This window comes from Pedobacter kyungheensis (genome assembly GCF_000812965.1).
Taxonomy (GTDB): Bacteria; Bacteroidota; Bacteroidia; order Sphingobacteriales; family Sphingobacteriaceae; genus Pedobacter; species Pedobacter kyungheensis.
Genome location: NZ_JSYN01000036.1, coordinates 1 through 46,925 on the forward strand (window position 1 = coordinate 1; position 46,925 = coordinate 46,925).

General features: G+C 42.9%; 25 protein-coding genes. 21 read left to right on the forward strand and 4 right to left on the reverse strand.

Annotated elements, in window-relative coordinates; genetic code table 11:
• Positions 1-305 precede the first annotated feature (305 nt).
• The 4 genes from OC25_RS23620 to OC25_RS23635 are packed head-to-tail and all read right to left on the reverse strand — an operon-like array spanning position 306 to position 6,743.
• Positions 306-1,241 carry a glycoside hydrolase family 43 protein gene (locus tag OC25_RS23620; protein WP_039481801.1) on the reverse strand — a complete coding sequence of 312 codons (936 nt, stop codon included), beginning with the start codon at positions 1,239-1,241 and terminating at the stop codon, positions 306-308.
• A gap of 4 nt (positions 1,242-1,245) precedes the next feature.
• Positions 1,246-3,180 carry a glycoside hydrolase family 97 protein gene (locus tag OC25_RS23625; RefSeq protein WP_039481743.1) on the reverse strand — a complete coding sequence of 645 codons (1,935 nt, stop codon included), beginning with the start codon at positions 3,178-3,180 and terminating at the stop codon, positions 1,246-1,248.
• A gap of 5 nt (positions 3,181-3,185) precedes the next feature.
• A complete protein-coding gene (locus tag OC25_RS23630; RefSeq protein WP_082018701.1) occupies positions 3,186-4,730 on the reverse strand; it encodes an alpha-N-arabinofuranosidase in 1,545 nt (514 codons plus the stop codon).
• Between the two features lie 12 nt (positions 4,731-4,742).
• Positions 4,743-6,743, reverse strand: a complete 2,001-nt coding sequence (locus OC25_RS23635; RefSeq protein WP_245222138.1) for an alpha-L-arabinofuranosidase C-terminal domain-containing protein — start codon at positions 6,741-6,743, stop codon at positions 4,743-4,745.
• A gap of 397 nt (positions 6,744-7,140) precedes the next feature.
• Here OC25_RS23635 and OC25_RS23640 point away from each other — a divergent pair, with 397 nt between their 5' ends.
• The 21 genes from OC25_RS23640 to OC25_RS28250 form a co-directional block, all read left to right on the forward strand.
• The gene (locus OC25_RS23640; RefSeq protein WP_167335433.1) at positions 7,141-9,543 is read left to right on the forward strand and encodes a glycoside hydrolase family 95 protein; all 2,403 of its coding nucleotides are present in this window, start codon (positions 7,141-7,143) and stop codon (positions 9,541-9,543) included.
• An 8-nt stretch (positions 9,544-9,551) separates the two neighbouring features.
• Complete coding sequence (locus tag OC25_RS23645; RefSeq protein WP_039481750.1) at positions 9,552-11,966, forward strand: hypothetical protein; 2,415 nt, start codon at positions 9,552-9,554, stop codon at positions 11,964-11,966.
• 43 nt (positions 11,967-12,009) lie between these two features.
• Positions 12,010-13,860 (forward strand): rhamnogalacturonan lyase, encoded by a 1,851-nt coding sequence (locus OC25_RS23650; protein ID WP_039481754.1) that lies wholly within the window; start codon positions 12,010-12,012, stop codon positions 13,858-13,860.
• Position 13,861: 1 nt separating this feature from the next.
• Positions 13,862-15,754 carry a rhamnogalacturonan lyase gene (locus OC25_RS23655; RefSeq protein WP_039481758.1) on the forward strand — a complete coding sequence of 631 codons (1,893 nt, stop codon included), beginning with the start codon at positions 13,862-13,864 and terminating at the stop codon, positions 15,752-15,754.
• A 6-nt stretch (positions 15,755-15,760) separates the two neighbouring features.
• Entirely contained in the window at positions 15,761-16,528 is a 768-nt protein-coding gene (locus OC25_RS23660) for a rhamnogalacturonan acetylesterase (protein ID WP_039481761.1), read from the forward strand.
• 193 nt (positions 16,529-16,721) lie between these two features.
• Positions 16,722-17,513 (forward strand): rhamnogalacturonan acetylesterase, encoded by a 792-nt coding sequence (locus tag OC25_RS23665; RefSeq protein WP_039481765.1) that lies wholly within the window; start codon positions 16,722-16,724, stop codon positions 17,511-17,513.
• A 94-nt stretch (positions 17,514-17,607) separates the two neighbouring features.
• Positions 17,608-20,511 (forward strand): exo-beta-1,4-galactosidase, encoded by a 2,904-nt coding sequence (locus tag OC25_RS23670; protein WP_039481810.1) that lies wholly within the window; start codon positions 17,608-17,610, stop codon positions 20,509-20,511.
• A gap of 21 nt (positions 20,512-20,532) precedes the next feature.
• Positions 20,533-21,657 (forward strand): glycoside hydrolase family 88/105 protein, encoded by a 1,125-nt coding sequence (locus tag OC25_RS23675; protein WP_039481769.1) that lies wholly within the window; start codon positions 20,533-20,535, stop codon positions 21,655-21,657.
• Positions 21,658-21,660: 3 nt separating this feature from the next.
• Positions 21,661-24,162 (forward strand): glycosyl hydrolase 115 family protein, encoded by a 2,502-nt coding sequence (locus tag OC25_RS23680; protein WP_039481773.1) that lies wholly within the window; start codon positions 21,661-21,663, stop codon positions 24,160-24,162.
• 2 nt (positions 24,163-24,164) lie between these two features.
• Positions 24,165-26,618 (forward strand): glycoside hydrolase family 31 protein, encoded by a 2,454-nt coding sequence (locus OC25_RS23685; RefSeq protein WP_039481776.1) that lies wholly within the window; start codon positions 24,165-24,167, stop codon positions 26,616-26,618.
• Between the two features lie 380 nt (positions 26,619-26,998).
• Positions 26,999-27,307 carry an L-rhamnose mutarotase gene (gene rhaM / locus OC25_RS23690; RefSeq protein WP_039481778.1) on the forward strand — a complete coding sequence of 103 codons (309 nt, stop codon included), beginning with the start codon at positions 26,999-27,001 and terminating at the stop codon, positions 27,305-27,307.
• A 4-nt stretch (positions 27,308-27,311) separates the two neighbouring features.
• On the forward strand, positions 27,312-30,080 hold the full coding sequence (locus tag OC25_RS23695; RefSeq protein WP_052266420.1) for a glycosyl hydrolase: 2,769 nt from the start codon (positions 27,312-27,314) through the stop codon (positions 30,078-30,080).
• 717 nt (positions 30,081-30,797) lie between these two features.
• Positions 30,798-32,990: a fasciclin domain-containing protein gene (locus OC25_RS23705; RefSeq protein ID WP_167335434.1), complete on the forward strand. Its 2,193-nt coding sequence runs from the start codon at positions 30,798-30,800 to the stop codon at positions 32,988-32,990.
• A gap of 6 nt (positions 32,991-32,996) precedes the next feature.
• On the forward strand, positions 32,997-36,248 hold the full coding sequence (locus OC25_RS23710) for a SusC/RagA family TonB-linked outer membrane protein (protein WP_039481786.1): 3,252 nt from the start codon (positions 32,997-32,999) through the stop codon (positions 36,246-36,248).
• An 11-nt stretch (positions 36,249-36,259) separates the two neighbouring features.
• Positions 36,260-37,750, forward strand: coding sequence for a RagB/SusD family nutrient uptake outer membrane protein (locus tag OC25_RS23715; protein WP_039481788.1), 1,491 nt, complete (start codon positions 36,260-36,262; stop codon positions 37,748-37,750).
• A gap of 9 nt (positions 37,751-37,759) precedes the next feature.
• The gene (locus tag OC25_RS23720; protein WP_039481791.1) at positions 37,760-39,580 is read left to right on the forward strand and encodes a fasciclin domain-containing protein; all 1,821 of its coding nucleotides are present in this window, start codon (positions 37,760-37,762) and stop codon (positions 39,578-39,580) included.
• A gap of 63 nt (positions 39,581-39,643) precedes the next feature.
• Entirely contained in the window at positions 39,644-41,068 is a 1,425-nt protein-coding gene (locus tag OC25_RS23725; RefSeq protein WP_039481792.1) for a fasciclin domain-containing protein, read from the forward strand.
• Positions 41,069-41,093: 25 nt separating this feature from the next.
• Positions 41,094-44,357 carry a SusC/RagA family TonB-linked outer membrane protein gene (locus OC25_RS23730; protein WP_039481795.1) on the forward strand — a complete coding sequence of 1,088 codons (3,264 nt, stop codon included), beginning with the start codon at positions 41,094-41,096 and terminating at the stop codon, positions 44,355-44,357.
• A gap of 24 nt (positions 44,358-44,381) precedes the next feature.
• On the forward strand, positions 44,382-46,133 hold the full coding sequence (locus OC25_RS23735) for a RagB/SusD family nutrient uptake outer membrane protein (RefSeq protein ID WP_039481798.1): 1,752 nt from the start codon (positions 44,382-44,384) through the stop codon (positions 46,131-46,133).
• Between the two features lie 178 nt (positions 46,134-46,311).
• Positions 46,312-46,701: a DUF805 domain-containing protein gene (locus OC25_RS23740; RefSeq protein ID WP_082018703.1), complete on the forward strand. Its 390-nt coding sequence runs from the start codon at positions 46,312-46,314 to the stop codon at positions 46,699-46,701.
• A gap of 24 nt (positions 46,702-46,725) precedes the next feature.
• The coding region (locus OC25_RS28250; RefSeq protein WP_209435627.1) for a hypothetical protein at positions 46,726-46,925 on the forward strand (200 nt) is incomplete at its 3' end.

Here is a 46,925-nt window from a genome sequence, read left to right on the forward strand (position 1 = left end):
AAGTGAGGCTGGTGAAGTAGGAATTGGTTAAGGTGGTCTGTGCGGACACAGACCACTAGATTATCGTCATCCTGAACTCCCGCCTGGCCAGTCGGACAGGTGTTTCAGGACCTCACTGTTAATGGTTTTACTCGAGATTGAAGAGATGCTGAAACAAGTTCAGCATGACGCGATGGGGTAATTTGCTAGATGTTTACCCAAGCATTAAGAGATGCTGAAACAAATCCGATAGCTATCGGATCAGCATGACGCGCTGTGAATGATTTTCAAATCCGTAACGTTTTTTGGAGCGCTACGGATTTAAATTATTGTTTTAATAAGGCCTTCAGTTCTTTTGCTTTGATGGGTAAAATGGTGCCGTGTCTTAAGCCTTTGGGTAAACTAATTTTATCTGAAACATCTGTCCAGTTTTTTAAATCGGCGGATACAATAGCGCCATACTGATGATCACGGTATTTATCGAAATATACCATCCAATCGTTGCCGGTTTTTAAGGTTGTGGGACCTTCAGCCCAGTAATTACCGGTAATAGGGGCGCTAGCTGTGCTATAAGGCCCCTCCAATTGATCAGCATAAGCAATTTTGATGTTTTTTTGGGCAGGCTGGCGGGTTTCATCTTTTAAGAACATGATAAAGCGTTTGCCATCTTTCACAATAGTGGCATCAATTACATTAAAACCAGGATCATAAAGCAGTTTGGTTTCCGAAAAGGTTTTGAAATCTTTGGTGGTTGCGTAATACATCCGGTGGTTGTAGCCACTTTCTTCGCTCGAAGCTGTTTCGTTAAATTTACCGGTAATCGTTGTTGCCCAATAAATCATATAGGTTTTGGTCTGCTCATCGTAAGTGATTTCTGGTGCCCAGGTGTTGCGTGCACCCGCTTCTTTGGCCATAACAGGTATAAATTGCTGCGGGCTCCAGTTAATCAGGTCTTTCGAACTGGCATAGCCAATCCCCTTATCTTTCCAGCTCACAGTCCAAACCATATGGAACAAACCGTCGGCGCCCCGGATGATGCAGGGATCGCGCATTAGTTTATCGTTGCTCACGGTAGGCGTGAGAAAAGATTGATCGTTTTTTAAAGCTTTCCAGCTGTAAGCATCGGTACTGTAGGCCAGATGCAGTCCGTCTTCGCCATTGCCTTTAAAATAAGCAAAAAGGTAAATATCTTTTTTAGCCTGCGCCTGTACATTTGAAACTGCAATAATCAGCAATAAGACAATGTAGAATAGTTTTTTCATGATTTTATTTTTGCTCAACAACAATTACAAAACCGCCATAAGGTTTCATTTTGATTGGAGGAGGAGATTTAAGGTCGATGCTTCCGGTAATAAAATCAGTTCCATCTTCGGCATCAGTAATGATTTCTGCCGCTTTTGCATTGAACTTTGGGAAATCGATGTAGATGATTTTATCTGAATTTTCTCCATTTATACCTGCGATATACCATTTCGATCCTGCTTTACGGGCCATTACCACAAATTTGCCCGGGTAACCATCAACTAATCTGGTATCTTGCCAGCTTGCCGGGAAAGTTTGCAGAAACGATTTTACATAAGCGGGTACAGTGGCCATCCCTTCCGGCGATTCGGCCAGGTGCTGCACGCCCGATTGAAAAATTACGGGTAAAGCCAGTTCGAAGGCATTACTTGTTTTGCGGTTAATATTTGGGATTTTAGACAAGTTCATGGGCGTAAAATCCATCGGATCGAAGACATTTCGTGTAAAAGGAATGGTCGTGGCATGCAAAGGCTCCTCGTTAGCATTGACCTGCTCAAAAGTGATAAACTCCATACCTTTGATCGATTCCATGGTCATCAGGTTCGGGTAGGTTCTTTGCCAGCCCCTTGGCAGAGTTGCCCCATGGCAGTTTACGCTAAGGTTATATTTGGCTGCATCTTCAAATATTTCGAGGTAATAGCGGATCATCGACTGACCATCGCCACCAAAAAAATCTATTTTAACACCTTTAATGCCCATTTCCTGTAAACGGGCAAACTCTTTCAGCCTTTCCTCTCGATCGTTGAGTTTATTTTTGGGCGTATATTTTACGGTATTCCATGCGCCGGCCGAGTTGTACCAAAGCAATAAACCTACATTTTTTTGTTTGGCGTAATCGGCCAGTTCTTTCATTTTTTCGTAACCGATATTGCGGTCCCAGTTTACATCAATCAGGCAGTATTCCCAATGCATATCGGCAGCAAAATCGATATACTTCTTTTGGATATCGTAGGTGATAGAATTGTCTTTTAATACAATCCAACTCCAGGAAGCTTTGCCCATCTGGAAATTGGCCGGGTTAATATTGCTTTTTGCCGGATAGGCCAGGTCGGTACCCAGCGTAGATTCGGTAACTGTTTTTAAGCTGCCGATGGCAATAATGCGCCATGGGGTGTACCAGGGTAGGGTAGATTCGGGATTTACATTTTGCCCGGTATAGGCTTCCCTTTTATCGGGTAAGCCAATCTGATAGTTTCCACCAGCCGAATTTTGCTGTAAACGCGTGGCGCAATAGTTGCTGTCCAAACCCGTTTCTGAAACCAGTAACCAGGTATTTTTATAGTTGAAAAGCGCCGGGTAAACCCAGCCTGCCGCTGTTGGTGCAGCAGTTCCCACAGCGATATCTTTGTGGTAATATTCTTCGTAAGAAGGATTTGTAGCTTCCCAGCCTGTTTTAGCTACCGACATGGGTTGCATCCAGGCTTTAGCATTTGCGAAAAAGTGAAAGCTGGTTTTCTCTTCAGTAAGTTGTTTGGTGTTGGTATCGCGATCAGGAAAATAATAGCGGAAAGCAACGCCATCATTCGATACCTGAAAAATAACATCTATTTTTTTGGAAGCTGCGTTTTGCAGGTGGAAAACCCTTTTTTTGGCCAGATATTCATGGTTTAACCGCTTGCTGTTTTGTAAAACATAGCTGTCTTTAACCTGTTCGTTTTTAGATACTGAAAGCAGGGAAAGGTTTTTGCTGAAATCCTGATCAGCCCTAACCAAACCTAATGCAGACTGATCGAGTACCTTTTCTGCATTTCTGCTGATGGTATAAAACAAAGCTTTGTTTTTAAGGTAAACCGAAACCGAAAGGGACTTATCGGGACTGTTTACCTGATATTGGCTTTGTGCACTGGCCGTTTGTGTTACAGCAAGTAATAAAACAACAGCCTTTAAGATATTTTTCATGTTGATTATTTTAATTCCAGAACGACAACAGATTGTGCCGGTAATTCTACTTTTAAGCTGTTTCCTGATTTTTTAGCACCGGTAAATTTGGCGTTGTGCACCTTATTGGCATCCTTAAAGGTGTTTACATCGGTTAGTTTGCCCGAAGTTAAAATCTGCCCGCTTACTGAACTCCATTTCAACCCATCCAGGGCAGTACTTAGTGCAATTTTTTTATTGGGATCTAAATTAACCAGCGAAATATGGATGGCACCGCTGGCATCTTGTGAAGCAGATACGTTGAGTGCTGGTATTTTTTGGTCGCCCACTGCATAATCAGGGCTGGTGAACGAAATGGGCAGGTATTTGGCATCCTGGTGTACTTTGTACAAATCGAAAACATGATAAGTAGGGGTGAGCACCATTTTATCCTTTTCGGTTAAGATTAAGGCCTGCAAAACGTTGACGGTTTGTGCCAGATTTGCCATTTTAACGCGATCGGAGTGGTTATTGAAAATGTTTAGGGTAGTTCCTGCAATAAGGGCATCGCGCAAGCTGTTTTGCTGATATAGAAAGCCGGGATTGGTGCCGGGCTCTACATCCGTCCAGATTCCCCATTCATCAACCACCAGAGCTACTTTCTTTTTAGGGTCGTATTTATCCATAATGGCCGAATGTTTGGTTACCAGCTCTTCCATTTTTAAACAGTTTTTCATGGTCGAAAAATACTGTGCTTCATCAAAATCGGTAGCCGATCCTTTTTTGCCCCAGTTGCCTGTTGGCAGGGTATAATAATGTAAGGTTAAGCCCCACATCTGGTTGCCGATATTTTTCATACAGGTTTCGGTCCAGTTGTAGTCGCTGGCATTGGCGCCGCTGGCAATCTTTTTTAATGGTGCTCCCGGATAGTTGCGCGCATAAGTAGCATATCTGCGATATAAATCGGAGTAGTAAGCAGGAGTCATATTGCCACCGCAACCCCAGCTTTCGTTACCTACACCCCAAAATGCCACTTTCCAGGGTTTTTCTCTACCGTTCTGGCTGCGGATAGCGGTCATGGGGCTTACGCCGTCAAAGTTTAAATATTCAACCCATTTGGCCATTTCTTCAACAGTGCCACTGCCCACATTGCCGGCAATGTAAGGTTCGCAATCGAGCATCTGGCAAAGGTCTAAAAATTCATGGGTACCAAAGCTATTGTCTTCAGTTACCCCGCCCCAGTTGGTATTGACCATTTTTGGCCGCTGGTTTCTTGGGCCTATACCATCACGCCAGTGGTATTCATCAGCAAAGCAGCCGCCTGGCCAGCGCAGGTTGGGTACTTTTATCTTTTTTAAAGCATCAACAATGTCCAGTCTGATGCGGCCTTTATTCGGTATAGTTGAGTTTTCATCTACCCAGAAACCATCGTAAATGCACCGCCCCAGGTGCTCGGAAAAGTGCCCGTAAATGTGTTTACTTACCAGCTGATCGCCACCGGGTTTGATGGTAAGCTGTGTTTCGGTTTGTGCCTGTGCCAGCATGGAGGTGCCTAAAAAGGCTAAACCGGCAAATAATTTCTTGATTGTCATTTGTAGCGTTTTTTAATTAAATGGAAGCTTAATCACGTTAAATGAATAAGGCTTTAGAGTTAGGTTCAGTTTTTTGCCTTTTAAGCTTATTACTTTGCTTTGCGGGCTTACAGCCAATGGATTATCAAAAGAATTGATCTGGTTTAAGTTGGCATTGGCCAGTTCTTCGCTGGTGCCTTTGCTTTTCAATTTTAGTTTTCCATCCAGGTTAAAATCAATGTTTTGAGGCTGATCAGAATTATTGGCAATTTTAATAATCAATTCTTTTTTGCCTTTGTCGGTTACTGCAGAAGCGTAAAGTCCATCCTGACCGGTTATATTTTTATCGCCAAGGGTTATCGCTATCACATCGGTACCTTTATTGGTTGAGAAAAGTTTCTGTACATAATAATCTGGCGTTCCATACGATTTCAGGTTATCTACCCAAATCATATCAGGCGCCCACTGCCAGGCATCTATATGTGCAAAAAGCGGTGCGTAAGAGGCCATTTGTACTACATCGGCATTGCGCTCCAAACCTGTCATGAGCGAAGCCGAAGCCAGTGCGCTTTGCCAGTTGTTTTTATTGCTTCCGGTGATATTGCCTGCAGCATGCACGGCATATTCACCCACAAAAACCTTCGAGCCATTACGCGGATAGTTATCATATCGGCCAGCATTTTTTAAGAACCAATCGGCCGGACGATAGTAATGTTCATCTATAAAATCGGCATTATTGCTCCTTAATGTTGTATTTAGCAGGTTAAAACGGTCGCCTTCCGGGTCAGTACCTGAGCTGTTGATGAGTTTAAAATCCGGATATTTGTCTTTAATGGCTTTGGTAAAAATGGCTACTCTTTCCAAATATTGTGGTCCCCAGTTTTCGTTTCCTACCCCCATCATTTTAAGGTTGAAAGGTTTCGGGTGACCCAAATCGGCCCTCATTTTGCCCCATTTGGTCGTAACATCGCCATTGGCAAATTCAATCAGGTCTAAGGCATCCTGTACATAAGGATCTAGTTCATCGAGCGCAGCTACTTCAGCAGAATTAAACTGACAAGCCATCCCGCAGTTGAGTATGGGTAAAGCTTCCGATCCGATATCTTCGGCCAGCTGGAAATATTCGAAAAAGCCCAAACCGAAACTCTGGTAATAATCTGGTGCCGCGCGGTGGGCAAATTCAGTATTCCAGCGGTTCATAATCAGTTGCCTGTTTTCGATAGGGCCAATGGTTTTTTTCCATTGGTAACGGTTGGCTAAGTCTGTACCTTCAACAATGCAACCACCCGGGAAACGGATAAAACCAGGTTTCATGTCGGCCAGCCACTGTACCATATCGGCCCTCAATCCCTGTGGACGGTTTTTCCAGGTATCGCCCGGAAATAATGAAATCATATCCAGGTCTATATTTCCCTGCCCCTGAAAAAGCAGCGAGAATTTGGCTTTCGGATCTGTTTCGGTGGCGACAAAGCTGGCCGATTGTTTGTTCCAGCTATCGCCGGTTTGTTCTGGATTTAAGCTGCCCTGGCCAATAATTTTATTGTTGGCATCTTTTAATAATAATACCAGTTTGACGCCCTTAGCAGCCTGGCGATACATCACTGAGAAATCGTAACGCAAGCCTTTTTTAACGCCAATGCCTTTAAATCCCTCGTTAACCAATTCAAAATCATCGGTTTCTTTTTTTACCTGTAAATATCGTGGATTGGCCGTATTAACCTCTTTGCGGTTTACAACCAGTATTTCGCCTTCTCTCGGTTTTTTCCGCTGAATACTCCAGCCCATTAACGGTTTGGCAAACTCGAATGAACGGTTTTTAATCAGTTCGGCGTAAATACCACCATCTGCACCAAAATTAATGTCTTCGAAAAATACACCCCACATATTGGGTTGCACCTTAGCAATAGATTGGTCGGTGCTTACTTTAATGATTTTGGGCGTTTGGGCAAATGCATTATTGGCTAAGCCAAAGCTGGTTATGCCATACATTACGCATGCACATACTGCACCCTTTAGCGGAGAATTTAATTTCATACGGTTTAATATTTGGAAGATTCTGATCGTAAAAGTATAATATTTAAAATAATAAACGTTAATTTAACATTTATTTTTTTCTTTCTTTTGATTTTGTTGATAAATTCTAGAATATTAGCATTTACCACAAATAGGTGATGAGCAAGAATTGGCTCAATAGTAGTAAAAGGCTTTAGTAAAGTAACTTTTTACTTGATGTTCTGAATTTATCTTAATGAAACCTTTAAAATCTTTCTTATAACATATTGTCATCATTAAAAAGCAGGATACTACAGGATGGGCGTTAAAAATATACTATTTACATTCGGCTTGGATGAATTAACTGTTGCTACTACGTTTCTGTTAAAATCCGCTAACCAATTACATGATGAGCCTTCGTTTTTTCAATATTTTAGTATTGACTACATTTTTTTTTGCACCAGGTTATGCGCAAAAAAAAATAGGTGCCTGTAATATTTTATGGTATAAAAAACCGGCAAAAAATTGGGATGAGGCCCTTCCGATTGGAAATGGAAGATTGGGTGCTATGATATTTGGCCGTGTTGATCTAGAGCTGATTCAACTGAATGAAGAAACACTTTGGACAGGTGGCCCTGTTGATTCAAACCCCAATCCCGATGCTCCAAAATATCTTCCGGAAGTAAGAAAATTGCTTTTTGCAGGTGAGAATGGACAGGCCGTAAAGCTGATGCGCAAAATGCAGGGACCTAATACCAATATGTACCAGCCTCTGGCTAATGTGTTTTTGAAACAAAGGTTAAAGGGCGAAGTAAGTAATTATAGCAGAAGTTTAAATATCGCCGATGCTATTGCCTTAACAGAATTTACGGTTGATGGGGTAGATTATAAACGGGAGATACTGGCCTCATTTCCCGATCAGGTGATTGTAATGCGCTTAACTGCCGGAGGGAAAAAAGCACTAAATGTTTCTTTTGGGCTTGGCGATGAGCTGGAGCATCGGGTTTCGACCGAAAATAACAACGAAATCATTTTAAAAGGAAAAGCGCGCATCTATTCAGACGAACGCAGAAATCCAAAACCCATTATTTACAGAGATAGCCTGCATCATAATGGCATGCGTTATCAGGCCAGGCTTAAAGTTGTCCGTACGGATGGGCAATTAAGTACTGATAGTTTATTAAATGTTGCCGGTGCTTCCGAAATAATTGTGATGATATCAGGGGCTACCAGTTATAACGGCTATGATAAATTTCCGGATAAAGACGGTATTGATGAGCATGCAAAAGCCATCCGTTTATTGAAAGCTGCGGCAGCAAAACCTTTTGAGGTGTTGAAAAAAGCACATATAACAGACTACCAGGGATACTTTAACCGGGTAAACCTTTCCATTAACCATACCGGTAATTTATTGGCCGACATACCAACAGATGAACGATTAAATAATTATAAACAGGGTAAAGCAGATTATGGCCTCGAAGAGTTGTATTTTCAGTTTGGTAGGTACTTGCTGATTTCCTGTTCGCGCCCGGGCGGAATTCCGGCTAATTTGCAGGGCATCTGGAACCCACTAATCAGGCCATCATGGCGAAGTAACTTTACCACCAACATTAACCTGCAAATGAATTATTGGCCTGCAGAGGTGACCAATCTATCAGAACTCACCGAGCCTTTAATTACCCAGATCAAACATTTGGCCGTAAACGGCGAAAAAACAGCAAACAAGTATTATGGGGCAAGAGGTTGGGCAGTACACCACAACTCTGATATCTGGGCCCAAACCAATCCGGTGGGCGAGGGTAGTGGCGATCCGAAATGGGCCAATTGGGCATTGGGTAGTCCATGGTTAGCACAGCACTTGTATGAGCACTATTTGTTTACCGGCGATAAAAAATATTTAAAAGATACTGCATATCCTTTAATGAAGGGGGCTGCACTTTTCTGTTTAGATTGGCTGGTAGAAAAAGACGGTTATCTGGTTACCGCACCTTCTACTTCGCCAGAAAATAGCTATTTGTTACCCAATGGGAGTAAAGAAGTAGTTACTATTGCCTCAACCATGGATATGTCTATAATCCGTGATCTTTTTGCCAATATGATTGATGCAGCTAAAATTTTAGGTACAGATGCAGCTTTTGCTATTTTACTCGAAGACAAATATGGCAAACTTCGCCCTTTACACATTGGTAAGAAAGGTAATTTGCAAGAGTGGTATGGCGATTTTGAAGATGTAGAGCCTCAGCATCGGCATGTTTCGCATCTATTTGGCCTGCACCCCGGCAGAGAAATTTCGCCGTTAATTGATACCGTATATTCAAACGCAGCAAAAAAGACTTTACTTGTTCGTGGCGATGAAGGTACAGGTTGGAGTAAAGCCTGGAAAATTAACTTCTGGGCGCGTTTGCTTGATGGCGACCATTCGTATAAAATGTATCAGGAATTGTTGAAAAATTCTACATTGAACAACCTTTTCGATACCCATCCTCCATTTCAGATTGACGGAAATTTTGGTGCTACAGCAGGACTTGCCGAAATGCTTTTGCAAAGTCATTTGGCTAACGTTCAGCTGTTACCTGCCTTGCCTTCGGCCTGGAAATCGGGTTGGGTTAAAGGACTGGTTGCACGTGGCGGTTTTGTGGTGGATATGTACTGGGAAAGCGGAAAATTGACCAGGGCAAAAATCTTATCAAAAAATGGTGGCGATTTAAACCTTATTAGTCCGCTTAAACTCAAATTAAATAACAAAGCAGTTGGCACCTTTAATAAAACATTTAACAGCTGGCAAAGCCAGATTAAAACGGTTGCCGGTAAAACATACGAATTAGCTTCAATTGATCAATAAATAAAACAATGCTCAAAAAATATTTGCTACTCATTTTATTAAACACGTTTGGTTTGCTGGCCTGGTCGCAACAAAAAAGCAATCCTGTCAACGATCCGAAAACACTAAAGCTCTTTTTCGAAAAAACTTATCTGCAAACAGACCGGGTTTATTACAGCACGGGTGAAACAGTTTGGTTTAGTGCTTACCTGGTTAATGGTAAAAGTACCAGTTTAACCGGTACCAGTAATAACTTATATGTCGAGCTGGTTTCTTCCCAGTCAGTGCTGCTCGATAGTAAAACGATCCGGATGGATGGTGGTTTGGGCAAGGGCGATTTCGAATTAAAAGACTCAATTCCATCGGGCTGGTATAACATCAGGGCCTACACCAATTGGATGCGGAATTTTGGCAATGATTTCGTTTTCCAGAAAAGGATATATGTAAGCAATAATATAGTAGAAAATGCTTCTTATTTTACCCGGAATGCAGCAAAAAAGAACGAAACAGTTGCATCTCCCAAAGCAAAATCTATTGCCTTTTTTCCTGAAGGAGGTTCGCTGGTAGAGGGCTTAACGAGTATAGTCGCTTTTAAAACCAATGATCAACAGGGAAATGGCGTGCCGGCAAGAGGTAGTGTAATTTCATCAAAAGGCGATACAGTAGTTACTTTTAACAGTACTGAAGCCGGAATGGGCATTTTTGCCTTTATGCCTCAACCGGGCGAAAAATACCGTGTTACCGGGCGTTACGGGCAAGAGCAATTTTCGGCTACCTTACCCGCTATATTGGGCAAAGGTTTCTCGCTGCATGTTACTACCGATTCGGCCAATATCAAAACCGTTATCAGCGCAAATGCGCCCATTTTTGCAGGGATAAAAGATAAAAATATTTCTATCCTGATTAAACACGCAGGTGATGTGATTTATTCGGGTGCCATTAAACTCAGTAAGCCTACCGTTTCGGTTACTATTCCAACCAAAGGTTTTGCCAGAGGGATTTCGGCACTTACACTGCTCGATGATCAGGGCAGGCCTAATTGCGAAAGGCTGGTTTATATTCAGGGGGATGAAAATATTAATCTGGCCATTACAGCAGATAAAGCCATTTATAAATCGCGCGAGAAAGTAACATTAAAGGTAAAAGCCAGCAATACACAGGGGCAGCCGGTTAAAACTTCAATTTCGCTGGCTGCGGTTGATGAAATGGTGCCTGATGATGGGCAGAATATTCTGGCCTATTTGCTATTGCAATCAGAAATAAGGGGAGAAGTTAAAAATGCCGCTCAATATTTTGATGCAGGCAACCCGTCGCGATTGAAACAGCTCGATCTGCTGTTGCTTACCCAGGGCTGGCGCGATTACCTCTGGAAAAAACTCGCCGATTCGAGTATTAAAATCAGCTACATGCCCGAACCCGGCCTTACCATAAAGGGAACGGTAAGGGAAAAACTGGCCAATAAACCTCTTGCCAATATGAACATCACCTTATTTGGCTCTAATTTTACAGGCGATAAACTTTTTACCACCAAAACCGATCAGGAGGGACGTTATTTTCTCGATGGTTTAAAGTGGTACGGCAATCAGGCCATTAAAATTTCATCCAAAGACGATAAAAATAAAAAAGGTGGCTGGTTACTGATTGATACTTTAACCAGGCCTTTAAACCTGGCATCGCTAAAAATGCCGCAAACAGGCATTCCTGATCCCTTAAATGTAGCATTAGGTAAACGGATGGATTACAACCGCACCTATAAATTCGGTGATTCGATTACCTTGAGCGAAGTGGAAATTAAGGCGGCGAAGAGCAAGCAGGTTAACCTTTTTGACGAAACCTTAACCAGCTTTGGTTACCCTGAACAGGTTTTTAATATCACTGCCGCCGATTATTCCTATCAGGGCCTGGAACATTTTCTGTTAACCAAAGCCAATGGTGCAATGCCACCAGATGATACTGATAGCATTGGCAATGAGGGGATTACTTTTATCGCCAACGGCAAAAAAATCAGACCCAGAATAAGAGTAAACAACAGGGAAGAACTGATAATGGAACGTCTCGATTATTACAGCCTAACCATGGACCAGATTAACCAGGTTAAAATTCAGCATTTAATTGGTCGTGGAGGTAACGATGTATTCCTGATCAGTCTTAATTTAAAAGACGAAGCCTTGCTGGGTTCAAACCTAAACCTGCTTAACGTAAATTTAAATGGCTACTACAATGCCCGTACATTTTATTCGCCCAATTATGCCAATCCATCTACCCAAAGCAAAGATTTAAGGACTACCATATTCTGGAACCCAGGCCTAAAAACAAACGAAAACGGAGAGGCTACTATCACCTATTACAACAGCGATAATAAAGGAAATATCCGCATTAAAGCCGATGGAATTACCGATAAAGGCGTGGCGGTAGCGGCTAAAGCCGGGTATAAAGTACAATAAACAGAACCGATGAAAAGTCTTGACCTCTATTTGAACACGAAGCATGCGCATTAAATTTATATCTTCTATTTTACTGCTAACCTGTTTATTTAACAGCATACAGGTAAATGCCCAGCGCCAGATGGAAAAACTGGGCCGTGGGCTAATTGCCATGCGCCAGAATAAAGATTCGGTTTATGTAAGCTGGCGTATACTGGGCACCGATCCGGATGATATCCGTTTTAACCTTTACCGCAGAAGCGGAAACGGAACACCACAAAAACTCAACAGCCAACCCTTAAGCAAAGGAACCAACTTTATAGATGCAAGTGCCGATTTTAATCTGCCGAACAGCTACTTTGTAAAACCGCTCCTTAAGAACCAGGAGCAAGCAGCCAGTGCATTTTTTACGCTGGCAGCCAAACAACCTGTTCAGCAATATCTAAGCATTCCTTTGCGCACACCAGCCGGCTATACTCCGAATGATGCCTCAGTTGGCGATTTGGACGGAGACGGCGAATACGAAATTATTTTGCATCAAACCGGCCGTAGCCGCGATAATTCATCCAATGGACTGACTGACCCACCTATTTTTCAGGCCTATAAGCTCGATGGTACATTTTTGTGGGAAATTAACCTGGGTAAAAATATCCGCGAAGGCGCGCATTATACCCAGTTTATGGTTTATGATCTGGATGGCGATGGCATTGCCGAAATGGTATGTAAAACCGCCGATGGAACCATTGACGGTAAGGGGAAAGTAATTGGCGACTCTACAAAAGATTACCGCAACAGTAACGGAAAGATATTGGATGGGCCTGAATTTTTAACGGTTTTTAGTGGCAGAACAGGTGAGGCCCTGGCCACTACTGATTACCTGCCGGCGCGTGGCGATATTGGTGCCTGGGGTGGGCCTGGTGGCAATGGTAAAAACGACAATACCGGTAACCGCGTCGATCGTTTTAATGCCTGCATAGCCTATCTGGATGGGGTACACCCGAGTGTGGTGATGTGCAGGGGCTATTACGGACGCACTGTGCTGGCCGCCTGGGACTGGCGCAATGGCCGGCTAAATCTGCGCTGGGTGTTCGACAGTAAAAATGGCCAAAACCCATTCTCTGGCCAGGGAAACCACAATTTAACCGTTGCTGATGTAGATGGCGACGGTAAAGACGAGATTATTTACGGTTCGATGTGTGTAGATGATAATGGGAAAGGATTATACAGCACAGGCTTGAGGCATGGCGATGCCCTTCATGTTTCGGATCTCGATCTGGAACACCCGGGTTTGGAAGTTTTTGGTGTACATGAAATAGAAGAAGGTACCAAAGGTCCGGGAGTAGCGGTATACGATGCCCGTACCGGTAAAATATTGTGGAAAGGTTCTGAAGACGAGGATGTAGGCAGGGGTGTGGCAGATAATATTGATCCTACACGAGTAGGTGCACAGATGTGGTGGTCGGGAGCAAACGGCTTGTATGATATAAAAGGTAACCGAATAGGCAATCAGCCCCGGTCTACTAATTTCCTCATTTATTGGGACGATGATTTGTCGCGTGAGCTTTTAGATGCCAACCACATTGACAAATACAACGGGGGCAGGCTTTTTACTGCAGAAGGCTGCGTGTCTAACAATGGTACCAAATCTACCCCGGCATTAAGTGCCGATATTTTTGGCGATTGGCGCGAGGAACTGGTTTTAAGGGCTTATGATAACCAGAGCCTGCGCATCTACACCACCGTTATTCCAACTGAACACCGCAACTATACCCTGATGCACGATCCGCAGTACCGTTTAAGCATTGCCTGGCAAAATGATGGCTACAACCAGCCACCTCACACCGGTTTCTATTTCGGTTATGGTATGCAAAAAGCCCCTAAACCCAATATTGTACTTGTAGAACCCAAAAAATAGTATGCGTACCTTAAAAATAGCTTTACTTTTTTGCTTGTTTTTGCCTGCAACGCTAATGGCGCAACGCCAGATGGAAGCGCTGGACAGGGGCGTGGTAGCAGTACACCTACCCGGCGATAGTGTTTTTATCAGTTGGCGGATGTTGGGGACCGATCCGGATGATATTTCATTTAATCTATACCGCAAAAGTAATCAGCACCAGAAGGTAAAATTGAATCAGACGCCCATTACCGGGGCAACCATTTTTACGGATAAAAAAGTAGATTTTACGACCGACAATACCTGGTTGGTAAAACCTATAGTGCATGGCAAAGAACAAGCTGAAAGTACCGCTTTTACGCTGCAGAAAAATACGGTAGCTCAGCCTTATTTGTCAGTTCCTTTAAAAACCTTACCTGGTTATGCCCCTAATGATATTTCGGTTGGCGATTTGGATGGTGATGGAACTTACGAAATTGTATTGCATCAGGCTGGCGTTAGTCATGATAATTCGCATGCTGGTTTTACTACTGAGCCCTTGCTCGAGGCTTATAAACTGGATGGTACCTTCTTGTGGCGCATTAATTTGGGCAAAAATATTCGCGAAGGCGCGCATTATACGCAGTTTATGGTGTACGATCTGGATGGCGATGGCAGGGCAGAGATAGCTTGTAAAACGGCTGATGGAACAATTGATGGGAAAGGAAAAGTAATTGGCGATTCGACCAAAGACTGGAGAAATAAAAACGGATATATTTTAGCCGGTCCTGAATTTCTGACGGTTTTTGATGGCCTGACCGGAGCCGAGATAACCACCACCAATTTTATCCCTGCGCGTTCTCCTGAGCTTAATCCCTCGCCCGAAGAACTAAAAAAGACCTGGGGCGACAGTTACGGAAACCGTATGGATCGTTTTTTGGCGGCTATTGCTTACCTGGATGGTAAACATCCCAGTTTAATTATGAGCAGAGGATATTACACCCGTACCGTTATTACTGCCTGGGATTTTAACGCAAAGAAATTACAGCAAAAATGGAGCTTCGATAGCGCTGAACCTGGCAATAAACGATATGGAGGGCAAGGAAACCATAACTTAAGCATCGCTGATGTGGATGGTGATGGCAAAGACGAAATTATTTATGGTGCCATGACCCTCGATGATAATGGAAAAGGGCTTTACAGCACGGGTTTAGGACATGGTGATGCCTTGCATGTGGGCGATTTAGATCCTGACCGGCCTGGGTTGGAAGTTTTTGATATTCAGGAAAGATTTTCGGATGCCGGGGCAAACTTCAGGGATGCCCGGACTGGAGAGGTGTTGTGGAAAAAGGCCTCGGTAAGTGCCGGAGCTGATGGAGAAGGGCCGGGAAGGGGTCTCGCAATTAACATTGACCCCAGATACCGGGGGTCTGAATGCTGGGTGGCCGGAGCAGGAATAACCGGGATGTTTGATGCCAAAGGCAATAAGATTTCGGCTGTTACCCCAAGTGTTAACTTCGGTATTTTTTGGGATGGCGACTGCCAGAGCGAGCTTTTAAATGGTACCTCAATTGATAAATGGGATTACGAAAATGCGAAAACCATTCGCCTGCTCAATGCCAGGGCATACAATTGTTTATCCAACAATGGCACCAAATCTACTCCGGCTTTATCGGCCGATATTTTAGGCGACTGGCGCGAAGAAGTGATTTACCGCACTGCCGATGCCAGTGAACTGAGGATATTTACTACTACTATCCCAACGAAACACCGCTTTTATACTTTTATGCACGATCCGCAGTACCGTTTAAGCATTGCCTGGCAAAATGTAGGTTACAACCAGCCCCCACATACCAGTTTTTACATGGGCGATGATATGAACCAGCCGCCTAAACCCAATATTAAAACCATTCAATACCATGCTAATTCTCAGTAAAACATCATGAAAAAATACAGTCATATTTTATTTGCACTAATCATTGCCGTAGCCAGTCTGGCTTTTGTTGCACCGCACAAACCGGCACTGCACACTATCGGCGATTCTACCGTTCGCAATTCCAATAAAGAAACCTGGGGCTGGGGAACGCCTATTGCTGAGCTTTTCGATACGACAAAAATCCATGTCGAAAACAATGCTATGGCTGGCCGGAGTACCCGTACTTACCTTTCAGAAGGCCGCTGGGATAAGGTCTTGGAAACTTTAAAACCAGGCGATTTTGTAACCATGCAGTTTGGTCATAACGATGGAAGCGCTCCTGATACTACAAAAGCAGGGCGAAGAGGCGTCTTAAAAGGAACAGGTGAAGAAACCAAAGTGCTCACCTGGCCTGATGGCAAAGTGGAAACCGTACATACTTATGGTTGGTATATCCGCAAATTTGTACGCGAAACCAAGGCAAAAGGTGCTACGCCAATTGTGGTATCGATGATTCCGCGAAATATCTTTAAAAACGGCAAAGTACTGCGTGCCAATAACGATTTTGGCAAATGGGCAGCCGAGGTAGCCAAAGAAGAACAAGCCTGTTTTATCGATCTCAATCAAATTACCGCCGATAAATATGATGCATTAGGGCCCGATAAAGTAAAGTTATATTTTCCTGGCGATCATACCCACACTAACCTGGAAGGCGCAAAAGTGAACGCCCAATCGGTAGTAGAAGGTATTAAAATGCTAAAGGATTGTGATTTGAAAAAGTACTTGAAAGACTAAAAGTCGGAGGTCCGAAAGTCCGGTGTCCGAAGACTAAAGCTGAAAGACCAAAGACAGGAGGTTAAGCACCATCCTAACCTCCTGATATTGATACTCACTACTTAATACTTGCTACATAATACTTGCTACTTGATACTCATTACTTGCTACTTGATACCTGCTACCCATTACTTGATACTTAAACAAACCAAATATGAAATTAACCAAATACCTGAATCTTCTTCTTTTAACCGCATTCTTCATCTTTTCTTCCTGCGTAATCCTTAAACAATCTTCCAAACCGACGCTGTTTCTCATTGGCGATTCGACCGTGAAAAACGGAAAAGGCAAAGGCGATGGTTCATTATGGGGCTGGGGCAGTTTCATCGGTAATTTATTCGACGAAGAAAAAATAACAGTCGAAAATGATGCGCTGGGTGGTACCAGCAGCCGTACTTTCCAAACCAATGGCTTATGGGATGCTGTTCTGGTGAAAATTAAAAAAGGCGATTTTGTAATGATGCAGTTCGGGCATAACGACAGTAGTCCTTTAGATGATACTGCCCGTGCACGTGGCACCATAAAAGGAATTGGTATGGAAAGCAAAGACACATACAATCCCATTAAGAAAAAGCAGGAAACCGTTTATACCTACGGCTGGTACATGCGCAAATTTATCAACGATGTTAAAGCGAAAGGTGCAACACCCATTATTTGTTCGCCCATTCCGCGTAACCCGGTAAATAATGATAAAGTGGTTTTGGCTAACGATAGTTATGCAAGCTGGGCAGAAGAAGTAGCTAAAGCCGAAAAAATTGATTTTATCCCCTTAAACCAGATCATTAAAGATAAATATGCCGCTTTAAGTGCTGCCGAAGTTAAGACGTTCTTTACTGAAAAAGACCATACCCACACCAACGAGGCCGGTGCAAAATTAAATGCAGCTGCAGTAGTAGAGGGATTGAAAAAATTAAAGCAGAATAAACTGAATAATTACCTGAAATAGGCCTTGAAGCAGGATACTACAGGACGCTTAGTCGCAATTATTGTCTTATTTTAACACCCTAACCAAATACGGGCGGTTACAACCGCTGATTGTTATGCAGATACAACTTCCCCGGATATTCAAAATACTTATAGCCCTTGCTTTTCTTGTGTTGAGCAATGCCCAAACCCGTGCGCAAAGTATTTCGCTTGCAGGACAGTGGCGTTTTAAAACAGATGCCAAAGATGAAGGGCTGAAAGGAAAATGGTACAATAGCGTTCTTCCGGATAGGATTTCCTTGCCGGGATCAATGGCTGAAAATTTAAAGGGCGATGAAATTACCCTGAAAACCAAATGGACGGGCAGTATTTACGATAGTTCCTACTTTTTCCATCCCCGTTTGGAGAAATACCGCAAGCCGGGCAATATTAAAATACCCTTTTGGCTAAGCCCTGCCAGGCATTATACCGGTGCTGCCTGGTACCAGAAAGATGTAGAAATTCCAGCCAGCTGGAAAGATAAGCGCATGGTTTTGTCTCTCGAATATCCACATTCCGAAACCCGGGTATGGATTGATGATGTTGAAATTGGCACAGCCTTTACCTTTGTTGTGGCACAACAATTTGAGCTGCCCGCAAACCTAAAAGCAGGTAAACATACCATCACCTTATTGATCGATAACCGCATTAAAGCCATCAATGTAGGGCAGGATTCGCACAGTTTAACAGACCATACCCAGGGCAACTGGAACGGGGTGGTGGGTAAAATGACGCTTACAGCAGGTTCGCCGGTATATTTTGATGATATTCAGGTTTATCCTAACCTTAAAAATAAATCGGCAAAAGTTAAAATTCAGCTTAAAGCGGCTGCAAACCAGTCTGCTACCGGAAAAATTACGCTCAATGCCAGCAGTTTTAATACCCAAAGTGTACTTCAGGTAAAGCCGGTAACAGTTCCCTATCAAATTACAAATGGTGAAGGCAGTTTGGAAATCAATTTGCCCATGGGCGATAAAATTGTCACCTGGGATGAGTTTGATCCTGCCCTGTATCGTTTAACTGCTACTTTAATTTCCAAAGACGGCAAAAAGGAGGTGAAAAATGTTCAGTTTGGGATGCGCGAATTTAAGGCTGTTGGCCGGAGTTTCGAAATTAACGGCCGTCCGGTGTTTTTACGCGGTACGGTAAACAACTGCGAGTTTCCGTTAACCGGTTATCCGTCAATGGATGTTGCTGCGTGGGTACGGATTTTTAAAATATCGAAGGCTCATGGCTTAAATCACATGCGTTTCCATTCGTTTTGCCCTCCTGAAGCTGCATTTATCGCAGCCGATCAGATCGGGTTTTACCTGCAGCCCGAAGGGCCTAGCTGGGCCAATCATGGTTCATCTATCGGCGATGGCAAACCTATCGATCAGTTTATTTACGATGAAACCAACCGCATGGCCAAAAACTACGGCAATTATGCTTCTTTTTGTATGCTGGCTTATGGTAACGAGCCGCGGGGTCGCCAGGTAGAATACCTCACCAAATTTAACGATTACTGGAAAGCTAAAGACTCGAGACGTTTGTACACCGGGGCTTCGGTAGGTGGCAGCTGGCCGGTTATCCCCAATAACGAATTTATGGTGCGTGCAGGTGCAAGAGGCTTAGACTGGGGGCGCAAACCAGAAAGTATATCAACTTATGCTAAACAGATCGAACAATTTAAAGTGCCTTTTGTAGCCCATGAAATGGGACAATACTGCGCGTTTCCGAATTTCGACGAAATTAAAAAATATACTGGCGTGTACCGGGCAAAAAACTTCGAGCTGTTTCAGGAAGATTTAAAAGACCATGACATGGCCGATCAGGCACATGCTTTTTTAATGGCATCGGGTAAGTTACAGGCCTTGTGTTATAAAAATGAAATCGAAAAGGCCTTAAGAACGCCAAATTACAATGGTTACCAGTTATTGTCGCTTAATGATTATCCTGGTCAGGGAACTGCCCTGGTAGGTGTTTTAGACGCCTTTTGGGATGAAAAAGGGTATATCAGTGCTAAAGAATTTAAACGCTTTTCTAATAGCACAGTACCTTTGTTAAAAGTTTCGAAATTTGTTTTTACCAATGATGAAATCCTAAACGCTGCGGTAGAAGTAGCCCATTTTGGCAAAGCACCCATCGAAAATGCAAAACTCTCATGGATACTAAAAACGGATAACGGTACATTAGTCGCTAAAGGTGATTTTGCTCCTAAAACCTTGCCCGTTACCAATTGCATTGCTATAGGTGAGCTTAATGTGCCATTGAATACCATCAGAGTAGCTACCAAATTGAACCTGGAAGTGCTGATTAATGGTACCGAATTTGCCAACGACTGGAACATCTGGGTTTACCCGGCCAAAATCCTGGAAGTTAAAAACGAGGTTTATTATTGCACCAGTTTGGATGACAAAGCCAAAGCAGTTTTAGCCTCAGGCGGAAGTGTGTTTTTTAACGCTGCAGGCAAGGTAGTAAAGGGCAAAGAAGTGGTACAAACATTTTTACCCGTTTTCTGGAATACTTCCTGGTTTAAAATGCGCCCGCCACATACTTTGGGTATCCTTTGCGATCCTAAACAGGCTGCTTTTGCCAGCTTCCCGACTGATGATCATAGCGACATGCAGTGGTGGGAAATTGTAAATAAAGCGCAGGTTATGAATCTCGAAGATTTTCCTTCGGGCTTTAAGCCGCTGGTGCAACCCATAGATACCTGGTTTTTAAACCGCCGTTTGGCCATGGTTTTCGAAGCTAAAGTTGGCAAAGGAAAGCTACTGGTTTCGAGTGCCAACCTTGGTCCAGGTTTAACGGGTATGCCGGCCGCGCAGCAGTTGTACTACAGTTTACAGCAATATATGGGCTCAGATCAGTTTAATCCGAAATTCGATGTTCCCCTTAGCACCGTGCAGGATATTCTTGAAACGCCCTCTAAACTCCAGTTCGAAACCTTTACCAAGGATAGCCCCGACGAGTTAAAAGTAAAATCTAAAACCAATTAACTGAATTTCACCAGACAGATCATGAGAAGAAGCATCACTATTTTAGCATTAGTCCTAACCGCAAGCAATTTGTTGTACGCACAAAAAATCCCTTCAAAAGCAAAGGTTTTAAAGGTTTTGCAGCAGACCAATGCCTACTTTATGAATAAGTGGCCCGATGCCGGAAAATCTATCATCACCAATAAGGAAAGACCAAGTAATATCTGGACCAGGGCCGTTTATTACGAAGGATTGATGAGTTTGTACCAGATTGATGCGAAAAAGGAATATTATGATTATGCTGTACAATGGGGCGAAAAGCACAATTGGGGATTAAGAAATGGGATTACTACCAAAAATGCCGACGATCAGGCTTGTGGGCAAACCTACATTGATCTCTATCTGATCGATAATCAACCCCAACGCATCAAAGATATTAAGGCATCGATAGACCTGGTAATGCAATCGGGAAAGGTAAATGACTGGACATGGATTGATGCCATCCAAATGGGGATGCCGGTTTTTGCCAAACTGGGCAAGCTTTACAACGATACTGCTTATTATGGTTACATGTATAAAATGTACATGCACACTAAAAATGCCGAAGGCGGTGGTTTGTACAATGCGAAGGATGGTCTTTGGTGGCGCGATAAAGATTTTGTACCGCCTTACAAAGAACCCAATGGCGAAGATTGCTACTGGAGCAGGGGTAATGGTTGGGTGGTTGCCGCCCTGGCCAGGGTACTGGAAACTATCCCCGAAAATGAAGCCCACCGCAAGGAATATTTAAAAACCTTTCACGAAATGATTAAAGCGCTGGTACCCATTCAGCGTACCGATGGTTTTTGGAATGTGAGTTTACACGATGCTACTCATTTTGGAGGTAAAGAAACCTCGGGTACGGCATTGTTTGTTTATGGTATGGCCTGGGGCGTAAATCATGGTATTTTAGATAAAGCAACTTACCTACCCATTATCGCCAAAGCCTGGAATGCCATGACCAGCGATGCGGTTCAGAAGAATGGCTTTATTGGCTACCTGCAAGGTACTGGTAAGGAGCCAAAAGATGGTCAGCCGGTAAGCTATACCAGTGTACCCGATTTCGAAGATTATGGTTTAGGTTGCTTTTTACTGGCCGGAACCGAAGTGTACAAGCTCAAAAGATAGCATATGAAGTGGTCGAAACTGTTTCTTTTAGCTGGATTGATCTTGTTTTTGATCTCCGGACAAATTTGGGCGCAAAAAGGTGTTCTCACTGTTACTGAAACGAACAGTCAGCTGGCTTTTCCCGTTGTTGATGCGGGTAAAGCTGCTTCAATTTATATAGATGGAAAAGATGCTGAAGTGGTGGCCATCGCCGCCGAAGCTTTTAAAGGAGATATCCATTTGCTTACGGGATTGAGCCCCGAAGTATTGAAAAACAGTCCATCACTAAGTACCTATCCCATTATTATTGGCACATTGGGCCAATCAGCTTATATCGATCAGCTGGCTAAAACGGGCAAAATAAATGAATCCGTGCTGCGAGGCAAATGGGAAACTTTCTGCATTTCAGTAATCGAAAATCCGTTTAAAGGTGTAAAAAAAGCCTTGGTTATTGCCGGTAGCGATAGGCGTGGTACAGCCTTTGGCATTTTCGAACTATCGCGAAACTTTGGCGTTTCGCCATTGTGCTGGTGGGCCGATGTAAAGCCCGCCAGAAAGAAAAACCTTTATGTGCAGGCCGCTCAAAGCCTGGTGCAATCGCCGTCGGTTAGATATCGTGGCATATTTATCAACGACGAAGACTGGGGAATCCAGCCCTGGGCGGCCAGAATGATGGATACCGATGTAAAAGATATTGGCCCTAAAACTTATACCAAAATATTCGAATTGCTACTCAGGTTAAAGGCCAATTACATTTGGCCGGGCATGCATCCCTCTACCAAAGCCTTTTACCATTATGCCAATAATCCGGTAATGGCCGATAAATATGCTATTGTTTTAGGCTCAAGTCACTGTGAGCCCATGTTGCGCAACAACGTATTTGAATGGGCCGAAAATTTTGAGCACGAGTATGGTAAAAAGCCAGGAGAATGGCGATACGATTTGAACAAAAATGAAATTGAAAAATACTGGACCGACCGGGTAGTGCAGGCTAAAAATTACGAATCGGTTTATACCGTTGGTATGCGCGGCATTCACGATGGCAGCATGCCGGGACCAAAAGATAAAAATGAAAAGGTAAAATTACTTGGCGAAGTAATTGCCGATCAAAGAACCATTTTAAGTAAAAACATCACACAGCCCGTAAATAGCATTCCGCAGATTTTCTGCCCTTACAAAGAAGTTTTGTCTTTATACCAGGCTGGTTTAAAATTACCTGATGATGTGACCATTGTTTGGGCTGATGATAATCATGGCTATATCCGCCAGCTCTCCGATCCCGAAGAGCAAAAAAGGCCAGGTGGAAGCGGAGTGTATTACCACATTTCGTATTGGGGAGCACCTCAGGATTACCTGTGGCTTTCGTCTATTTCGCCATCACTCATTTCTTATGAGCTCACCAAAGCTTACCAGTATAAAGCCAACCGGTTATGGGTAATTAATGTGGGCGATATTAAACCTGCCGAAATGGAAACCCAGTTTGCGATGGATCTGGCATGGGATATCGACCAATGGAAACCCGAAAAAGCCTGGCAATATGCAGAAAGCTGGGCGGCAGAAACATTCGGAACTGAATTTGCCAAACCAATTGCCAACATTAAGGCTGTTTATTACCGCCTGGGGCACGAGGCCAAGCCCGAACACATGGGCAGCGTAAGTTTTACCAGCGAACAAGCTGAGGAACGCTTAGCTGCTTATGCAAAGATTTATGCAGAAGCCAGGGCTTTAAACGATAAAATACCTGCTCGCTTGAAAGATGCTTATTTTGAATTGATCCTTTATCCCGTTCAGGGTGCCATGCTCATGAACCAGAAGATTTTATATGCGCAGAAAAGCCTGGCATTAGCCGCAAACGGTGATCAGGCGGCTTTGGATTACGCCCAAAAAGCTAAAGCAGCGTTCGAAGAAATTCAGCTGATTACCAAAAAATACAATGAAGAAATTGCCGGTGGTAAATGGAACGGCATGATGAGCTGGAAGCCCCGCGATCTGGCAGTATTTAAAATGCCTAAGGTAGCAGAGTCAGTAGCTCCTGTGGGTACGACAAAAGCTACTGTGGAGACCGAAAATAAAACCATTATTCGCGCCAGCCAGTACCTGGAAAAATCTGCGCCCAAAGGGCTAACATTGCAAAGCATTAAAGGCCTGGGCATGGGTGGTGATGGTATTTCCTGCTATCCCTTTACCTCTAAACCTGTTGCAGACAACGCATTGCAAAATGCAGCCTATGCTGTATATCAGGTCGACTTTAAGACAATAGGGCAACATCAGGTTACAGTGAAATGCCTGCCCACACAGGGTGTAAATAAGGATGTAAAAGTGCGGTATGCCATCAGCGTGAACAACGATCAGCCGCAAATTGTAAACATTTCGCCTGCTTCAGAAAATAATATCTGGAAACAGAATGTATTGCAGGGTTATGCTACAGGTTTAACCCGGTATGAGATTACTAAAACCGGAAAATCAACGGTTAAAATTTACCTGCTCGATCCGGGTTTGGTGATTAACCAGTTGGAAATAAAATAAATATGATGAAAAGAATCTGGGCTTTGGCCTTCGCTTTGATTTTGACCTGTGCTGCTGCCCGAGCACAAAGTATTGGCAATTATAAAAGTGGTTTTAAAAAAACGGGTAACCTCATTTCCTTCCTCACTACCAAAGGAGAAGTGAGGTTTGAATTTTGCAGTCCTGAAGTTTTCAGGATCAGAACCAGCTGGAACGGCAAATTTGAAGCAAACGAAAACCTGATGGTCATTAATTACCAGTGGCCTGATGTGCAGGTTAAGGTACAGGACCAGCAAGACTTTTTTTTGCTCAATACTTCAAAGCTGAGTATTAAACTTTACAAAAGCCCTTTCAGACTGGATGTATTTGATGCTAAAGGCAAATTGTTGAGCGGCGAATCTGGTGAAGCTATGCGCAAAGAAAATACTGCGGTAAGCGTTACCAAAAAGCTACAGGCCGATGAGCATTTTTTTGGCTTTGGTGAACGCATGGATTTTATGGACCGCCGCTTTAAAAAAGTGATGCTAAATGTAGGTCGCGGTAAAGGTTTGCCTCATGCTATTGGTGCTTATAATATCCTCGAAGCCAATTATTGCCCGGTTCCGTTTTTCATGAGCACAAAAGGTTATGGCATTTTCCTGCACAACTCCTTTGCTACCGAATGGGATATGGGGGCAGGTAGAAAAGATCAGTACAGTTTTAAGGCAGCCGATGGCGAACTGGATTATTATTTCATTTACGGACCAAATTTCCTGTCCATTTTAAACCATTATACCAACATTACGGGTAAATCGCCTATGTTGCCGCAGTTTGCTTTAGGCCTGCATGCAGGTACCTACAGCGGTGGCACCTGGGGCCACGAAGAAAAAACGTCTGATCACTATGTAGTAGAGCTGGCCAAAAAGTACAGGGAACTGGGTATTCCGGTCGACCTGCTTTGGTTAGATTCGACCTGGCGCCTGTTTGGTGAAAAAGGAGGAAAGGGAGCAACCTCTTTCGAATGGCGCGAAACTTTTAAAGATCCAAAAGCCATGTTCGACAGTATTTATGCCCTGAACTACAAAATGGTAGGCTTGCACCTGCGTCCACGTTTTGATAATGCTAAAAAACTGAATCTTTTAGATCAGGCGCAGGCCAAGGGTTATACTTATCCTGAAAATGGAAAACCCGGTGAATTTGTTAATTTTTTTGATGATCAGGCAGCACAATGGTGGTGGGATAATGGTGTAATGCGTGTGGCTAAGCTCGGAGCCAAATTCCTTAAAACCGACGAAGGGAGTGCATTTGGTGCCCTGGCCAATGAGAGTGATAAGGTTGGGCCAACCGGTAAAGATGCCGAACGTTTGCATAACCTTTTCCCGGTCGCTTATGCCAAAGCGCCTTTTTTGGAATTTGAAAAACTCAATGGCTTCAGAGGCCTGAACCAAACCCGCGAAGGGTATGCCGGTATACAGCGTTATCCATATATTTTTGCGGGCGATTGGCCCAGTGAGTGGCAATATTTTGCGCCGGTAATTAAAGCCGGTTTAAATGTGGGCTTATCTGGCGTAGGCTCCTGGGCGCATTGCATGGGCGGTTTCGAGCATCCAGCTGATCCAGAATTGTATATCCGCTGGGTGCAGTTTGGCATGTTTAGTCCGGTTGCGCTGGTCTTTGGGATGGATGACCCGGGCTATAAAGAACCCTGGCGATATGGCGATGATGCGCTTCGGAATTTCAAAAAATACGATTTGCTGCGCTATCGTTTATTCCCGTATTTATACACCACCATGCACCAGCAATATAAAAACGGTACCCCCATGATGCGGGCATTAGTATTGAATCACCAGGACGATGAAAATGTTTACGAAATTGCCGATCAATACATGTTTGGCGATCAGTTAATGGTAGCGCCCGTAACCACTAAAGGCGCCATCACACGCTCTGTTTATTTGCCGGAAGGCACCTGGTTTAACTACTGGACAGCCGAAAAATATGAAGGTAAAAGTTACCATCATGTAGTGGCACCTTTAGATACCCTTCCGCTTTTTGTTAAAGCCGGAAGTATTATTCCGATGCAGCCCGAAATGACTTATGCCGGAGAAAAACCAGTTGATGTGATTACGCTAGACATTTTTCCTTACGGTGATTCGAAATATGAATTTTATGAAGACGATAATTTAAGTGCAGCCTATAAAAAGGGAGATTTTGCTTTAACCACCATAGCTGCTTCGTTAAAATCAACAGGTTTTACACTTAAAGTGAACCGGCCTGCCGGAAGTTTTAAGCCTGCTAAACATCAATACCTGGCTAAAGTGCACTGGCAGGGGCAGAAGGTACCGAAAAACGTTACAGAAAATGGCGTGACAGTAAAACAATTGCAAAATGCGGCTCAGCTTAATCAGTCAGGTGGTTGGTATTATGATGTAAATGCGAAGTTACTCTGGATTAAATCAGCAGGCGATAATGGTGCAGATTTGAGTTTTGGGGTGAATTAATTTTAAAAAGAGATGGCCAACTTGGGTTAAATAATGGTTCGTGGCGACACGAACCATGGGGATGTTTATAGTCCTTCGACTCCGCTCAGGATGACAAGCTGAGGAGGTTAGTTATGAAGGAAATAACTCCGTGCATTTCGTGCCTCCGTGGCAAAAAAAATGAAAATGTGAATGGGGATGTGGACTGTGAATTAAAATAATGGTTCGTGCGGACACGAACCATGACGATTAATGAAAGGTCTTCAACAGGCTCAGACTGAGAATGTAAGTTGTTGATCTAATAGAAAAAAACTTTGTGCACTCCGTGCCTTGGTGGTAAAAAAAGTAGTACTGTGAAAGCGATTCGTTGCAACACGAATCAAAACAAAATAAAACTAAATATGAAAATTGCATTCAAAATGAAACTTAAACCAGGCTTTGAAGCAGAATATAAGAAGCGCCATGACGAGATTTGGCCGGAGTTGGTTACTTTGTTAAAAGAAAGCGGGATAAGCGATTATTCTATATTTTTAGATGAGGAAACGAACAGCCTGTTCGCCGTACAGCAACAGAGTGGTAGTTCATCTCAAGATTTGGGCAGCACGCAGATTGTTCAGAAATGGTGGGCTTATATGGCCGATATTATGGAAACAAATGTAGATAATTCCCCAAAAACTTTTCCCTTGGAAATGGTTTTCCACTTAGCTTAAAAACATGCAAATACACAAATACTTTACTGTTCTGTTAGGATGTACCTTATTTTTAGGTACTGCAAACGCGCAAAAAACATTGAAAAAATCAGTTACCTGGCCGGTTATTGAAAAGGAAATGAAACCCTGGACCCGCTGGTGGTGGATGGGAAATGCAGTTGACCAACAGAATCTGAGTATTGTATTGCAAAAATATAAAGATGCGGGTTTAGGCGGTGTAGAAATTACCCCCATTTACGGCGCTAAAGGCTATGAAAAGCAATACCTGCAGTTTTTATCGCCTGAATGGATGAATGCTTTGCATTATACCGTTAACAAAGCAAATGCTTTAGGTTTAGGCGTAGATATGAATACCGGTACCGGCTGGCCTTTTGGAGGTCCGCAGATTAAGCCCGAAAATGCCGCAACCAAGCTGGTTATTCAACAATATGTCTTAAAAGCAGGCGAAAAGCTAAGCGAAGCGATTAAAATTAAAGAAGCTAAACAGGATTTTGCATTATTGCAAGCGGTAACTGCTTACAGCGAAAATGGCGAAGTACGCGATCTGTTTTCGAAGGTACAACCCGATGGGAAATTAAGCTGGTCGCCCGATCGTGGTACCTGGAATATTTATGCTGCATTTTCGGGTAAAACCAGGCAAATGGTTAAACGTGCCGCCCCGGGTGGTGAAGGCTTTACTTTAGATCATCTGGATAAAAACTCAGTTAATGTTTACCTGAAAAGGTTTACAGATGCCTTTAACAACAAACCTCAGGGAATCAGGTCGTTTTTTAATGATAGTTACGAAGTTTACGGCGCTACCTGGACACCCACATTTTTTCAGGAATTTAGAAGAAACCGCGGTTATGATTTGGCTGGTTACCTTAAAGATTTAGCCAGCAAAGATTCGACCGGCGAAAACCTGGCCCGTTTAAAATCTGATTACCGGGAAACGATGGATGAACTTTTGCTCCATAATTTTACCCAAAACTGGACTGCTTGGGCACACGGACTTCAAGCTAAAACCAAAAACCAATCGCACGGCTCGCCGGGTAACCTGCTCGATTTATATGGAGCAGTTGATATTCCCGAGACAGAAATTTTTGGTTCGAGCTACTTTCCAATAGCTGGTCTAAGGCGCGACCCAGGTGATGTCAGAAATGTAGATCCTGATCCGATTATGTCGAAATTTGCTTCCTCAGCAGGTCATACCGGAGGTAAAAAACTCATTTCTTCAGAGACATTTACCTGGCTTACCGAACACTTTAAAACTTCGTTTTCGCAGTGCAAACCAGAAGTAGAGCAACTATTTTTATCGGGCATTAACCATGTTTTTTATCACGGTACCACCAACTCGCCAGCCAATGTGCCCTGGCCAGGTTGGTTATTTTATGCCTCGGTAGAAATGAACCCGAATAACAGCTTGTGGCCACAGGCACAGGGATTAAACAATTACATTGCACGCTGTCAGTCTATTCTTCAAGCCGGGCAGGCCGATAATGAAATTTTAATTTACTGGCCGGTTTACGATGTTTGGAATAAAGCCAAAGGTTTGGATATGGCCCTGAAAGTGCACGATGTTGATGAATGGCTATACCCGACACCTTTTTATAAAATCGCCAAAGAGCTTTCCAAATCAGGTTATGCTTATGATTTCGCATCAGACAGGTTGCTGAAAAAGTCGACAGTAAATGGCCGGTTAATTAGCACCAGTAATGCAGCGGCTCCTTATCAGGTATTGCTGGTTCCGCAATGCGAAATGATGAGCGTTGAAACTTTAAACAACATTATACAGCTGGCCAATAACGGCGCCAAGGTAATTTTTCAGGCTTTACCACAAGATGTACCTGGTTTAAATAATCTGAGTGTAAGGCGGAGCCAATTTAAATCTATTTTAGCCAAACTGGTTTTTACTGATAAAAACGGCATTAAAACCTTTAAAACCGGTAAAGGTGAAATTATACTGGCCAGCGATGTACAAAAAGGATTGCAATCAATTGGTGTAAACCGCGAAACATTAACCGATACAGGTTTGCAGTTCATTAGGAGAAAAACCACTACCGGAAAATACTATTACCTGGTTAACCATACGGCTAATGATATCGATACCTATGTGCCTTTAAACGAGACTGGGGTAGCATTAATTCTGGATCCGCAAAGTACGGCCACAGGGTTAGCTGCTGTTGAAAACGGCAAAGTACGGGTACAGCTTAAATCGGGCGAGGCGCTGTTTTTACAGCTCGCGGCTAATTTTACCGGAAATAAACCCTGGCTTTACCTGAATAAGGCCGCTGATCCAATGGTTATTACCAAACCCTGGAATTTACATTTTACTGCCGGTGGACCAGAAATACCTGCCGATCAGCAGCTCAGTCAACTGGTATCGTGGACAGCGCTAAGTGACCCCAAACTGCAGGCTTTTTCTGGTACTGGTGTGTACAGTTCGAGCTTCGATTTAAAGGAAAAAACAGCCAAAGAATATCTGCTTAACCTCAACCAGGTTGATGAAAGTGCAAGGGTGTGGATTAACGGACAAGAGGTGGGTATTTTATGGAGTATTCCTTTTCAGACCCGCATTGGCAAATACCTTAAGCCAGGTAATAATACCATTAAAATAGAAGTGGTTAATTTAATGGCTAACCGCATACGGGATATGGATATTAAGAAAATTCAATGGCGCAATTACCACGAAATCAATTTCGTAAATATCAATTATAAAGATTTCGATGCCGCAAACTGGGCAGTTATGCCTTCGGGATTAATCGGACCGGTAACCATTACGGCTTATTATTAGTAGGACTGGATTTAAGCCTTCACCGTCATTGCGAGGCGGCTTTTTCAGCCGGCGAAGCAATCTTAAAGCGGTTGCTATAGATCAATGTTGTAAGATGACCTGCCTGCTGCAGGCTGGCTTTGTAGTTCCTTCTTGCAACGATGAATTTCTATTGGGATCTGTCATTGATAGCCAGCTTTTTCTGCCGGAGAAGCCGGCTGACCACAATTACCTTGTAGACGCATTTGCAATCCTCTTATCACTAACCGTCATTGCCAGCTTGACTGGCAATCTTAATGCGGTAAAAAGGCTAATCAGCCTTAATCTATATCCACAACTTTTGTTAAAAATCTGTATGCGTAATCAGTCGAAAAATATTTAACAAATTAATTTTAGCAATCATTAATCGATTTAGTTGGCTGTACAGGAGTGTTTTGTATTCATGCTAATATTTTACAATAAAAAGGCAGGATAGTACAGGATGGGATTTTTACTGCACGTTTTTATATTTAAGAAATAATTTTTCTAACCAGATAACCTTTTAACCAAAAATTAATTAACGAACGTTAATACCATTCTATGTAATAAAAATCTACGCATCTTTTTTTAGTCAATTCTCACCTCTGCCAACTTCTAATTGATTTAGATACCTAGCTTTTTATTGCCCCGAATTTTTAATGGCCGTTATCCAATAAGATTGCTATGCGTATCACTTTTCCCAGATTTTTAATCGTCTTTTTGACAGTTATCTTTTTTCTGAGCAGTTGCCGGAAAAAGGAATTTGATCAATTTTATGGCCGTCCCGAAAACCTGGGCGATCCGATTTATCAACAGCTTCAGGCCAAAGGTAATTTCACTAAGTTTTTAGACTGTGTAGATAAGGCCGGTTATAAAGAAACGTTAAGTGCAGCTGGTTCGTGGACTGTTTTTGCGCCAACCGACGAAGCTTTTGCTACCTACTTAAAGGATAACAACCTAACTGAGATCAGCGCTGATCTTGCTTCAAAAATTGTGCGCTATTCGATGATTTACGATGGCGAAAAGGTAGAGCGCCTGAGCGACTTTTTCTCTGTTAAAGGATTCGTTAAGAATAATGCATTCAGGAGGAGGACCGTGTATTACGATTTTGTTTACGATGGTAAAGACAATAGCGGTAATGCCATTAAAGTAATTGCAGCCAACCGCAACGGTTCGTACCTCTCAACCGATTTTAATAATAAGAGTATCACTTATTTTTTGTCGCCCTACATGACGTTTAATACGCTTTCTGCGGCAGATTACAATTTTTTCTATCCCAACAGCAGCTACAATGGCAGTAATATTGGTGCAGCCAGATTGGTAGACGGGCAGCAAAATATCATTGCCGAAAACGGCGTAATTCACATTGTCGACCGTGTGCTAACACCTCCGCAGAGTATCGATCAGTACATTAATGAAAAAGCCGATTACAGCATTTTTAAAGGTTTGCTTGATAAGTTTGTAACCTATTCTTTAAATACCGATATCTCTCACCGTTACGAGGTACTTACCGGTAAAGCAGCTAATGTTTACGCCAAAACCTACAGTACTTTACTGGCTTTTTCGCCCAATAATGAAAATTACTTAAAAGTTGATGCCAACGATGCCCAGCAAGGTTCTTACAGCATATTTGCGCCTACCAACGATGCCGTTAACGCGTATGCACAAAAGGTTTTGCTTAAATACTGGAAGAAAAAAGGAGTAAACAACCTCAACGATTTATACGTAGTAGCACCCGATGTGATTAAGGATTTTGTGAACTCACATCTCTTTACCACCACCGTTTGGCCGAGTAAATTTTCTACTACGCCTAACTTTCTCAACGATATGACTACCCGCACAACTGCTGATGTGGTTGATAAACAGGCATTGAGCAATGGCTTTTTATATGGTATAAATAAAGCCCAGGATGCGAGTGTATTCTCTACCGTTTACGGTAACATTAACCTCGATCCCGATTACAGTGTAATGAAACAGGCGCTCCTTTATTTTGGCTTAACCACAGCACTTAAAACACCAAGCCTGCGCTATGTTGTAGTTATGATCCCCGATGTAACCTTAAGGAAAATGGGATTTAATTACGATCCTTTTTATGCATCGGCCCCGATAAGAGGTGATTTGGTTGCGTTACGACGTATTTTGCAAACCCATATTATTCCGCTTGGCGACCGTGCCATTCCAAATTTTGCAACAGGTTCGGGCATTTTAGAAGCTTCGAATGGCGAATATGTTAAATATGCAGCCGGAAAATTACTTTCAGCAGGTACACAGGACAGTACAGTAGTGGCCAAACAAACCATCCCGGTCGATTCAATAGGTACTACACCGGTTAATGGAGCAGCGGTTTATGGCAAAGAAGCCCTTACTTATACCGTATTACCCATCAGCAAACACATCGAGAAATATGGTACTTTACCAACCGATCCTTATTACAACTTTTTCCAGTACCTGAAAGGCAGCATATTGTACACCCCGGCAACGGGTGCCATAAGCGGCATCACGGATGGTGTTTTTTACACTTTCTTAATCCCTACAAATGCGGCAATAGTACAAGCTGTAAAAGATGGTTTATTGCCTTCAACAGGTGCAGCATCATTAGGCGTACCCAATTTTGCCCCAACCGACGGACTTGACGTAACCAAAGTGAGCAAGTTTATTCAATACCATATTATTAACAAAAGCAGTTTTGTTAGCGATGGACAGAAAATAGGGGAGTTTGAATCACTGCTGAAAAATGATGGTGGCGATGCTGCTAAAGTAACCGTAACCATTAATACCACCACCAGCTTAATGGTAAAAGATGTAACCAACCGTACGGTTAATGTATTGTTGGGCGCTACAGACCGGAGCAATGTGCTCTCTAACCGGGCGGTAATCCATCAGATCAATAACTATTTAAAATATCAATTCTAACCGGATATGACTAAAAAATATACATTAGGCTTAAGTGTTTTGCTATGCTTTTTACTGGCATCGTTTATGGCCAATGCACAGCAGATTAATTACGTGAAGGGGAAAATTATCGACAAGAAAGACAAACAGCCCATTATTGGTGCTTCGGTGGTAATTGTTGATAAAGACCGCCGGGTAATCAAAGGTGTGTCATCAGATATTGATGGAAATTATACCTTACCGGTAGCCGATAAATCTTACCGCATTTCAGTTTCCTATATCGGATACAAATCAACCGCACCTATTGCTATTGATAAGGCTATCATAAACTTTCAGTTAGAGCCGGCCGATAACCAGATGGATGAGGTGCAGATTGTTTCGAAGGCTAAAACCGATAATGGGAGCGGTATGACTATCGATAAACGCGATCAGACTTCGGCTATTGGTACCATTAATGCAAAAGAACTGGAAGACATGCAGGCGGCCTCTATCGATCAGGCCTTGCAGGGCCGTTTGGCTGGTTTGGATATTGCTGCAAGCAGTGGCGATCCTGGTGCACCCATGCAGATCCGCATCCGGGGTACATCTTCAATCAATGGTGCTGTAGATCCGCTAATTGTAGTAGATGGTATGCCTTACGATATTTCCATTCCATCCGATTTCAACTTTGCTACATCAGATGAGAATAATTATGGGCAGCTGTTAAATATAGCGCCATCCGATATTAAGGATATTAGTGTATTAAAAGATGCAGCTGCAACCGCCATCTGGGGCTCGAGGGCTGCAAACGGGGTATTGGTAATCAATACCAAACGCGGGGTAATGGGGCCACCGGCTATATCTTACAACTTTAAAGGTTCGTATTCGAAACAGCCTAGTGCCATCCCCATGTTGAATGGTAATCAGTACTCTACCTTAATTCTGGAAGAGTTTTACAATGCCGGCCGTCAGTTTTCTACTTCAGAGTTTGCCAAAGAGTTTCAATATGATCCTAACGATCCGTACAACTTTTTCAACTACAGCAACAATACCGACTGGCTAAATGCAATTACCAGAATTGGTTACCTTCAGGATCATAACCTATCTATATCGGGTGGTGGCGAAAAAGCCAGATACAGGGCTTCGGTAAACTATTTCGATCAGCAGGGTACCACCCGTGGAACCAGCTTAGGCCGATTAAGTGCACGTGTAAACCTCGATTATCAGGTATCGAATAAAATCAGGTTCAGTGCCGATATCGTTTATACCCATGTTGATAACCAGAATCTGTACAGTACCCGTTTAAGGGATATTGCTTACCAGAAAATGCCCAACCAGGCTGTATACGAGTATGATGAGTACGGCAATTTAACATCTAACTATTTTAGTCCGGTGGCTACGGCTCAAGGTACATACCCGGGCACCTATAATCCACTGGCTATGGCAAATGCGGCCAGTAACCACCAAATTGGCGAAAGGGTAATTCCGAAATTCTCTTTACAGTATCAAATCATTCCGGAGCGTTTAAGGCTTAATGCCAATTTCCAGGTTGACATCAATAACTCTAAAACCAAGACCTTTTTGCCGCAAATTGCAACCGGCAGGTTATTTACCGATGCAGTGGTAAATTCGGCTGGCGATATTGATGGCGATGGCTTTACCATGGCAACCAATTTAACGCTGGCCTATACACCAAAGCTTGGCGAAAAACATGATTTGATTGCCTTTGCACGTTTTGACAGCAACGACAGCCGCAGAACAGGTCAGGGCATGTTTGCCACCAATACCGCTTCGTCTTATCTCGATGATCCATCTATTGATGGCCGTACCAATGCTGCAGGCTCTGTTTACTCATCTTTTGCCCAAAGCCGTTCGGTAGGTTTGTTGTTAAATGCGCAATATAAGTTCTTAGACCGCTATATCCTCAATGCAGGTGTAAGGGGCGATGGTAACTCTAAATTTGGACCTAACAACCGATATGGTGTATTCCCTTCTGCTTCGGTAAGGTGGAGGGTATCGGGAGAGCCTTTTATGAAGCGCACCCAAAAATACATTGATGATTTGAGTTTCAGGGCCAGTTACGGTATTGTAGGTAATGCACCACGTTACGATTATACTTATTTAAACGCCTACCAGAATTATGGTTTCAGTTATCTGGGGATGGCAGGTGTATACTCCAGCAATCTCGAATTATCTGATCTGAGATGGGAAAAAGTAGCACAATCTAACCTGGGGGTAACCTTAAATATGTTCAAAAATGCCATCAATATGGATTTTGACATCTACCGCAAACGTACCAGCGACCTTTTTTATCCGGGTATTGCCATCCCAACCTACAATGGCTATTCGGGGGTAGATATGAACGTGGGTACCATGGATAACCAGGGTTGGGAGTTTAACATCAACAGTACCATAATCAAAAAGAAAAATTTCAGATGGGATTTTAGTTTCAATATCTCGCACAATGAGAATATAATCCGCGAAATTTCGCCACTTTATCCAAGAGAGAACAAAGGTAAAGTAACCTCTAATAATGTGTATAAGGTTTACATTCAGGAGAATAACCCCTTTGGTTCGTTTTACGGATTTAAATTTAAAGGCGTTTATAAAGACCTGAATTCGACTGTTGCGCTCGATGAAAAAGGAAATCAGATTATCGGTCCTAACGGTCAGAAAGTATATATGCGTTTTGCTTATCCTTCAATTGATTATGTTTTCCAGCCGGGCGATGCCATGTACGAAGACATTAACCATGATGGAAATATCGACTATAAGGATATTGTGTATTTAGGAAATGGTAACCCCAAATTAACCGGAGGTTTCGGAACCGGGATTACCATTAATGGCAATATTCGTTTTGGCGCCAATTTTAGTTACCGCACCGGATATCAGATTATTAATGGCACTAAAATCAATACCACCAATATGAATGGTTTCAGTAACCAAAGTACAGCTGTATTAAGAAGATGGCGTGCTGAAGGTGATGTAACCGACATGCCAAGGGCAGTTTATTCGGTTGGTTACAATTATTTAGGTTCTGACCGCTACATTGAAGATGGTTCTTACCTGCGTTTGCGCAGCATTACGCTGAAATACGATTTCAGTAAAAATTTCATGAAAAGAATCGGTATGAAGAGCCTGAGTGCCAACCTGATGATGGAGAATGTGTTGACCTTTACCAGATATACCGGTCAGGACCCTGAGGTACCGGTAAAATTAACGGCATTTTCTACCGTAATCGATAACTCAACCACTCCGCCAATTAAAACGGTGACTTTAGGTTTAACTGCTAATTTTTAATCAGCCATAAAATGAAAAAGATAATATACAGCACAGGCATAATTATGATGCTGATCATGAGCAGCTCATGTAAAAAGTGGTTGGATTTACAACCCAGAGATGGGATTACCCGACAAGGCTTCTGGAAAACCAAAGAAGATATTCAGGCGGCAGTGGCCGGTTGCTATACCTCTTTGCTGGCCCCGCCTCCGGGCGTTAACGATAAGGCCTTAACAGAGTATCTGTTTATGTATGGCGAAATGCGTGCCGATATGATTTCGTTAGGGCCGGGGAGCTCCCCTGAAGAAAAAGATATTTTCGATAATAACCTGGTTTCGAGCAATACCACCATCAAATGGGATGCCTTTTACCGCACCATTAATTACTGTAATACCGTATTGGATTTTGCACCTGCAGTAAAAGAAACCGATCCTACGCTTACCGATGCGCAATTAAATGCCTACCTCAGCGAAGCATTGGCGCTCAGGAGCATGATGTATTTTTACCTGGTTCGCAACTACCGCGATGTGCCATTAAAACTAACTTCTTCATCAAAAGATACCGATTTAGAAGAATTGCCTAAATCAACAGCAGCCGTTATTTTAAACCAGATTGTGGCCGATTTGAAAAAAGCCGAAGCAGGTGCTGTAAGTACTTATGGCAATACGGTTTCGGATAAAGGCAGGATAACCAAATTCGGGGTTAATGCCTTGCTGGCAGATGTGTATTTATGGATGGATAATTACAGTGCCTGTATTGCCGAATGTACTAAAATAATCAGCTCGCAAAAATTTGCCATGCAAAATGCTGGTGCAAGCTGGTACAACAACGTGTTTTACAATGGCAGTTCTACCGAAACCATATTCGAATTTAATAACCAGCAAACAACCGGAGCGGTAAATAATATTTTTTATAATCTGCTTATTCAGTCAAGAAGGCGCTTTGTAGCCTCTCCGTATCTCTTAACCGATCTTTTTGTACCCGATCCGATAGATCCGGCACGGAATTACGATATCCGTGGCGATGGAACTTTTTTCAGGGGCTCAGATTCGAACATCATTAAATATGGTACAGAAAACCCTTCGTATGTAAACTGGCAGGCCTATCGCATTACCGATGTACTGATGATGGAAGCAGAAGCCATGGCCTTAACACCAGGTAGAGAGCAGGAAGCGATTGATATTTTAAATACCATTGTTAACAAACGCAATGTAGGTACGGTAACACTTCCATCGTTAAACACCAGCGATCCTGATGGTATTTGCGATTTTATACTCGAAGAACGTGCACGTGAGTTTGCTTTTGAAGGAAAACGCTGGTACGATGTGCTCAGAATGTCAAAACGCGATAATTACAGAAGGATTAACATCTTATTGGATATGGTTTCCAGAACAGTATCATCAGCGGTACAGCAATCTGCCATGACCAAATTTAAAGATGTTAACAGTCACTATCTGCCAATAAACGATACTGAACTTTTTGCAGATTCAAAATTAGTTCAAAATCCATTTTACACTAAATAATTAAGCATCATGAAAAATAATTTCAATGTTCGCAGTCTCATCGTAGGAGCAATTGTTTTTGCTTTCAGTATTGCGCTTATCGGTGCGTGTAAAAGAGAATCTTATACACAAACAACTAATGATGATGTAAACATTACCGGCTACCTGGATAAATTTCCGGCCAAATTCTCGCTCATGAAACAGATTGTGGAGCAATCGGGTACTGCAGGCTTTTTGGGCGCTTACGGAAAATATACCCTGTTTACCCCAACCAATGATGCGGTAACGGCCTGGTTAAAAACCAGGGGTAAAAATTCGGTTTCCGATTTAACAGTTGAAGAAGCCAAAGATATTGTGAAAATCCACTTACTGGCCGATACTGTAGCAACCAACAAATTTACCGATGGTAAACTGGCGCAGATTACACTTTACGGTCAGTATTTGCAAACCGGAATTAAAAATGAAGGTGGCGAAAGTAACTATATCGTAAATAAACTAGCCAAAATAACCCAATCCAATGTAAGGGTGGGTAATGGCATTATCCACGTAATTGATCATGTGCTTATTCCGGTTACGCTAACATCCGCCGCCATGATCGAAGCCAGTGGGCGTTATAAATATTTTACCCAGGCCTTAAAAGAAACAGGCTTTTACGATTCTTTAAATGTTGCACAAGCTGCGGTTAAAGATACTACGCGCAGATTTCAGACCGTTATTCTCGAGTCTGATTCGGCCCTGGTTGCGGCGGGTTATGCCAATTACGCTGCATTTAAAGCGCGCTATTCCAAAACGGGCGATCCGAAAAGCCATGCCGATAGTTTGTGGTTGTACATGGCTTATCACGTTTCAACCGGACCAAGTTATACGCCAGATATTATTACCAGTCCGGCTATTTACACACTGGCACCAAAAGAAATTATCACCACCAAATTTGCAGGTCAGAAAATTTTATTAAACGAAGATGAGTACAATGGCGTAGTAGAACCCGGTGTAGAAATTAACAGGACTTACAGCGATGTTACAACGGCTAATGGTGTGTTGCATGAAGCTAAAAAGCCTTTTACCATTAAAGTACGCCTGCAGATTCCGGTTTATTTCGATGTATGCGATCAGCCCGAACTAAGGGCTAACCCGAAATGGAGAGGTACTGCAGCTGCAACAATACCATTAATTGCCAATGGAGCCAGCGTTTTAAGCGGATTGATTTTTAACAATCCATCAAAAACCACAACACCTGAAAATTACGACTATGTAATTGTTCCGGGCAGCACCCGTAAATACAATGCCAACGATATGCTTAACCTATCCATGGGAACCAACACGGCCAGGGCACAGTGGATTGAATTAAAAACCCCAATGTTGGTTAAAGGTAAATACAAGGTGTGGATCTGTTATGCCTCAAACAGCAGTGCCTGTGCTTATCAGGTTGGTGTAGATGTGGGCAGGGCAGGAGAACAGGTTTTACCGAATATCGTCGATTTCAGACAATCACTGGGCTCATCGGGTGTTACCAGTAGTACTGCAGCTTTGGCTTCTGCCGATCCGTTAATGTTAACCAATGGCTTTAAACGCTACATGGCCACTACTGCAGAAAGTGTAGTGGTAAATGGTACAACCGTTAAAGGCGGATTGCAAATTAACACCACCGGTTGGGATTTGAATGTGGGCAGGCTGGCTGGTACCGTTGATATCGGAACAACAGACAGGCATTGGATCAGGTTAACGGTAATTAGCACCGGTTTGGGCTCTAATAGCTTTACCTGGCTGGATATGATTCATTTCATCCCGGTAGATGCGGATCAAAACTATCCACGTTTTTCAACACAAGGCTATCAGTTTCCTAAACCTTAGCAAAATTTTGCCAGGTAACCAGGCCTGGCAAAACAATTTGTCATTACCATTAAAAACTTTTAAATGAAAAAAAATATATTCCACATCCTGTTCCTGTTAGCCGCAGTTATCGGGTTAAACGGTTGTAAAAATGCCGTGGATGAGCATAACGAAATTGTAAACGTTGATTTTAGTACCGATCTGTTTCAGAAAATAGCAGCGCAGGCCAACTTAAGCAAGTTTACGGAATATGTGAGGAGTACAGGCTACGATAAACTGTTAACTTCATCGCAAACCTATACCGTTTGGGCACCTACCAACGATGCCCTGGCAACACTCGATGCCTCCATTGTAAGCGATCCGGTTAAATTGAAAGATTTTGTAGCCAACCACATTGGTTTAACTGCTACCCCTGCGCCAAAAAGGGTAACCGATACCGTTAAAGTATTGCTTCAAAATAAAAAATACGCCACCATGGTAGGGCCAACTTTCGAAGAAGCAGCCGTTGTAGGCAATCCGGTCTTCGTAAAGAACGGCGCTTTGTATGTCATTGATAAACCGGTACCCACCAAGCTAAATGTCTGGGATTTTATGCTGGGCAGTACCGATGCACCACTTCAAAGTACTTTCATTGCCAATTTATCTACACAGGTAATCGATACGGCTAATGCTACAATTATTGGTTACAACTCATTAGGTAACCCCATATTTGCACCCAATCCACCCATGGTTTCCAGAAACTTTTACTGGAACAGTGTAGCCGATTTAAGGACAGAAAGCCAGCAGTACACCTTTTTTATGTTGCAGGATGCGACTTATACTGCCGAACGCAACCGTTTAGAGCCTTTTTATCCTAACGGTAGCTCTTTTGTATTGGTACGCGATTTAGTAGCTAAAGGCTTATACACTTTAGATAAACTGCCCGATACACTGCTTTCAACCCGCGGCGTAAAAATTCCGGTTAACAAATCGGCCATAGTAAAATCGTACCGCGCCAGTAACGGGATTGTTTATGTTGTGAATGCTTTACCTTTTCGCACGAAAGATAAGGTGCCAACCTTTAAAATAGAAGGCGAGCTGCCTTTTGGTTTCCGGTCTGATAGATCGGGCAATACCCTGTACCGTTTAAAACTGGATGATAAAGGCATTGCCTATAAAGACATTGAGGTGTATAACCACGGTGTTGCCGAATATTATATCAATTATCTGGCATCGGTAGCGTTGGTTAAGTACAAGGTTTATGCCCGGGCCATATCGGGGGCACAGGGCGATGCGCAAGTGGCTAATTTTACACAACGTTATTTTATGTATAACCCAACCACTTTGGTGTACGATTTATTTGCTACCCAAACCGTTACCCCGTTAAATTACGCAGAAGTGTATCTGGGCGATTATACGCCGCAACAATTCGGAACCTTACAACTCCGCTTAATGTCGGCCAATACCGCTACTAAAGACCAGAATACACTCATTTTAGATTACCTGCGCTTTGAACCTATTCTTCCTTAACCGTAATCTGATTCAAAAAAAGACTATGCATAATTTTACCATCATAAAAAAAGGAATTTCGCTTGTATTGTTTGGGCTCATGCTTTCGGCTGTGGCTTTTGCACAGCAAACCGATACCAGCACTAAAGATTCGGCTCAATACAGTACCGATACCACTACCGTTAAGGTGAAACAAAAAAAACTGGTTGGCCAGAAAATAACAGGTGTTGTGGTAGATGGCTATACCAATAAACCTATAAACGGAGTTAAGCTTACGGTTACCGATTTTTCGGGAGCCTTAACCGATAATAACGGAAAGTTTACCATCATTGTGCCCGATTATAATGCAACTTTGCTGGTTAGTTTTACCAATTACCACACCAAACTGTTACCGGTACACAAAGGGAAACTGGCAACCATTAAAATTTATCCCAGCAATTACAATTCTTTGTTTACCGAAGTAACCCTGCCGGCAAGTACCCAGAACCTGGCACGCTCATCGGCTGCTTTAAGCTATTTAAACCCGCAAGGGGGCTGGGCCGTAAATTCAGAGACACCCGATAGTTACCTGCAGGGCCGCATGGCTGGTGTTAATGCCATCAGGCGATCGGGCACGCCTGGCATTGGTGCCGATGTATTTGTGCGGGGTTTTACCTCATTGTATGCTACCAACCAGCCTTTATATGTGGTAGATGGCATGCCTTACGATGCCAATTCGTATGGCACCTCGCTTACCACCGGGCACCGCAATAATCCTTTACAGTTTATTGATGTACGCGATATCGAAAATATTACGCTCATTAAAGATGCATCGGCTGCAGCTGTGTATGGCACCAAGGCTGCAAACGGAGTAATGCTGATTACCACCAGCCATGCCAAAGATTTGGCTACACTAATTGATTTTTCGGCTTACACCGGAGTGAATTTAAAGCCTAAAAACATCAATGTAATGGGGGTTGACGATTTTCGCAGCTACCTTTCTGATGTGCTGAAAAGTCAGGGCTTAAGTGCCAGTGCTATTGCTGCAAAACCTTACATGAACGATGATCCAAATCCGGCAAACAACGCCAACTATCCCATGTACCATCAAAATACCAACTGGCAGGATCAGGTTTTTAAAACCAGTATCGATCAGAGCTATTTCTTAAAGGTTAGTGGTGGTGATAACATTGCCAAATATGCACTTTCTGCAGGTTACTCTGCCGATAAGGGGGTAATCGATTCTACCAGCAACAATAAATATTCAATGCGTTTTAACAGTGATCTCAATTTAACCAAGAAGCTCACCGGTAATACCAATTTATCGTTTACCTACACCGAGCAACGGTTAAAAGATCAGGGTTTATCGCCCAATTCTAACCCCGTATTTCTTTCGCTGGTTAAGGCGCCGTTTCTCGCCGTGAATGAAATCAGTTCAACAGGGGCAGTTTCGCCCAACCTGGCCGATGCCGATACCCTCGGTGTAAGTAACCCTCGTGCACTGATTGAAAAAGGCCTGAACCAGAAAAAAGCCTACCGCTTTTTTGGTAACATCAACTTTGATTACGCCTTTAACAAAACTTTTAAACTTTCTAACCTAACCGGGGTAACTTACGATAAAACACAGGAAACTTTATTTATCCCGCGAAAAGGGGTAACCAACGAAGTTTTGCCAACCACCATCGGCGACAGTAAACTAGGCACACAGGTAATCCGTTATTTCAGTGTTTTCGACGACCTGCATTTAAGTTTCGACCGCAGATTTGACAAAGGCCATACCTTACATGCAGCTTTGGGCACGCGCTATACTTCGGCCAAAAGTGAGCAGGATTATGCCATTGGCTACAACTCGGCAACCGATGTACTGATCAGTATTGGCAACAGTAATGCCGCACTACGCTATTTTGGTGGCGATATTGGCAAATGGAGTAATTTAAACAGCTATTTAACTGCCGATTACAATTACAAGGATAAGTATTACCTGAGCCTTAATGCGGCTGTAGATCAGTCGTCGAGGTTTGGCCGCAGGGATATTTCCTCTTCGGTACGTTACATTGGTGGTTACGGTTTAGATATTCTGGGTAATAAATCGGCCATTCTGCCTGCTGTAAGTGGTGCCTGGTTAATCTCTTCAGAAAGCTTTATGCACAATTATAAATACATCGATTTATTGAAATTCAGGATGAGCTATGGTCTTGTGGGCAACGATGATATTGGTAATTACAACAACAGGCAATACTACATTTCTCAGAATCTTTTAGGCCTACAGGGCGTGGTTAGGGGAAACATTGCCAATCCGGGTATTCAGTGGGAAAGTATAGCCAAATTCAATACCGGGCTTGATGCCTCATTTTTTAATGAGCGTTTAAGCTTTAGTCTCGATTATTACATCCATACCACCAACAAAATGCTGGCCTATGTACCCGTTCCTGCCATAGGGGGGATTAATTCATATATCGATAATCAGGCGGGTATGCGTACTTCCGGGTTGGATTTTGGTTTAAACGGCCGTATTTTAAATAAAACCTTTAAATGGGATATCGGCGTAAACCTGGGTACTTACAAAAACAAAGTAAACAGCTTACCTGGTGGTACCGATATTTTAACCAATTATGCCAACGGTACCTATTTAACGCGGGTTGGTCAAACAGCTAATTTATTTTATGGTCAGCGTACCAATGGTGTATATGCCTCAACTGCCGAAGCAACTGCTGCAGGCCTGTCAATCCGCAACAGTGCGGGCGTATTGGTGCCATTTACCGGTGGCGACACTAAATTTATTGATACCAATGGCGATAAAATTATCAACGATGCAGACCGCGTAGTAATCGGTAACCCGAACCCCGATCTTTACGGTAGCATTAACAATACTTTCAGCTACAAAAACTGGAGTTTGGATGTGTTATTCACCTTTGTAACGGGTAACGATATTTACAACTATACCCGTTCCATGCTCGAATCGGGAAACAGCTATTACAACCAAACCGATATTATGCGTAACCGCTGGCGTGGCGAAGGTCAGGTAACCAACGTACCCAAAGCCAGCTACGGCGATCCGATGGGCAATGCACAATTCTCCGATCGCTGGATCGAAGATGGCTCTTACCTGCGTTTGCGCACTGTAAATTTAACCTACAATGTACCACTTAAAGGCAGGTCAATTAAATACGCCAGGCTATATGCAACAGCCAATAATGTATTTACGCTGACCAATTATTTGGGCTACGATCCAGAACTCAGCGCAACGGGCAGCATTTTTACACAAGGTGTAGATACCACGCTCGAACCACAGTTCAGGTCGTTTCAATTGGGTGTTAGAATTGGTTTATAATTGATTATGTATAAAAAGATGAAGATGGATTTTAATAAAAAAGTTATTGCACTTTTAGCAGTAGCCCTGCTTGCAACAGGTTCATGGTCGTGCAAAAAAATTACCGATGAGGTACCCGAAGATAAACTTGATATTACCAATGCCTATCAGAATACTTCTGATGCTGATGCCGCGGTAATTGGTATATATGGTCAGTTTTTAGGGTTAGAAAAGCTCTATATTTTGCAAAATGAAGTACGGGCCGATTTGGTAGATGTAACCGGTAATGCCGATGCTTATTTAAAGCAGCTATCCAACCATACCACTACGAAAGATAACCCGTATGTCGATCCGAGGCCATATTATGCCGTGATATTGAATATTAACGATGCGCTTAAAAATTTCAATATCATGGTGGCCAACCATAAAATGAGTGTTGACGATTACAATAAACATTATGCAGATTTAGGCGCTTTACGCAGCTGGATTTATTTGCAGCTGGGTGCACAGTATGGCAGCGTTCCTTATATCACCGATCCGGTAGAAAATGTAGAAGATGTTAAAAATTTAAGTTTATATCCCCGTATTTCATTCGATGATTTGCTAACCCGGCTGATTGATTTTACCGAAAAACTGCCTTATAAGGAGGTGTATGCTTATCCTGCCGGAAACGCGCTTATCGTAGGTATTGATGGGCAGAATACCCAGAAAATATTCATCTGTAAACCCTTTGTATTGGGCGATTTGTATTTGTGGAAGGGCAATTATTTGAAGGCAGCCGAAAACTACGCCAAAATTATGAATGTAGAAAACAACAATACCAATATCAACATCCAGTTTGATGTATATAAGGTAGTGGGGTATCTCAGCTCGGCGTATAACGATTTAACTGTGCGTTACGCCAGAGGGCAGGATGAAGGTTCATTAATTACGGATGGTGGATGGCGTAATATGTTTATACAGCCCACCAATAATATAACCTGGAACTCGGAGTTTTTCTGGGGTATTCCATACAATCCAAGCTATAAACCGGGTAATCCCATGGTCGAGGTTTGCTCTTCGTTATATGGTAAATATTTAATTAAACCTTCTCAGGTAGCCATCGATAACTGGAATGCGCAAAGGCAATACAGCGGTATCCCTTACGATGCCCGTGGAAAATTATCGTACGAAAATTCGGTTGCAGGGCCTGTAATAACCAAGCTTACCGACAATAACACGGCTTTAAGCAGTTTTAACAAAGGCGGAAAATGGGGGATATACCGGGCCGGTTTATTGCACTTGCGTTTCGCAGAAGCTGCAAACCGCGACGGACAAGGGAAACTGGGCTGGGCATTTATGAATATTGGTATTCAGGATACTTATTATACCGGTACTTATGTGAGCGGTGCAAAATCTCCGGTTTCTACTGCAGAGATCAATACCATGCAAACTCCTTATCCAACCACATCGCCTTATTATTTTGATGCCAGAAGTAATTCAGATTATAAATCGCCCTGGTATCGCAATACCGGCATCAGAAACCGGGCTGGTGTAAGGGCCATTGATGTTAGTTACCAGACAGATATGTTAGGCTTAGAAGGCAAATTGATTGACGAAGACGCTTTGGAACTGGCTTTTGAAGGTAACCGCTGGCCCGATTTGGTACGCGTTGCCCGCAGGCAAAACAATCCGGCTTTCCTGGCCGAGCGCGTTTATCAGAAATTGTTAAAAGCTGGTGACCCGAATGCAAGTGCAACCCGGTCTAAACTGATGACACCAGCAAACTGGTATTTGCCATTTGATTGGGGGAAATAAATTGTTGGTCGCGATTTATAATCAGACCTCGCAGGTTTTTAAAACCTGCGAGGTCTTGAATTATTGACGAGGTCAGGTGGTAACATCTGGCTTTTTTAAAATCATACATTTTTAACTCAAATAGTTGAAATGCTAAAAATTAAGCTATTTTAGCGCCACCAAATAATCAAACGCACTCATGTTTAAATCAGTTTTTTCTTTTGAAGGCCGCATTCGTCGTACCGAATATGCCCTTTCCCGTATTTTTTGTTTAGTATTAATCGGAATTATTGCCGCTGCAGCAGAAGGTGGTTCGGAAGCTTTATGCGTATTGATGCTAATTCCAGCCTACATTTTGATTGCACAAAGTGCCAAACGTTGTCATGACAGGGGTAACTCTGGCTGGTGGATGCTCATTCCTTTTTACGGTTGGATTTTGTTTTTTGGAGAAAGCGATTATGGCCCAAATGAATATGGCGATAATCCCAAAGGGGAAGGGAACGATGATCCCTATTATGGAACTCATTTTAACCCACAGTTTAATGTAGCGCCTGTTACCACCAATCAAGATCAGGTTAGCAAAGATTAGGTCGTTGCACTGATCCGATGGCTTTTGGATTTGTTTAAGGGTTTCTCTGCAGGTGAGGTGCTGAAACAAGTTCAGCATGACGATTATGTTTTGCCGTTGGTCGTGATTTGTAATCGCGACCTGATGAACAAACCTCGCAGGTTTCAAAAACCTGCGAGGTTTTTATTTACCAAGCCAGCTTCAAAAGCGAAACTCCTTGTCTGGGTAATAAAATTCCAATCTCC

Bases quoted from the DNA above. Each gene is read 5' to 3' on its own strand.
- OC25_RS23620 (WP_039481801.1), bottom strand. From the start codon at position 1,241: ATGAAAAAACTATTCTACATTGTCTTATTGCTGATTATTGCAGTTTCA.
- OC25_RS23625 (WP_039481743.1), bottom strand. From the start codon at position 3,180: ATGAAAAATATCTTAAAGGCTGTTGTTTTATTACTTGCTGTAACACAA.
- OC25_RS23630 (WP_082018701.1), bottom strand. From the start codon at position 4,730: ATGACAATCAAGAAATTATTTGCCGGTTTAGCCTTTTTAGGCACCTCC.
- OC25_RS23635 (WP_245222138.1), bottom strand. From the start codon at position 6,743: ATGAAATTAAATTCTCCGCTAAAGGGTGCAGTATGTGCATGCGTAATG.
- OC25_RS23645 (WP_039481750.1), top strand. From the start codon at position 9,552: ATGCTCAAAAAATATTTGCTACTCATTTTATTAAACACGTTTGGTTTG.
- OC25_RS23650 (WP_039481754.1), top strand. From the start codon at position 12,010: ATGCGCATTAAATTTATATCTTCTATTTTACTGCTAACCTGTTTATTT.
- OC25_RS23655 (WP_039481758.1), top strand. From the start codon at position 13,862: ATGCGTACCTTAAAAATAGCTTTACTTTTTTGCTTGTTTTTGCCTGCA.
- OC25_RS23660 (WP_039481761.1), top strand. From the start codon at position 15,761: ATGAAAAAATACAGTCATATTTTATTTGCACTAATCATTGCCGTAGCC.
- OC25_RS23665 (WP_039481765.1), top strand. From the start codon at position 16,722: ATGAAATTAACCAAATACCTGAATCTTCTTCTTTTAACCGCATTCTTC.
- OC25_RS23670 (WP_039481810.1), top strand. From the start codon at position 17,608: ATGCAGATACAACTTCCCCGGATATTCAAAATACTTATAGCCCTTGCT.
- OC25_RS23675 (WP_039481769.1), top strand. From the start codon at position 20,533: ATGAGAAGAAGCATCACTATTTTAGCATTAGTCCTAACCGCAAGCAAT.
- OC25_RS23680 (WP_039481773.1), top strand. From the start codon at position 21,661: ATGAAGTGGTCGAAACTGTTTCTTTTAGCTGGATTGATCTTGTTTTTG.
- OC25_RS23685 (WP_039481776.1), top strand. From the start codon at position 24,165: ATGATGAAAAGAATCTGGGCTTTGGCCTTCGCTTTGATTTTGACCTGT.
- rhaM (WP_039481778.1), top strand. From the start codon at position 26,999: ATGAAAATTGCATTCAAAATGAAACTTAAACCAGGCTTTGAAGCAGAA.
- OC25_RS23695 (WP_052266420.1), top strand. From the start codon at position 27,312: ATGCAAATACACAAATACTTTACTGTTCTGTTAGGATGTACCTTATTT.
- OC25_RS23710 (WP_039481786.1), top strand. From the start codon at position 32,997: ATGACTAAAAAATATACATTAGGCTTAAGTGTTTTGCTATGCTTTTTA.
- OC25_RS23715 (WP_039481788.1), top strand. From the start codon at position 36,260: ATGAAAAAGATAATATACAGCACAGGCATAATTATGATGCTGATCATG.
- OC25_RS23720 (WP_039481791.1), top strand. From the start codon at position 37,760: ATGAAAAATAATTTCAATGTTCGCAGTCTCATCGTAGGAGCAATTGTT.
- OC25_RS23725 (WP_039481792.1), top strand. From the start codon at position 39,644: ATGAAAAAAAATATATTCCACATCCTGTTCCTGTTAGCCGCAGTTATC.
- OC25_RS23730 (WP_039481795.1), top strand. From the start codon at position 41,094: ATGCATAATTTTACCATCATAAAAAAAGGAATTTCGCTTGTATTGTTT.
- OC25_RS23735 (WP_039481798.1), top strand. From the start codon at position 44,382: ATGGATTTTAATAAAAAAGTTATTGCACTTTTAGCAGTAGCCCTGCTT.
- OC25_RS23740 (WP_082018703.1), top strand. From the start codon at position 46,312: ATGTTTAAATCAGTTTTTTCTTTTGAAGGCCGCATTCGTCGTACCGAA.